The sequence below is a fragment of the Methylobacterium sp. A54F genome (assembly GCF_053346035.1).
The window spans coordinates 1-55,775 of record NZ_JBKFBF010000021.1; the positions used below are offsets into that span (position 1 = coordinate 1).

49 protein-coding genes (1 of these 49 running past the window's edge) are annotated in these 55,775 nt (G+C 73.9%); 26 read left to right on the plus strand and 23 right to left on the minus strand.

Annotated features, from left to right (window positions below):
• The first annotated feature begins 249 nt into the window (after positions 1-249).
• Positions 250-1,368: a branched-chain amino acid ABC transporter substrate-binding protein gene (locus tag ACLBXP_RS23760; RefSeq protein ID WP_447670305.1), complete on the plus strand. Its 1,119-nt coding sequence runs from the start codon at positions 250-252 to the stop codon at positions 1,366-1,368.
• Positions 1,369-1,397: 29 nt separating this feature from the next.
• Here ACLBXP_RS23760 and ACLBXP_RS23765 read toward each other — a convergent pair whose 3' ends face one another.
• A complete protein-coding gene (locus ACLBXP_RS23765; RefSeq protein WP_447670306.1) occupies positions 1,398-1,964 on the minus strand; it encodes a tyrosine phosphatase family protein in 567 nt (188 codons plus the stop codon).
• 191 nt (positions 1,965-2,155) lie between these two features.
• Here ACLBXP_RS23765 and ACLBXP_RS23770 point away from each other — a divergent pair, with 191 nt between their 5' ends.
• Entirely contained in the window at positions 2,156-3,250 is a 1,095-nt protein-coding gene (locus ACLBXP_RS23770) for a TRAP transporter substrate-binding protein (protein WP_447670307.1), read from the plus strand.
• Between the two features lie 43 nt (positions 3,251-3,293).
• On the opposite strand, the gene ACLBXP_RS23775 is transcribed toward ACLBXP_RS23770, so the two are convergent.
• Positions 3,294-3,581, minus strand: coding sequence for a hypothetical protein (locus tag ACLBXP_RS23775; RefSeq protein ID WP_447670308.1), 288 nt, complete (start codon positions 3,579-3,581; stop codon positions 3,294-3,296).
• A 500-nt stretch (positions 3,582-4,081) separates the two neighbouring features.
• Between ACLBXP_RS23775 and ACLBXP_RS23780 the strand changes: the two genes are divergently transcribed.
• The 6 genes from ACLBXP_RS23780 (at position 4,082) to ACLBXP_RS23805 (ending at position 9,061) form a co-directional block, all read left to right on the plus strand.
• A complete protein-coding gene (locus ACLBXP_RS23780; protein WP_447670309.1) occupies positions 4,082-5,470 on the plus strand; it encodes a deoxyribodipyrimidine photo-lyase in 1,389 nt (462 codons plus the stop codon).
• A 90-nt stretch (positions 5,471-5,560) separates the two neighbouring features.
• Entirely contained in the window at positions 5,561-6,898 is a 1,338-nt protein-coding gene (locus tag ACLBXP_RS23785) for a chloride channel protein (protein WP_447670310.1), read from the plus strand.
• Positions 6,899-6,957: 59 nt separating this feature from the next.
• Positions 6,958-7,254 (plus strand): hypothetical protein, encoded by a 297-nt coding sequence (locus tag ACLBXP_RS23790; RefSeq protein ID WP_447670311.1) that lies wholly within the window; start codon positions 6,958-6,960, stop codon positions 7,252-7,254.
• On the plus strand, positions 7,241-7,921 hold the full coding sequence (locus tag ACLBXP_RS23795; RefSeq protein WP_447670312.1) for a nucleotidyl transferase AbiEii/AbiGii toxin family protein: 681 nt from the start codon (positions 7,241-7,243) through the stop codon (positions 7,919-7,921). Before ACLBXP_RS23790 ends, ACLBXP_RS23795 begins: the two co-directional genes overlap by 14 nt.
• An 83-nt stretch (positions 7,922-8,004) precedes the next feature.
• Positions 8,005-8,184 (plus strand): DUF1328 domain-containing protein, encoded by a 180-nt coding sequence (locus ACLBXP_RS23800; RefSeq protein ID WP_447670313.1) that lies wholly within the window; start codon positions 8,005-8,007, stop codon positions 8,182-8,184.
• 10 nt (positions 8,185-8,194) lie between these two features.
• Positions 8,195-9,061 carry an SDR family NAD(P)-dependent oxidoreductase gene (locus ACLBXP_RS23805; protein WP_447670314.1) on the plus strand — a complete coding sequence of 289 codons (867 nt, stop codon included), beginning with the start codon at positions 8,195-8,197 and terminating at the stop codon, positions 9,059-9,061.
• On the opposite strand, the gene ACLBXP_RS23810 is transcribed toward ACLBXP_RS23805, so the two are convergent.
• Positions 9,058-10,770, minus strand: a complete 1,713-nt coding sequence (locus tag ACLBXP_RS23810) for a lysine--tRNA ligase (protein WP_447670315.1) — start codon at positions 10,768-10,770, stop codon at positions 9,058-9,060. The genes ACLBXP_RS23805 and ACLBXP_RS23810 overlap by 4 nt on opposite strands.
• A 104-nt stretch (positions 10,771-10,874) precedes the next feature.
• Positions 10,875-11,732 carry a transporter substrate-binding domain-containing protein gene (locus tag ACLBXP_RS23815; protein ID WP_447670352.1) on the minus strand — a complete coding sequence of 286 codons (858 nt, stop codon included), beginning with the start codon at positions 11,730-11,732 and terminating at the stop codon, positions 10,875-10,877.
• 120 nt (positions 11,733-11,852) lie between these two features.
• On the opposite strand from ACLBXP_RS23815, the gene ACLBXP_RS23820 reads away from it, so the two are divergent.
• Positions 11,853-13,844, plus strand: coding sequence for a glycosyltransferase family 2 protein (locus tag ACLBXP_RS23820; protein ID WP_447670316.1), 1,992 nt, complete (start codon positions 11,853-11,855; stop codon positions 13,842-13,844).
• On the opposite strand, the gene ACLBXP_RS23825 is transcribed toward ACLBXP_RS23820, so the two are convergent.
• The 9 genes from ACLBXP_RS23825 to ACLBXP_RS23865 form a co-directional block, all read right to left on the minus strand.
• Positions 13,789-14,400: an SCO family protein gene (locus ACLBXP_RS23825; RefSeq protein WP_447670317.1), complete on the minus strand. Its 612-nt coding sequence runs from the start codon at positions 14,398-14,400 to the stop codon at positions 13,789-13,791. The two genes, ACLBXP_RS23820 and ACLBXP_RS23825, sit on opposite strands and share 56 nt — an antisense overlap.
• A gap of 204 nt (positions 14,401-14,604) precedes the next feature.
• Positions 14,605-16,101, minus strand: a complete 1,497-nt coding sequence (cysG, locus tag ACLBXP_RS23830; RefSeq protein ID WP_447670318.1) for a siroheme synthase CysG — start codon at positions 16,099-16,101, stop codon at positions 14,605-14,607.
• Positions 16,102-16,147: 46 nt separating this feature from the next.
• Positions 16,148-18,841 (minus strand): molybdopterin-dependent oxidoreductase, encoded by a 2,694-nt coding sequence (locus tag ACLBXP_RS23835; RefSeq protein WP_447670319.1) that lies wholly within the window; start codon positions 18,839-18,841, stop codon positions 16,148-16,150.
• Between the two features lie 35 nt (positions 18,842-18,876).
• The gene (locus tag ACLBXP_RS23840; protein ID WP_447670320.1) at positions 18,877-20,484 is read right to left on the minus strand and encodes a sulfite reductase subunit alpha; all 1,608 of its coding nucleotides are present in this window, start codon (positions 20,482-20,484) and stop codon (positions 18,877-18,879) included.
• Complete coding sequence (locus tag ACLBXP_RS23845) at positions 20,481-22,289, minus strand: NirA family protein (protein ID WP_447670321.1); 1,809 nt, start codon at positions 22,287-22,289, stop codon at positions 20,481-20,483. The genes ACLBXP_RS23840 and ACLBXP_RS23845 overlap by 4 nt, the downstream gene beginning before the upstream one ends.
• A 12-nt stretch (positions 22,290-22,301) precedes the next feature.
• Positions 22,302-23,585 carry an NAD(P)/FAD-dependent oxidoreductase gene (locus tag ACLBXP_RS23850; protein ID WP_447670322.1) on the minus strand — a complete coding sequence of 428 codons (1,284 nt, stop codon included), beginning with the start codon at positions 23,583-23,585 and terminating at the stop codon, positions 22,302-22,304.
• 399 nt (positions 23,586-23,984) lie between these two features.
• The gene (locus ACLBXP_RS23855; protein WP_447670323.1) at positions 23,985-24,197 is read right to left on the minus strand and encodes a hypothetical protein; all 213 of its coding nucleotides are present in this window, start codon (positions 24,195-24,197) and stop codon (positions 23,985-23,987) included.
• 97 nt (positions 24,198-24,294) lie between these two features.
• Positions 24,295-25,329 (minus strand): CmpA/NrtA family ABC transporter substrate-binding protein, encoded by a 1,035-nt coding sequence (locus tag ACLBXP_RS23860; protein ID WP_447670324.1) that lies wholly within the window; start codon positions 25,327-25,329, stop codon positions 24,295-24,297.
• Positions 25,330-25,333: 4 nt separating this feature from the next.
• On the minus strand, positions 25,334-25,921 hold the full coding sequence (locus ACLBXP_RS23865) for an ANTAR domain-containing response regulator (protein ID WP_447670325.1): 588 nt from the start codon (positions 25,919-25,921) through the stop codon (positions 25,334-25,336).
• A gap of 213 nt (positions 25,922-26,134) precedes the next feature.
• On the opposite strand from ACLBXP_RS23865, the gene ACLBXP_RS23870 reads away from it, so the two are divergent.
• The 7 genes from ACLBXP_RS23870 to ACLBXP_RS23900 all read left to right on the plus strand — a co-directional run bounded on the left by ACLBXP_RS23870 (position 26,135) and on the right by ACLBXP_RS23900 (position 36,659).
• Positions 26,135-26,731, plus strand: coding sequence for a hypothetical protein (locus tag ACLBXP_RS23870; protein WP_447670326.1), 597 nt, complete (start codon positions 26,135-26,137; stop codon positions 26,729-26,731).
• Positions 26,732-27,018: 287 nt separating this feature from the next.
• Complete coding sequence (locus tag ACLBXP_RS23875; RefSeq protein ID WP_447670327.1) at positions 27,019-28,923, plus strand: glycoside hydrolase family 15 protein; 1,905 nt, start codon at positions 27,019-27,021, stop codon at positions 28,921-28,923.
• Between the two features lie 19 nt (positions 28,924-28,942).
• Positions 28,943-31,018 carry a transketolase gene (tkt, locus tag ACLBXP_RS23880; protein ID WP_447670328.1) on the plus strand — a complete coding sequence of 692 codons (2,076 nt, stop codon included), beginning with the start codon at positions 28,943-28,945 and terminating at the stop codon, positions 31,016-31,018.
• 188 nt (positions 31,019-31,206) lie between these two features.
• Positions 31,207-34,059, plus strand: coding sequence for a bifunctional transaldolase/phosoglucose isomerase (locus ACLBXP_RS23885; protein WP_447670329.1), 2,853 nt, complete (start codon positions 31,207-31,209; stop codon positions 34,057-34,059).
• A 50-nt stretch (positions 34,060-34,109) separates the two neighbouring features.
• Complete coding sequence (gnd, locus tag ACLBXP_RS23890; protein WP_447670330.1) at positions 34,110-35,084, plus strand: phosphogluconate dehydrogenase (NAD(+)-dependent, decarboxylating); 975 nt, start codon at positions 34,110-34,112, stop codon at positions 35,082-35,084.
• A gap of 135 nt (positions 35,085-35,219) precedes the next feature.
• Complete coding sequence (pgl, locus tag ACLBXP_RS23895; protein ID WP_447670331.1) at positions 35,220-35,960, plus strand: 6-phosphogluconolactonase; 741 nt, start codon at positions 35,220-35,222, stop codon at positions 35,958-35,960.
• A 105-nt stretch (positions 35,961-36,065) separates the two neighbouring features.
• Positions 36,066-36,659, plus strand: coding sequence for a hypothetical protein (locus tag ACLBXP_RS23900; protein ID WP_447670332.1), 594 nt, complete (start codon positions 36,066-36,068; stop codon positions 36,657-36,659).
• Positions 36,660-36,701: 42 nt separating this feature from the next.
• Here the strand turns inward: ACLBXP_RS23900 and ACLBXP_RS23905 are convergent, their stop codons facing one another.
• Together ACLBXP_RS23905 and ACLBXP_RS23910 are read right to left on the minus strand one after the other, a co-directional pair.
• Positions 36,702-37,838: a 2'-deoxycytidine 5'-triphosphate deaminase gene (locus ACLBXP_RS23905; protein ID WP_447670333.1), complete on the minus strand. Its 1,137-nt coding sequence runs from the start codon at positions 37,836-37,838 to the stop codon at positions 36,702-36,704.
• A 50-nt stretch (positions 37,839-37,888) separates the two neighbouring features.
• A complete protein-coding gene (locus ACLBXP_RS23910) occupies positions 37,889-38,359 on the minus strand; it encodes a hypothetical protein (protein WP_447670334.1) in 471 nt (156 codons plus the stop codon).
• A gap of 149 nt (positions 38,360-38,508) precedes the next feature.
• Between ACLBXP_RS23910 and apaG the strand changes: the two genes are divergently transcribed.
• From apaG to speG, 3 genes are all read left to right on the plus strand, one after another.
• Positions 38,509-38,901, plus strand: a complete 393-nt coding sequence (gene apaG / locus ACLBXP_RS23915; RefSeq protein WP_447670335.1) for a Co2+/Mg2+ efflux protein ApaG — start codon at positions 38,509-38,511, stop codon at positions 38,899-38,901.
• A 115-nt stretch (positions 38,902-39,016) separates the two neighbouring features.
• Positions 39,017-40,186 (plus strand): acetylornithine deacetylase, encoded by a 1,170-nt coding sequence (gene argE, locus ACLBXP_RS23920; protein WP_447670336.1) that lies wholly within the window; start codon positions 39,017-39,019, stop codon positions 40,184-40,186.
• Entirely contained in the window at positions 40,183-40,752 is a 570-nt protein-coding gene (gene speG, locus ACLBXP_RS23925) for a spermidine N1-acetyltransferase (protein WP_447670337.1), read from the plus strand. The genes argE and speG overlap by 4 nt, the downstream gene beginning before the upstream one ends.
• A 41-nt stretch (positions 40,753-40,793) precedes the next feature.
• On the opposite strand, the gene ACLBXP_RS23930 is transcribed toward speG, so the two are convergent.
• The 4 genes from ACLBXP_RS23930 to ACLBXP_RS23945 form a co-directional block, all read right to left on the minus strand.
• Positions 40,794-41,888, minus strand: a complete 1,095-nt coding sequence (locus tag ACLBXP_RS23930) for a hypothetical protein (RefSeq protein ID WP_447670338.1) — start codon at positions 41,886-41,888, stop codon at positions 40,794-40,796.
• A gap of 172 nt (positions 41,889-42,060) precedes the next feature.
• A complete protein-coding gene (locus ACLBXP_RS23935) occupies positions 42,061-43,089 on the minus strand; it encodes an Hsp33 family molecular chaperone (RefSeq protein ID WP_447670339.1) in 1,029 nt (342 codons plus the stop codon).
• A 217-nt stretch (positions 43,090-43,306) separates the two neighbouring features.
• A complete protein-coding gene (argF, locus tag ACLBXP_RS23940) occupies positions 43,307-44,260 on the minus strand; it encodes an ornithine carbamoyltransferase (RefSeq protein WP_447670353.1) in 954 nt (317 codons plus the stop codon).
• A gap of 49 nt (positions 44,261-44,309) precedes the next feature.
• A complete protein-coding gene (locus tag ACLBXP_RS23945) occupies positions 44,310-45,518 on the minus strand; it encodes an acetylornithine transaminase (protein WP_447670340.1) in 1,209 nt (402 codons plus the stop codon).
• Positions 45,519-45,811: 293 nt separating this feature from the next.
• On the opposite strand from ACLBXP_RS23945, the gene ACLBXP_RS23950 reads away from it, so the two are divergent.
• Positions 45,812-46,285: a RidA family protein gene (locus ACLBXP_RS23950; protein ID WP_447670341.1), complete on the plus strand. Its 474-nt coding sequence runs from the start codon at positions 45,812-45,814 to the stop codon at positions 46,283-46,285.
• Positions 46,286-46,292: 7 nt separating this feature from the next.
• Positions 46,293-47,054 (plus strand): glycerophosphodiester phosphodiesterase family protein, encoded by a 762-nt coding sequence (locus ACLBXP_RS23955; protein WP_447670342.1) that lies wholly within the window; start codon positions 46,293-46,295, stop codon positions 47,052-47,054.
• Between the two features lie 2 nt (positions 47,055-47,056).
• Here the strand turns inward: ACLBXP_RS23955 and ACLBXP_RS23960 are convergent, their stop codons facing one another.
• Positions 47,057-47,380: a hypothetical protein gene (locus tag ACLBXP_RS23960; RefSeq protein ID WP_447670343.1), complete on the minus strand. Its 324-nt coding sequence runs from the start codon at positions 47,378-47,380 to the stop codon at positions 47,057-47,059.
• A gap of 215 nt (positions 47,381-47,595) precedes the next feature.
• Between ACLBXP_RS23960 and ACLBXP_RS23965 the strand changes: the two genes are divergently transcribed.
• From ACLBXP_RS23965 to ACLBXP_RS23975, 3 genes are read left to right on the plus strand one after another with little or no spacing between them, the layout of a single operon-like run.
• Positions 47,596-48,816, plus strand: coding sequence for a GNAT family N-acetyltransferase (locus tag ACLBXP_RS23965; RefSeq protein WP_447670344.1), 1,221 nt, complete (start codon positions 47,596-47,598; stop codon positions 48,814-48,816).
• Positions 48,813-49,973 (plus strand): M20 aminoacylase family protein, encoded by a 1,161-nt coding sequence (locus tag ACLBXP_RS23970; protein WP_447670345.1) that lies wholly within the window; start codon positions 48,813-48,815, stop codon positions 49,971-49,973. The genes ACLBXP_RS23965 and ACLBXP_RS23970 overlap by 4 nt, the downstream gene beginning before the upstream one ends.
• 29 nt (positions 49,974-50,002) lie before the next feature.
• Entirely contained in the window at positions 50,003-50,515 is a 513-nt protein-coding gene (locus ACLBXP_RS23975) for a glutathione peroxidase (protein ID WP_447670346.1), read from the plus strand.
• Positions 50,516-50,551: 36 nt separating this feature from the next.
• Here the strand turns inward: ACLBXP_RS23975 and ACLBXP_RS23980 are convergent, their stop codons facing one another.
• Positions 50,552-51,544 (minus strand): cation diffusion facilitator family transporter, encoded by a 993-nt coding sequence (locus ACLBXP_RS23980; protein WP_447670347.1) that lies wholly within the window; start codon positions 51,542-51,544, stop codon positions 50,552-50,554.
• A gap of 148 nt (positions 51,545-51,692) precedes the next feature.
• On the opposite strand from ACLBXP_RS23980, the gene ACLBXP_RS23985 reads away from it, so the two are divergent.
• Positions 51,693-52,124, plus strand: coding sequence for an HIT family protein (locus ACLBXP_RS23985; protein WP_447670348.1), 432 nt, complete (start codon positions 51,693-51,695; stop codon positions 52,122-52,124).
• A 125-nt stretch (positions 52,125-52,249) separates the two neighbouring features.
• Here ACLBXP_RS23985 and ACLBXP_RS23990 read toward each other — a convergent pair whose 3' ends face one another.
• Both ACLBXP_RS23990 and ACLBXP_RS23995 read right to left on the minus strand, forming a co-directional pair.
• Positions 52,250-52,651, minus strand: coding sequence for a PilZ domain-containing protein (locus ACLBXP_RS23990; protein WP_447670349.1), 402 nt, complete (start codon positions 52,649-52,651; stop codon positions 52,250-52,252).
• A gap of 97 nt (positions 52,652-52,748) precedes the next feature.
• Positions 52,749-52,976 (minus strand): hypothetical protein, encoded by a 228-nt coding sequence (locus tag ACLBXP_RS23995; RefSeq protein WP_447670350.1) that lies wholly within the window; start codon positions 52,974-52,976, stop codon positions 52,749-52,751.
• Between the two features lie 313 nt (positions 52,977-53,289).
• On the opposite strand from ACLBXP_RS23995, the gene ACLBXP_RS24000 reads away from it, so the two are divergent.
• Positions 53,290-55,775, plus strand: part of the annotated coding region (locus ACLBXP_RS24000; protein WP_447670351.1) for a DNA translocase FtsK (this coding region is incomplete at its 3' end). The annotated region continues 167 nt past the right edge of the window; 2,486 of its 2,653 annotated nt are in view.

Sequence of the window (55,775 nt, forward strand, 5' to 3'; positions counted from 1 at the left end):
GGTCTACGTCTCCAACGCCCCCTTCACCGAGGTCCAGAAGATCCTCGGCGTCGTCGCCGCCGTCACCGGACCGGCCTCCAGCGCCGCGATCGCCTACCAGTACACAAAGTAGGCCGCCGCCCCGGTCGGTCCGCAGGTCCGGTCCAAAGGCCCGATCCAAAGGTTCGATCCACCGGATCCTGCGGTGGCGCCTCAATCTTCTCGCCGGAGCGTGGGACACTTCGGCGAATGATGCGTAGAAGGGGCGCGATGACCACGAGACGTGCGGCCTTCCTGATCGGCCTGGGCGCCACCCTCCTGCCCGCCGCCCTCCCCGTCCTGCCGGCCTCGGCCGACGTCGCGATCGGCGTCGCCGTGCCGCGCTCGGGCGCCTACGTGGCGGTGGGCGAGCAGGTGCTGCGGGGCGTCGAGGCGGCGGCGCGCGACGCCAACGCGAAGGGCGGCCTCGACGGGGAGACGGTCGTCCTCGACGTGCAGGACGATGCCTGCGACTCGAACAAGGCGACGGCGGTCGCCAACCACTTCGTGCAGTCGGGCGTGCGCCTCGTCGTCGGCCACGTCTGCTCGAACGCCTCCCTGGCGGCCTCCGACGTCTACGCCCAGAACGGCATCGTGATGATCAGCGCGGCCTCGGTCGCCGCCAAGCTCACCGACCGCGGCCTGCCGACGATCTTCCGGGTCTGCGGGCGCGACGACGACCAGGCGCGCCTCTCGGCCGCGGTGCTGGCCGAGCGCTTCCGAGACCGCAAGATCGCCCTGATCCAGGACCTGACGCCCGCCGCCCGGACCCTGGCGGCGGCCACCAAGGACAACCTCAACCGCATCGGCATCAACGAGACCCTGTCGGTGGCCTTCTCGCCGAGCGACGCCGACGACGCGGCGCTGGCCGACCGGCTGAAGGGCGCCGGGATCGAGGTCGTGTACTACGGCGGCGACGCGGCCGAGATGGGCCGCCTCGTGCGGATCTCGGCCGAGCGGGGGTTCCGTCCGCAATGGTTCGGCACCTCGGCCATCGCGACGCCGGACTTCGCCAAGGTCGCGGGCCCGGCGAGCAACGGCGTGCTGATGACCTTCTACCTCGACCCGAGCCGGCAGCCCGCGGCCGCCGCCGTGGTCAAGGCCTTCAAGGCGGAGGGCGTCGAGCCGACGGGCTCGACGATCTACGGCTACGCGGCCCTCCAGGCCCTGGTGGCCGCCGGCAACTTCGCCCACACCACCGACCCGAAGCAGATCGCCGCGACGCTCCACGCGGAGCGCTTCGACCTCGTGCTCGGCTCCGTCGGCTTCGACGCCAAGGGGGACGTCACGGCCCAGGGCTACGTGCTCTACGTCTGGAAGGACGGGGCCTTCACGCCGGCCAACAAGTAGCGCCCGCGGACCAGGGCGGGCTCGGCGCTTCAGGCCTCGGCCGCATCGACCTCGGCGCCCCGCCCCAGGCCGCGCAGCAGTTCAGCCAGGTGCGGGCGCACGGTGAGCTGGCGGGCGTGCAGGCGCCGCACCGCCGCGCTCAAGGTCCCTCCGCGCCCGAGCGCCGCGTCCGCGAAGGCGGTCATCCGGGCGTTCGGCCAGGCGGGCTCGCGCAGGGCGTGGAGGCGCGCCACCAGCGCCTCGGCCGGCGTGCCGGGCTCCCCTTGCGCGAACAGCATCAAGAGGGCCGCGGTCGAGCGCGACAGGCCGTAGTGGCAGTGGACCAGGAGGTGGCCGGGCTCCCCCGCGAGCCCGGCCCCGAAGGCGAGGATCTGCGCGATGTCGTCCGGCTCCGGCGGCACCAGCCCGTCGCCGGGGCCGAGGCAGTCGTGGAAGCGCAGCGTCGTGCGGGCATGCGCGCCGAAGGTCGCGAAGGCGGCGGGCTCCGGGGTGCCGGGATCGAGCAGCGAGAGCACGTGGGTCACGCCGCGGTCGCCGTGGCCCGCGAGCTCCTCGAGGCCGCAGACCGTGTGGAGGGTGATGCTGTCCGGTGTCACCGGCCCCGCCTATCACGACGCTCCGCGGGATTCGAGCCGGTTCCGGGTCACCCGGGGGTGTGGTAGGGGCGGCCCCGCCCGGGATCGTGCGGGCGGGCCGGATCGTTCGGCGTCCTTGAGCCGTTCGTGCCCGGCGGCGCGCCGGGACGCCGAGAGGACGCCGGGAGGACGCCGGGAGGACGCGAGGTGCCATGGAAACCCTGAAGCGACGGGCCCTGCTCACGGCGGGCCTCGGCGCGGCGACCGCGGGCCTCGCCGCGCCGGCGCGCGCGCAATCGGCCCCGGAGCTGCGCTGGCGCCTCTCCTCGGCCTACCCGAAGACCCTCGACATCCTGTTCGGCGCCGCCGAGAGCCTGAGCCGCCTCGTGGCCGAGGCCACCGACGGCCGCTTCCAGATCCAGCCCCTCGGGGCCGGCGAGGCGCTGGCGCCGGAGGCGATGATCGACGCGGTGGGGGCCGGCGGCATCGAGATGGGCCACGGCCCCGCCACGCTCGCCATGGCCAAGGACCCGGCCTTCGTGCTCGCCACCGCCCTGCCCTTCGGGCTGAACGCCCGCGGCCAGAGCGCCTGGTGGCAGGCCGGCGGCGCGGCGGAGCTGTTCGGCGAGATCTTCGCGCGCAACGGCCTCGCGAGCCTGCCCGGCGGCAACACCGGCGCCCAGATGGGCGGCTGGTTCCGCCGGGAGGTGAAGGCCCTCTCCGACCTCCAGGGCCTCAAGATCCGCATCGCCGGCCTCGGCGGCCAGGTGCTCGGCCGCCTCGGCGCCGCCCCCCAGGCCATCCCGGGGCCGGAGATCTACGGGGCGCTCGAGTCCCGGAAGATCGACGCCGCCGAGTGGATCGGGCCCTACGACGACGAGAAGCTCGGCCTGCAGAAGGTGGCGCCAGTCTACCACTACCCGGGCTTCTGGGAGGGCGGGGCGATGCTCCACTTCTGGATCAACGCCGAGCGCTGGAAGGCCCTGCCGAAGGCCTACCGGGCGATCCTGCAGGCCGCCGCCGCGCAGGTCTCCGCGGAGGTGCAGGCCCGCTACGACGCCCGCAACCCGCAGGCGCTGCGCCGCCTCGTGGCCGGCGGCGCCCAGCTGCGGCCCTTCCCGCAGGACGTGATGGAGGCGGCCCTCAAGCAGGCCAACGAGCTCTACGGCGAGATCGCGGCCAAGAACGCCGACTTCCGGCGCGTCCACGACGCCCTCAAGACCTTCCGGAACGAGGAGTACCTCTGGTTCCAGGTGGCCGAGTACACCTACGACAACTTCATGATCCGCGCCCGGGCCCGGGGCTGAGGCAGGTCGTCGGCCTCCGCGAGGTCCCGCCCCGGCCGACCCGTCAGCTCGCGCCCTCGTCGAGCTGCGCCACCAGGTTGCGCACCTCGGTGATGGCCGACAGCGTCTTGTTCTCGAGGAGCAGGACGTCCGAGCGCAGATCCGACAGCTGGCGCTCGACGCGCGCGAAGTGCTGGTCGACGCGCGCCGAAGCCTCATCCAGGCGCATGTTGACGCGATTCAGGAGATCGATCACTCGGGTCTCTCGATCCGCCAGCTCGATCATGTCGCGCCGCATGCCCTGCATCGATCGCAGGATGAGGTTGTTGTCGGGGCTCGGTGCATCGGACATGCGGATTAGGCTAAGCGTCCTACGCGCCACCGCAAGGGGTTGCCCCCCGCGATCCTGAACCCCGGCAAGAAAAAAGGCCACTCCCGAGGGAGCGGCCCGAAGTCTAGGGAGGAAACGCCCAAGGAGGGCAGCAGGAGCGCGACGCCATCGCGTTCCCGCAATGCACAATCTGATCCTCCCCGACGGAAATACAAGGCCGTTGGGGCAGCAGGGCTGTCGTTTCCGTCTTTCGCCCCCCGTTCGTGGACCGTCTGTGTTCAAAATGTCGCATCCGGTGGTGTGGGTATTCGGACCCCTCCGGGCGCTGCGAAACCTGATTTGCCGCCAGTAAAGATTTGAGAGAATAGAGCTTTCGCGGCTCATGCGGCCAAGCTTCGCCGGCCCGTTTCAGGCGGCGTCGGGATCGTGGCCCGCTGCAGCCTTCCGGGGGCCGCGCCCTAGCTGTGCGGGAGCGCAGCCGAAAACTGATTCGGCAAGATCGATTCGGAGAATACGGGGCCATGGCGATCCAGGCAGGCCGCATCCGCGTGCTCAAGGACGTGGAGCCGCGGACGGGGGGCGCCTACGTGCTCTACCTGCTGCAGCAGGCGAACCGCGCGCGGTTCAACCCCGCCCTCGAACTCGCCATCGAGGAGGCGAACCGCCTCGGCCTGCCCGTGGTCGCCTGCTTCGGCCTCCTCGACGGGGCGAGCGGCTTCCCGGAGGCCAACGCGCGCCACTACGCCTTCCTGCTCCAGGGGCTCGCCGAGGCGAAGGCGGGGATCGAGGCGCGCGGCATCGCCTTCGTGATGCGCAAGGCCTCGCCGGCCGAGATCGCGATCGACCTCGCCCGCGAGGCCGCCCTCCTCGTCCTCGACCGGGGCTACCTCACGATCCAGAAGCGCTGGTACGGCGAGATCACCGCGGCCGTGGACACCCGCATCGTGCAGGTGGAGGGCGACGTGGTGGTCCCCGTGGAGGTCGCCTCGCCCAAGCACGAATACGCCGCCCGGACGCTGCGGCCGAAGATTCGGCATCACCTCGATGCGTATCTCGAGCCGCTGCGCGCCCGCACCGTACGGCATCCGGCGGACGGCCTGCGCCTCAAGAGCACGGTCGACGTCTCGGACCCCGAGGCGGTGCTCGCCGGGATGACCCTCGACCGCGCGGTCGCGCCCGTCCGCCGCTTCGTCGGCGGCGAGGGCGTCGCCCGCGCGCGCCTCAAGGCCTACCTCGCCGGCCCGTTCGGCAGCTACGGCACGGACCGGAACCGCCCGGAGGCGGGCGCCGCCTCCTACATGAGCCCCTACCTGCATTTCGGGCAGATCTCGCCCGTGGAGATCGCGCTCGCCGTGCGCGCCGCCAAGGCGGGCAGCGCGGAGGACCGGAACGCCTACATCGAGGAGGTGGTGGTGCGGCGCGAGCTCGCCATGAACCACGTCCACTACCAAGAGGGCTACGACCGCTACGCCAGCGCCGTGCCCGAATGGGCCCGCAAGACCCTCGCCGAGCACGCCGGCGACCCGCGTCCCCGCACCTACTCGGAGGCGGAGCTCGCCGAGGGACGGACCCACGACACCTACTGGAATGCCGCCCAGGCCGAGATGCGCGAGACCGGCTACATGCACAACCACCTGCGCATGTACTGGGGCAAGAAGATCCTCGAATGGTCCCCCTCCCCCAAGGAGGGCTTCGCGCGGACGCTGCGGCTCAACAACCGCTACTTCCTCGACGGGCGCGACCCGAACTCGTTCACCAACGTCGCCTGGGTCTACGGCCTGCACGACCGGCCCTGGCAGACGCGCCCGATCTTCGGCAGCGTGCGCTACCAGAGCGAGAACTCGCTGCGGAAATTCGACGCCAAGGCCTATGTGAAGACGGTGGAGAAGCTCTGCGCCGCCGAGCGCTGAGGCTTCCGCCGCGGCCTGCCGGGGCTCAAGGCTTGCAGGCGATGCCCGGCCGCGGGGACCCGACGCGGCGTCTCGTGCCCCGGGAGGGACATGCGCCCACGCCTCCGATACCGCCCCGCGATGACGCGGCTGCGCAACGCCTCCCGCGACGCCTTCTCGATCTGGCGCGGACGCCTGCTGTTCCTCCTCGGCGGCATCGGCGTCGGCCTCGCGGCCGTGCTGATGGCGAAGTGCGCGGACGCCGCGCAGGCGGGCTTCAAGGCCCTCACCGCCCCCTCCCCGCTGATCGCCCTGGCGCTGACGCCGGCCGGCTTCGCGCTGGCCGCCCTGCTGGCCCTCACGGTGTTCCCGAACTCGCAAGGGTCCGGCATCCCGCAGGTGATCGCCGCGCGCCACGCCCGCACCTCCGCCCTGCGCAACGCGCTGATCGCGCCCCGGGTCGCGTTCGGCAAGATCGTGGTGATGACCCTCGGCCTCCTGTGCGGGGCCTCCGTCGGGCGCGAGGGCCCCACCGTGCAGGTCGGGGCCGCCATCATGGCGGCGTTCGGGCGGCTGACGCCCGAGCGCCTGCCGGGCCTGATCCTCGCGGGCGGCGCGGCGGGCGTGGCCGCGGCCTTCAACACGCCGCTCGCCGGCATCGTCTTCGGCATCGAGGAACTCGGGCGGGCCTACGAGGCGCGCACCACCGGGCTCATCGTCGCCTGCATCGTGGCGGCGGGCCTCACCTCCCTCTGGCTCGTGGGCAACTACACCTATTTCGGCACCTCAGACGCCACCCTGGCGTTCGGACAGGCCTGGCTCGCGGTGCCGGTCCTCGGCCTCCTCGGCGGCCTCGCGGGCGGCCTGTTCAGCCGGATCGTGATCCTGTTCGGGCGCGGCCTGCCCGGCCGGGCGGGGCGCCTCATCGCCCGCCGCCCCGTGGCCTTCGCGGCCCTGTGCGGCCTCGGCGTCGCCCTGTGCGGGCTCGCCACCGGAGGCAGCGTCTACGGCACCGGCTACGAGGAGGCCCGGGCGATCCTGCACGGCGACGCGCCGGCCGCTCTCGACTTCGCGCCGCTGAAGTTCGCGGCGACCGTGCTGTCCTCGATCAGCGGCATCCCGGGCGGCCTGTTCGCGCCCTCGCTCGCCGTGGGGGCCGGGCTCGGCGCCGTCCTGCACACGACGTTCGCGGGCGTGCCGGTGGGTGCGCTCGTGCTCATCGGCATGGTCGCCTACCTCACCGGCGTGCTGCAGGCGCCGATCACCGCCTTCGTGATCGTCACCGAGATGACCCAGGACCACGCCATGATGATCCCCCTCATGGTCGCCGCCCTGATCGCCGACGCGGCCTCGAAGCTGATCTGCCGCGAGGGCCTCTACCACGCGCTCGCCGCCACGATCCTGGCCCAGGCCGAACCCGCGCCGGAGCCGGTGACGCGCACCGCGTGAGGATGGGCTATGCTCGGCGGGCGCCTCCTCCGGGGCGCCCCTCGCGATCGGAGCAGCCGATGCCAGCACCCGCGCCGCCCGCCGCCGAGCGGGCCCTCGCCCTTGCGGCACGCCACATCGGCGCATCGGTGCCCGACCCGATCGGCACCGCGGACCTCCTCGCGGCCCTGAACGCGCCTGACGTTCCCGCCGCGTTCGAGCACCACGTGCGCGCGTTCTTCGACGAGGTGGAGGTCGAGACAATCAGCGATCTCGTCCGCAGCGGCGCCATCAGCTATCCGGTGCTCGCCCGGGGGGCGCGGCGCTGCCTCCCGCCGCGGCACGACACCCGCCGGTGGCTCGATGAGCGCGCCTGAGTCGCGCTGGCGCCACCTGCTCGCCCTCGCGCTGCCGGCGCTGGACCACGTCTTCGGTCCGGAGACGGACGAGACCAGGCCGCCGCCCTGGACGCTCGGCGGGGGCACGGCGATCGCCGTCTGGATCGACCACCGCATCAGCTTCGACGTCGACCTGTTCATCGCGGGCGTGCCGCTCAAGCGCTTCACGCCCCGGCACAACCCCGGTGCCGCGGCCATCTCCCGAACCTACCAGTGGCCGGGTCATGACCTGAAGTTCGAGCGGCCGGAGGGCGAGATCGATTTCCTGTCCGCTCCCCTCCAGACCGAGCCCGGCTACGCCTGGACCGATCTGGAGGGCCGGCGCATCGCGGTCGAGACGCCGGAGGAGGTCCTGGTCAAGAAGATCCGCTTCCGCTCCGCCCGCTTCACGGCGCGCGACGTGTTCGACCTCGCCGCCGTCGCGAAGCTCTCGCCGGAGCTGCCCGGCATCCTGGCCCGAGAGGTCCCGGATGCCCTCGCGCGGACCCTGGAGGCCCTGGACTTTCAGGCGGCGCGGGGAACGACGGCTCTCGCGCGGAGCGTGATCCCGACGGCCTGGACGCGGAACTTGGCCGGGGAGGCCTTCGCGCTCGGACGGGGCGCCCTGGAGCGGGCCGCGGCGCTCGCCGCGGACGGCCCGGCCTGAGCCTTCGCGGCCGGCGCGACCTTGGCCGGAACGCTTGCGGCGCGCGGCTGTTATCGCTCGGTTCTCATCGGAGTCTCCCGCGCATGACCCTTCTCAAATGGGCCCTCATCTGCTTCGTCATCTCGGTCATCGCGGGCGGCCTCGGCTTCACCGGCATCGCCTCCGGCGCGGGCTCGCTCGCCCGCATCCTGTTCGGCCTGTTCCTCGTCGTCGCCATCGTGATCGTGGTGATCGCCTTCGCGATCGGCCAGGCGGTGTTCTGAGGGCCGGCCGGTGACGGGCAATCCGGCGGGCCGCACGGCCCTCGTCACCGGCGCCACCTCCGGCATCGGCCGCGAGACGGCGCTCGGCCTCGCGCGGGCCGGGCTCGCCCTCGCCATCGTCGGCCGCGACGCGGGGAAGACCGAGGCGACCGCCCGCGACATCCGCGCCGCGGTGCCGGGCGCGGTCGTGGCGACCCACGTCGCAGACCTCTCGGCGCAGGACGAGATCCGGCGGCTCGCCGCCGCCGTGCGGGCCGCGCACCCGCGCCTCGACGTGCTCGTCAACAACGCCGGCGCGATCTTCGACCGGCGCACCCTCACCGTCGACGGCATCGAGCGCACCTGGGCGCTCGACCATCTCGGCTACGTCCTGCTGACCCTCGAGCTGCTCGACCTCCTGAAGGCGAGCGGGCGGCCCGGTGCGGCCGCCCGCATCGTCAACGTGGCCTCGGCGGCCCACCTGCGCGGCCACGTCGACTTCGACGACCTGGAGGGCGCCCGGCGCTTCAGCGCCATCAAGGCCTACTCGCAGGCCAAGCTCGGCAACGTGCTGTTCACCTACGCGCTGGCGCGCCGCCTCGCCGGGGAGCCCGTCACCGTCAACGCCCTCCATCCGGGCGTGATCAACACGGGCTTCGCGAAGAACACCGGCGGCCTCCTCGGCTTCGGCTGGGGCCTGATCCGCCCCTTCCTGAGGGCGCCCGAGGAGGGGGCCGCCACCTCGCTCCACGTCGCGACCGCACCGGAGGCCGAGGGCGTCAGCGGCCGCTATTTTTCGCGCAGCCGCGAGGAGACGAGTTCCCCCGAGAGCCGGGACGAGGCCGTGCAGGAGCGGGTCTGGGCCCTGAGCCTGCGGCAGGTCGGGCGCGCCGCCTAGGCCTTCGCGGGCAGCCCGGCCCGGAAGGCCGCGTGCGCCCGCACGAGGTCGCCGGACAGCGCCCGCTCGATCAGCGCGCGGGTCTCCGCCACCCCGTAGAGGGCCACGAAGGAGCCGAAGCGGGGGCCCCGGGCCTCGCCGAACAGCAGGTTGTAGATCGTGGTGAACCAGGCCTGCGACACGCCGGGCCGCCCGTCCGGGCTCTTGGCCTTGCCGGAGAGGTCGGGGAAGTGGCGCCGCCCCACCTCGTAGACCACCGCCTGCAGGGCCTCCGGGTCGGTGGAGCCGGCCTGGTCGGCGAGCGCCGCCGACAGGTCCTCCAGCGCCGCCCGCTCCTCCGGGCTCGGCTCCCGGTAGGTCTTGGCCGGCCGCACGAAGTCCCGGTAGTAGGCGAGCGCCCGGTGCACGAGCCGGTCGAGGCCCGGATGCGTCTCGGGGCCCACCTCCGCGGCGTAGCGGCGGATGAAGCCCCACAGCACGCCCGCCTCCTCGGCGTTGGCCACCGCCACGAGGTTGAGGAGCATCGCGAAGGTCAGCGTCGTGCCCGTCTGGCCCTCCGCGGCCCCGATCGTCTCCGGGGCCGGCGGCGCGCCGGCGTGCAGGTGCCAGACCGGGTTGCCGAGGCGCAGCCGGGCGTCCTGCCCCGGATAGCGCTCGAGGAAGTTGATGTACTCGTCGACGTGGCGCGGGATCACGTCGAAGAACAGGCGCTTGGCCTCCCGCGGCTTGGCGTACATGAACAGCGCCAGGCTCTCGGGCGTGCCGTAGGTCAGCCACTCGTCGATGGTCAGCCCGTTGCCCTTCGACTTCGAGATCTTCTGCCCCCGCTCGTCGAGGAACAGCTCGTAGTTGAAGCCCTCCGGCGGCTCGCCGCCGAGGGCGCGGGCGATCTGGCCGGAGAGCTTGACCGAGTCGATCAGGTCCTTGCCGGCCATCTCGTAATCGACGCCGAGCGCCACCCAGCGCATCGCCCAGTCAGGCTTCCACTGCAGCTTGGCGTGCCCGCCGGTGATCGGCGTCTCGTAGCCCTCGCCCGTGGCGGGGTCGCGCCAGACCAGCGTGCCCGCGGCCGCCCGCACCTCGTCGATCGGCACCTGCATCACCGCGCCGGTGACGGGGTGGATCGGCAGGAACGGCGAGTAGCTCGCCGAGCGCTCGGCCCGCAGCGAGGGCAGCATGATGGCCATCACGGCCTCGTAGCGCTCGGCCACCCGCATCAGCGTCGCGTCGAACATGCCCGCGCGGTAGCAGGCGGTGGCCGAGCGGAACTCGTAGTCGAAGCCGAAGGCGTCGAGGAAGCGGCGCAATTCCGCGTTGTTGTGGGCCCCGAAGCTGTCGTGGGTGCCGAACGGATCGGGCACCTGCGTGAGCGGCAGGTTGAGGGCCGCCCGCAGCATCTCCCGGTTCGGCACGTTGTCGGGCACCTTGCGCAGCCCGTCCATGTCGTCCGAGAAGGCGATCAGCCGGGTCGGCACCGCGTCCTTCGTGAGCACCCGGAAGGCGTGGCGCACCATCGAGGTGCGCGCGACCTCGCCGAAGGTCCCGATATGCGGCAGGCCCGAGGGGCCGTAGCCGGTCTCGAACAGCACCTCGGCCTTCGGCCTCCGCTCGAGCCGCGCCACGAGCTTGCGGGCCTCCTCGAACGGCCACGCGGCCGCGCCGGCGGCGGCCTCGATCAGGGCGGGGTCGAGGGGGAGCGGGGACGGCATGGCGGGCTGCTGCTGGGGAACCGGAGGGGCGGCACCCTAATGCCGAATGCCGCGCTGCGAAATTCCCCGGGCGGGATTTTCTGGTCCGAGCCTGCCGGGCCCGATCAGAACGGGCTCACCGGGAAGAAGCGCAGGTACAGCTCCGTGTACTTGCCGTCGTCCCAGACCCGCTGGAGGGCGTCGTCGAGGGCGCGGGCGAGGGCGGCGTCCTCCTGGCGGGTGACGAGGCCGATCCCCTCCCCGAAGTAGCGGTTCTCCAGGTAGTCGCCGCCGGTCATCGCGCAGCAGCCGGCCGCGTCGATCCCGCCGATCCACAGGGCGAGGTTGAGGCCGTCGGCGAAGAGGTAGTCGATCTCGCCCCGCCGGAGCGCGCCTTCCGCCGCCCCGAGGTCGGTGAAGTCCTGGGCCCCGGCCTTCGGGAAGAACGCCTTGAGGTAGGCTGCGTGCGCGCTGCCGCCGATCACGCCGACGCGCCGGCCCGCCAGCGCCTCCGCCGAGGGAGCCGGCAGCCCGCGGTCGACCCGGGCCGCGAAGCGGGCCGGCCAGCGGAAGTAGGGCCGGGTGGCCAGGAATTTCTCCCGCAGCGTCGGGGTCAGCGGGATCGCGGCCGCCACCACGTCGCCTTGGTGCTCGCCCAGCGCGTCGAGGAGCGTGTCGAAGCGGCGGGCCTGCACCGTGCAGGTGATCGCTAGGCGCTCGCAGACCGCGCGGGCGAGCTCCACCGCGAAGCCCGTCGGGTTGCCGTCCGGTCCCGCGAAGTGGAGGGGCGGGAACTCGTCGTCGGTGAGGAAGCGGACGGCGCGGCCCGTCTGCGGCGCCTCGACGCGCTCGCCCCGCGCGCGGGGGTTCCAGAAGTTCGGCACCGCGACGGCGGTGGCCGGCACCGGCTCCTCCGCCCGAACGGCCAAGGAATATGTTGCCAGGCAGAGGAATATCGTGGAGCCTGCGAGTGCCGCGCGCATCGCCCGGCCCGGGTGCCGCGACGGGGCGGCGGCGGGCGGGATGCGCTGCGGGCGCTCGGGCGGGGTCTGGCTCACCCCGTCTCCCTAGCACGGGTCCGGAGCCGGCGGGAGCCGCGCGCCATGGCCTTCCTCGATCCGCGGCGCCCCTGGTCCGGGGCCGTCGCCCTGCCCCCGGAGATCGATTTCCTCGCCGCCCAGGGGGTCGCCCCGGCGCTCCTCGTCGAGGCGGTGCGCCTCGCGGCGGCGAGCGGCACGGACGCCGCCACCGCCCTCCTGGGGGCGGGGCTCCTCGGCGAGGAGGCGTATTACCGGGCGCTCGCCCGGGCGCTGCGCACCCCCTTCCTCGACGGCGCCATTCCCCTCGGCCCGACGCTCCGCGTCCCCGAAGACCTGGTGCGCGGGGTCGCGCCCCTCGCCCCCGGCGCCCCGGCGACCCTGGTGATCGCGCCTCTGGTGATCGCGCCGCGGGGCGATGCCATCGTCCGCCTGCGCTCGGCCCGGCGCCCGCCCGGCCCCCTGCCCGCCCTCACCAGTCCGACCCGCCTGCGGGAGGCCGTGTTCGCGGCCCGGCCCGGGGCCATCGCGGACGAGGCCGCGCACGCGCTGGAGCGGCACCGGCCCGACTGGGCCTTCGGCCGGGCGCCGATGCTGCGGCCCCTCCTCGCCCTCGGGCTGATCGCCTTCACGGCCTGGCTCGTCGCCGCGGCCCTGCCCGGGCCCCTGGCCCTCGGGCTCGCGCTCCTCGTGCAGTGCCTCGTCCTCGCCGCGGCGGTGTTCCGCCTCGGCGCCCTGCTGGTGCCGGCGCCGGTCGACCGGCCGCTGCCGCCCGACCTCCCGCCGACCCTCGCGGACGCGGACCTGCCCGTCTACACGGTGCTGGTCGCCCTGCACCGGGAGGCCGCGGTGGTGCCGCGCCTGCTCCTCGGGCTGGCGCGGCTCGACTATCCGGCGGCCAAGCTCGACATCAAGCTGGTGATCGAGGCCGACGACCGCGAGACGGCGGCGGCCCTCGCGGCGATCGCCCTTCCGGCCCGCTTCGAGGTGATCGTCGCGCCCCCCGGCGCGCCGCGCACCAAGCCGCGGGCCCTCAACGTCGCCCTGCCGCTCGCCCGCGGCGCCTGCCTCGTCGTGTACGACGCCGAGGACGTGCCCGCCCCCGATCAGCTCCGCCGCGCCGCCGAGGCCTTCGCGTGCGCCCCCCTCTCGACCGCCTGCCTGCAGGGCCGGCTCGTGGTGGACAACGCCGCCGACACTTGGCTCACCCGGTTCTTCGCCCTCGAATACGCCGCGCTGTTCGACGTGCTGGGGCCGGCGCTCGCCCATTGGGGCCTGCCGATGCCGCTCGGGGGCACCTCGACCCACTTCCGCACCGCCGTGCTGCGGCGCCTGCACGGGTGGGATGCCTGGAACGTCACGGAGGATGCCGACCTCGGCCTGCGCCTGGCGCTGGCGGGCTACGCGGTGGGGGACCTGCCGAGCCCCACCTACGAGGAGGCGCCCGTCACCCTCCGGGCCTGGCTCGGGCAGCGCAGCCGCTGGATGAAGGGCTTCCTGCAGACGAGCTACACCCATGGGCGCCGGCCGCTGGCGCTCCTCGCCCGGCTCGGCCCCCTCGACGCGCTCTGCGCCGCGGCGCTGGTGCCCGGCACGGTGCTGTCGGCCCTCGCCTACCCGGTGCTGATGGCGGCGGCGGCCTACGAGTTCTGGGCGCACGGCCTCGGCGCGGCGGAGACCTTCTGGGTGAATCTCGGCCATGGGCTGGCGCTGACGATCTTCGCCTCGGGCCTCGCCGCCCTGATGCTGCCGGCGCTCGTGGGTGCCTGCCGCCGGGGCTGGTGGAGCCTGCTGCCCCTGGTGCCGCTGCTCCCGGTCTACTTCGTCCTGGTCAGCCTCGCGGCCTGGCTCGGGCTGGTCGAGCTGATCCGCGCGCCGGCCCGCTGGAACAAGACCGAGCACGGCCTCGCCCGCACCTCCCGCAGCGGGGCGCTGCGCGACGTGGTGCTGGCCGCCCGGCACCGGCTGGCCGCGCCCCGCCCGCGCCTCACGGGCGCCGGCTTCAGAGACGCTTGGCGAGCTCCGCCGCGGTCTCGTCGGCCGGGCGCATCAGGTTGAGGGCGCCGAGGAAGCGGTTGCGCCCGTCCATCACGTAGACGAGCGCGGTGTGCTCCATCGTGTAGTCGCCGTCCTTGCCCGGGACCTTGCGGCTGTAGGCCCGGTAGCCCTTCACGGCCGCGGCCACCTGCTCCGGGCTGCCCGTGAGGCCGGTGATGCGGGGGTCGAAGCTCGACAGGTAGGTCTTCAGGGCCTTCGGGTCGTCGCGCTCGGGGTCGACGGTGATGAAGGCGACCCGCATCCCGGCAGCCTTCGGGCCGAGCGCCGCGAGCACGTCGGAGATCTGCTGCAGGGTGGTCGGGCAGACGTCGGGGCAGTGGGTGAACCCGAAGAACACGAGGTGGGTGGCCCCGGCGAAGTCGCGCTCGGTCACCGGCTTCCCGTCGGCATCCACGAGGCTGAACGGGCCGCCGACGCTCGCGGTCGCCACCGGCGCGCGCTCCGGCACCAGCACCAGAACCGCCGCGACCGAGAGGCCGACGAGGCCGAGCAGGAAGGCCCCGATCGGCAGGATCAGGCGGCGCGTCCGGGGGGAGAGGGGCACGAACCGGCTCATGGCGACCTACTAGCGACCTTGCGTGGGGCGGGCGGCCCGGGGGGCCGCGCGGCAACCGGGCGTTGCCGAACCACGCCGCAGGGCGCGAGGCAAGGGGGCATCGGGTCGCTCGGCGGCGCGTTCCGTCCTGAGCCGTGTCCGTGGGACGTCCCTGGGATGTCCGCGACGATCCGCGCCGGACGGGTGTCGGACCGCGGCGGCGGGTCAGACCGCGGCGGCGGCGGGGCCGGTCTCGGCCGCCGCTTGGGTCGCCGCCTGCGCGGCCGCTTGGGCGGCCACTTGGGCCGCGCCGCGGCCGAGGGCCTCGCCCACCATCAGGATCGCCGGGCCCTCCAGGCCCGCGGCCTCGATGCGGTCGGCGAGGTCCGCGGCGGTGCCGCGCACCACGGCCTGGTTCGGGCGGGTGGCGTTGAAGGTGACGAGGGCGGGCGTGCCCGGCGCGAGCCCTTCCGCCACGGCCCGCTCGAGGAGCGCCCGCAGGGTGCGCTTGGGCATGTAGACGACGGTGGTGACGCTGGGGTCGGCCAGCGCTCCCCAGTTGAGGTCGTCGGGCAGCGCGCCGCGGCGGTCGTGGCCGGTGACGAACTGCAGGCGGCGGGCGGCGTCGCGGTGGGTCAGCGAGACGCCGAGGGAGGCCGCCGCGCCCTGCGCCGCCGAGACGCCGGGCACCACCGTGACGGGGATGCCGGCCGCCGCGCAGGCGTCGATCTCCTCGCCGGCCCGGCCGAACACCAGGGGGTCGCCGGCCTTGAGGCGCACCACCTGCTTGCCGGAGCGGGCGAGCTGCACCATCAGCGCGTTGATGTCGTCCTGCCGGCAGGAGGGGCCGTGCCCGGTCTTGCCGACCAGCATCGTGCGGGCCTCGCGGCGGGCGTAGTCGAGGATCGCGGGGGCGACGAGGTCGTCGTAGAGGATCACGTCGGCGTTGCGCAGGCTCCGCAGCGCCTTGAGGGTCAGGAGCTCGGCGTCGCCTGGCCCGGCGCCGACGAGCGTCACGGCGCCGCCGCGGGGCGCCGCCTCGGCCTCAGCGAGCAGGTCGGCGAGGTCGGCCTCGGTCGGCGCCCGGTCCGGCTCCGCGAAGGCGCGGTCCGTGAAGCGCTCCCAGAAGCCGCGCCGCTCCGAGAAGCCGTGGAAGCGGGCCGAGACGCCCTCCCGCCAGTCGCGGGCGGCGGCGACCCAGGCCGCGAAGCCGCGGGGCAGCATCGCCTCGATGCGGGCCCGCACGGTCTGGCCGAAGACCGGGACGGCGCCCTCGGTGGAGATGCCGACGACGAGGGGCGAGCGGTTGACGATGGCGCCGAACTTGACGTCGCAGAGGTGGGGCCGGTCGACGGCGTTGACGATGCAGCCCGCGGCCCGCGCGGCGGCCACGAAGGCGATGCAGTCGTCCTCGTCCTCCATGGCGCCGATCGCGAAGGCGGCGCCGGCGAGGTCCTCGGGCGTCCAGGCGCGCCGGTGCAGGGTGACGTGCCCCGCGACCACCTCGCCCGGCACCGCGGCGAGCTCCTCGCCGGGCTCGGGGGCGTAGACGTCGACCCGCGCGCCCGCGGCGGCCAGGAGCTTCACCTTCCAGGGCGCGCCGCCGCTCGCCCCTGCGAGGACCGCGCGCTTGCCCTGGAGCGGCACGAAGACCGGCAGCACGGCCAGGGGCTCGAGGCCGCCGCCCCGCTGGGTCTCGCGGGGCTCTCGGGGTGTGCGCATCAGGGACAGGGCCGGTTCCGAACTGTTGATCGTCATCAGAGTGGCCCTAGGCGGCGTCGCGCGCAAGCGCCGCGGGCAGGAGCTTGCGGATCTCGGGTATGCAGGATCCGCAGTTCGTGCCGGCCCTGCAGGCGGCGCCGACCGCCTCGACGCTGCCGGCCCCGGCCGCGATGGTGGCCGCGATGACGTCGAGCCCCACCCCGTGGCAGGCGCAGACGATCGGCCCCGCGGAGGCCGCGGCGGCGCGGCCGGTGAGCAGGGCCCGCCGGGTCGCGGGCTCGGGGGCGGCCTCCGCGAAGAGCGCCCGGGCGGCCTCCCAGTCGGGCCGGCCCTCGTCGGGGCCGAGGCCTAGGGCGGCGACGAGGCGCTCGCCCTCGTAGACGGCGCAGCGGTAGCGGCCGCGGGCGTGGTCGGCGTACTCGGCGATCTCGTGGCCCTGGAACAGGCCGCGCACGGCCAGCGCGATCTCGCGGGAGCCTTCCTGCGTGGCGAAGAGCAGCGCCGAGCCGTTGGCGATCGTCGCCCGCGCCCACCACCAGCCGGCCGGCGCGGGGGTCTGGCCGCGGGTCAGCAGGAAGCCGCGGGAGCGGTAGGCCACCGGCCCGATCGCCGCCGGGGTCGCCTTCAGCTCGGGCTGGCCCGAGACCGGGTCCGGCACGCCGCGCACCACGGCGCCGACCCGGGCCCGGGAGGCGGTGGCGTCGCTCCAGTGCATCGGCATGAACAGCTCACCCGGCCGCACCGCGTCGGTCACCAGGGCCTCCAGCTCCACCGTCCCCTGCGCGGTGGCGACCCGGGCGATGCCGCCGTCGCGGACCCCCAGGCGGGCGGCGTCGTCGGGGTGGATCTCCACGAAGGGCACGGCCCGGTGGGCGGAGAGGCGCTGGCTGCGCCCCGTGCGGGTCATGGTGTGCCAGTGGTCGCGCACCCGGCCGGTGTTGAGCACGAAGGGGTGGGCGCCCGCCGCCGCCTCGGCGAGGGCCGGCGGCTGCACGGCGACGAAGCGGGCGCGCCCGTCGAAGGTGTAGAAGCGCCCGTCCGCGAACAGGCGGGGCCGGCCCTTGGCGGGGCCGCCGCGCTTCGGCAGGGGCCACTGCACCGGAGGGTTCCGGTCGTAGGTCGCGTCCGCGATGTCGGCGAGCGCCCCGATGTCGAAGTCGCGGGCGCCGTTGTTCTCGAAGGCCGAGAGGGCGGCGTGCTCGCGGAACACCGCGGCGGCCGAGGTGTAGCCGAAGGCCGCGCCGTGCCCGAGGCGGCGGGCGACGTCCGCGAGGATCGCCCAGTCGGGCCGCGCCTCGCCCGGCGCCTTGAGGAAGCGGCGCTGGCGCGAGATGCGGCGCTCCGAGTTCGTGACCGTGCCGTCCTTCTCGCCCCAGGCGAGGGCGGGCAGCAGCACCGTGGTCCGCCCGCTCGCCCGGACCGTGTCGCTGTCCGAGACCGCCTCGGAGACCACGTAGAGGTCGAGCTTGGCGAGGCTCTCGCGGATCGCCTCGGCGCGGGGCATCGAGACCAGGGGGTTCGTGCCCATCACCCACAGGGCCTTGATGCGGCCCCGCGCCACCGCCTCGAACAGGGCCACCGCCTTCATGCCCTCGCCGGTGACGATGCGGGGCGCCCGCCAGAAGCGGCGCACCCGGTCGACCTCCTCGGGGGCGAAGTGCATGTGGGCGGCGAGCATGTTGGCGAGCCCGCCGACCTCGCGCCCGCCCATGGCGTTGGGCTGGCCGGTGAGCGAGAACGGCCCCGCGCCGGGCTTGCCGATGCGCCCGGTGGCGAGGTGGCAGTTGATGATGGCGTTGCCCTTGTCGGTGCCCTGCGCGGACTGGTTGGCGCCCTGCGAGAAGGCCGTCACGACGCGCTCGGTGCGGGCGAACAGCGCGAAGAAGCGGGCGACGTCCGCCTCGCTCAGGCCGGTGGCGGCAGCCGTCGCGGCGGGGGTCGGCGCGATGGCGCGGGCGCGCTCCAGGGCCGCGTCGTAGCCCGCCGTGTGGGCCTCCACGAAGCCGGCCGCGGCCTGTCCGATCTCGGCGAGGTGGACGAGGAGGCCGCAGAACAGGGCCGTGTCGCTGCCGGGGCGCAGCGGCAGGAACAGGTCCGCCTCCTCCGCCGTCTGGGTGCGGCGGGGATCGACCACCACGAGCTTCGTGCCGCGCTTCACCCGCGCGTCGACCATGCGGCGGAACAGGATCGGGTGGCACCAGGCGGCGTTCGAGCCCACCAGCACGATCAGGTCGGCCTCGTCGAGGTCCTCGTAGCAGCCCGGGACCGTGTCCGAGCCGAAGGCCCGGCGGTGGGCCGCGACGGCCGAGGACATGCACAGGCGCGAGTTGGTGTCGACGTGGGGCGTGCCGAGGAAGCCCTTCGCGAGCTTGTTGGCGACGTAGTAATCCTCGGTGAGGAGCTGGCCCGACAGGTAGAACGCGACCGAATCCGGCCCGTAGCGCTCGGCGGTGCGGCGCAGGCCCCCCGCCACGGCCCCGAGCGCCGCCTCCCAGGAGATCCGCAGGCCGTTGAGCTGCGGGTGCAGCAGCCGGTTCTCGAGGGACAGGGTCTCGCCCAGCGCCGAGCCCTTCGAGCACAGCCGCCCGAAATTGGCCGGGTGCTCGGCATCGCCCGCGATCTCCGCCCCGCCCCGCCCGTCCGGGGTGGCGAGCACGCCGCAGCCGACCCCGCAATAGGGGCAGGTGGTGCGCACGGCCGCTTGTGCGTCCGGCAGGGGGCTCTGGCCTTGCACGGTCATCGGCGATCCTCGGGTTCGGGTCCGTGGGCGGCGGCTCAGTACACGTCGGCCTGGTAGCGGCCGGCCTTCTTGAGGGCGGCGAGGTAGGCCACGGCCTCGTCGGGGCTCTTGCCCCCGTGCTGGGCGGCGACGTCGATGATCGCGCGCTCCACGTCCTTGGCCATGCGCTTGGCGTCGCCGCAGACGTAGAAGTGGGCGCCGCCCTCGAGCCACTTCCACAGCTCGGCGCCGCTCTCCCGCATGCGGTCCTGCACGTAGGTCTTCTCCGACCCGTCGCGCGACCAGGCGAGCGACAGGCGGGTCAGCACGCGGGCGTCCTTCAGCCCGTTGAGCTCGTCCTTGTAGAAGAAGTCCGAGGCCTGGCGCTGGTGGCCGTAGAACAGCCAGTTGCGGCCCGGCGCCTGCGTGGCGGCGCGCTCGCGCAGGAAGGCCCGGAACGGGGCGATGCCGGTGCCCGGCCCGCACATGATCACGTCCCGGGACGGATCCTCCGGCAGCCCGAACCCGTGCGCCTTCTGGAGGTAGACCTTGACCCTGGTCTGCTCGGGCATCCGCTCGCCGAGGTGGGTCGAGGCGACGCCGAGCCGCAGCCGCGAGCGGTGGTTGTAGCGCACCGCGTCGACCGTGAGGGAGACGCGCCCGACATCCATCTTGGGCGAGGAGGAGATCGAGTAGAGCCGCGGCTGAAGCTCGTCGAGGGATTCGAGGAACACCTCGGCGTCGGGCCGCGCGCCCGGGAACTTGTGGAGCGCGCCCAGCACGTCGAGGTAGGCGGCGTCGCCGTCCGGGTCCTCGCCGGCGGCCAGCGCCTTGGCCTTCGCGCGGGCCTCGCCGGAGGTGAGGAGGGAGAGGAGCTGGTAGAGCCCGTCCGGCGCCGCGCCGAGGGCGTAGTCCGTGAGGAGGCGCTGGCGCAGGGTCCGGCCCCCGATCACCCGCTCGGGCCGCGCCCCGAGCTCGGCGATCACCGCGTCGACGAGGGCCGGGGCGTTCGCGGGGAACAGCCCGAGGGAATCGCCGACCACGTACTCGATCGGCGTGTCCTTGAGGTCGATCTCGATGTGCCAGGTCTCCTTCTCGCCCCCCGGCGCGTTGAGGCGCGTGCGGGACAGGAAGGTCGCCTCCACGGGGTTCTCGCGGCAGTAGCCGAGGGGGCCGAGCGGCGCCTCCTTCGGCGCGTCGTCCGCCGAGGCGGAGGGCGTCGCCGCCGCGCCGCCGCCGGAGGCACCGAACTCGGCCTCCAGGTTCTTCAGCATGCGCAGGGTTTCCTTGCCGCCGGGCTGGCAGAGGTTCAGGCGCGCCTCGTTCTTCAGGAAGATCGCGTTGGCGTAGTCGGCGCAGTTGTAGCCGCACTGTCCGCAATCCTGCTGGGCCATGGCGGCCATCAGCTTCTGCGGCTCGGAGCGGCCCTTCGCCATGTCCATGCGCTCGCCGATCGGCACGGAGGGGTCGTGCCAGGGCGCGTCGTCGTTGTCGGCGAGCGCCGGCCCGGCGGCGGGGGCCTCCCCGGGCGCCAGCGCGGTGGCGCCCTCCACGGCGGGGCCGAGGAGCGCCGCGAAGTAGCCGGAGAGCCAGGCGCGCTGGTCCTCGTTGAACGGCGCGCTCTCGGGGATCAGGACGAGGGGGGGCGTGACGTGCTGGGTCATGCGGCGGCCTTCAGGGCGGGCTGGTCTTCGGCGGCATCGCGCAGCGCCTCCGGCCCGGTGCGGGCCGTGAAGGCCTGGAAGCTCTCCTCGGGCCCGCTGCGGCGGGCGAGGTAGGCGCGCAGCAGCGCCTCGACGCGGGAGGGCGCGTCCTCGGCCTTCACGGCCTTCCAGATCTCGGTGCCGATCTTCGGGGTCTCGGCGAAGCCGCCGCCGACCACGATGTCGTAGCCCTCGACGGTGTCGCCCTCCTCCGAGACGACGACCTTCGCGCCGATGAGCCCGATGTCGCCGATGTAGTGCTGGGCGCAGGAATGGTGGCAGCCGGTCAAGTGCACGTTCACGGGCACGTCGAGGTCGCCGACCGTGCGCTCCACGTGGTCGGCGATGATCAGGGCGTGGCCCTTGGTGTCGGAGGCCGCGAACTTGCAGCCGCGCGCACCCGTGCAGGCCACGAGGCCGGCCCGGATCCCGGCGGCCTTCGTGGTGAGGCCGAGCGCCGCGACGCGGGCCTCCACCTCGGCGACCCGGGCATCGGGCACGCCCGACAGGATGAAGTTCTGCCACACGGTCAGGCGGATCTGGCCGTCGCCGCACTCCGCGGAGATCGTCGCGAGCGCGCGCATCTCGTCGGTCGTCATCTTGCCGACGGGCAGCACCACGCCGACCCAGTTGAGGCCCGGCTGCACCTGGGCGTGCACGCCCACGTGGGCGAAGCGGTCGGTGGCCTTGCGGGGCGCCACGTGCTCGGGCGCCACGCGGTCGAGCGGCCGGCCGAGCCGCTCCTCGACGGCGGCGAGGTACTTGTCGAAGCCCCAGGCATCGAGGACGTACTTCATCCGGCTCTTGTTGCGGTTCGTGCGGTCGCCGTTCTCGATGAAGACGCGGATGATCGCGTCCGCGACCGCGTTGCAATCCTCCGGGCGCAGGACGATGCCGGTGTCGCGGGCGAGGTCCCGGTGGCCCGAGATGCCGCCGAGGACGAGGCGCATCCAGGTGCCGGCGGGGACGGCCGCGCCCTCCAGCACCTCGATCGCCTGGAAGCCGATGTCGTTCGTCTCCTCCAGCACCGGCATCACGCCGCCGCCGTCGAAGGCGACGTTGAACTTGCGCGGCAGGCCGTAGAGCGAGCGGTCGTTGATGATCCAGTTGTGCCAGGACTTCGCCAGCGGCCGGGTGTCGAGGAGCTCCTGCGCGTCGATGCCGGCGGTGGGCGAGCCGGTGACGTTGCGGATGTTGTCGGCGCCGGAGCCGCGGGCGGTCAGCCCGAGGTCGGTCAGCCCGTCGAGGAAGGGCTGGCCGTGCTCGGGCGCGATCTCGCGGACCTGGAGGTTCGCGCGCGTCGTGACGTGGCTGTAGCCGCCGCCGTGCGCGTCGGCGAGGTCGGCGATGCCGGCGAACTGCCAATGGTGCAGGATGCCGTTCGGGATGCGCAGGCGGCACATGTAGGAGGTCTGGTTCGGCGCGACCCAGAACAGGCCGTGGTAGCGCCAGCGGAAATTGTCCTCGGGCTTCGGGGCCTTGCCGGTGGCGGCCTCGGCGATCAGGCGGTTGTGGCCTTCGAAGGGGTTCTCGGCCCGCTTCCACTTCTCCTGCTCGCAGAGCTTGCCGCCGTCCTTCACGGTGCGGTCCTGCGCCCGGATGTGGATCGCGTCCGGGCCCGTCGGCTCGGGCGGCGGGCCGGCCGCCCCCGCCCCAGCCCCCGCCCCTTGCCCGAGGGCGAGGCCCCCGGTGAGGCGGGCCGCCGCGATGCCGGAGGCGAAGCCTTCGAGGTAGCGCTTCTGCTCGGCGTTGAAGTTCTCAGCCACGGTCTGCCTCCGTCACGCTGCGAGGGTCTGGGCGGGGGATGCCGGCGCGGGGCGCCCGAACATCAGGTCGTCGATGTGGCCGGCGACTGGCTCGCCCGAGCGGATCAGGGCCTTGCACCAGCCCTGCTCGGCGATGTCGCCGACGAAGACCGCGCCGATCAGCCGGTCGTTCTCCACGAGGAGCTTGCGGTAGAGCCCGGCGCCGGGGTCGCTCATCACCACGGCCTCGGCGCCCTCCGGCGTGTCGACCACGCCCGCCGAGAAGACCGGCAGGCCCGAGACCTTGAGGCTCGTGGAGAGCGCGGTGCCGAGGTAGGCGGCGTCCTGCCCGGTGAGGTGGCGGGCGAGCGTCTCGGCCTGCTCGTAGGCGGGCTCCACGAGGCCGTAGATCTGGCCCCGGTGCTCGGCGCACTCGCCCAGCGCGAAGATGCGCGGGTCGGAGGTGGCCATGCGGTCGTCGACCCTGATGCCGCGGTTGATCTCGAGGCCGGCCCCCTGCGCCAGGGCGGTGGCGGGGCGCACGCCCACCGACATCACCACGAGGTCGGCCGGCAGCACCGTGCCGTCGGTGAGCCGCAGGCGCTCGACCCTGCCCTCGCCCTCCACCGCGGCGGTGTCGGCCCGGAGGATCACCCGCACGCCGCGGGCCTCCATCGCCCGCTTCACGAGGCCCGCGGCCGCGTGGTCGAGCTGGCGCTCCATCAGGCGGTCCATGACGTGGAGCAGCGTGGTGTCGATGCCGAGCCGGGCGAGGCCCACCGCCGCCTCGAGCCCGAGCAGGCCGCCGCCGATCACGATGGCGCGGGCGTGCCGCACCGCCGCCTTGCGGATCGCGGCGACGTCGGCGAGGTCCCGGAAGGTGATGACGCCGGGCAGGTCCATGCCGGGCTTCGGCAGGCGGATCGGGGTGGAGCCCACTGCCAGCACCAGCTTGTCGAAGGGCAGGACGTGGGCCTCGCCGACGATCGCGAGGCCGGCCGCGCGGTCGATGGCGGTCACGGGCGCCCCGGTGATCAGGCGGATGCCGTGCTCGGCGTACCAGTCGAGGCTCCGGAACGCGCAGGCCGCCTCGTCGACCTCGCCGCCGAGGAGCGAGGAGAGCAGCACCCGGTTGTAGGCCGCCACGGGCTCGGCGCCGACGACGGTGACGTCGTAGCGGCCGGGCGCGCCCTCGGTCAGGCGCTCCAGGAAGCGCAGGGACGCCATGCCGTTGCCGACGACCACCAGGCGCTCCCGCGGGGGGACGATGCGGTCCCGCGAGGGGGGTGGCTCGTGTTCCGTGCCTGATTGGGTCATGGCGCGTCGCGTCTCGATGTTCCTGGAGCCTCGGTGGAGGGATTGGCGGACCGCCCACGAAAAAGCCGCTGCCGGTCGTCGCCCGCCGAGCGTCATCGCCCGCGAGGCAACCGGATCAGCGGCCTCGCTGACGGTGCTGCCCGTCGCCGTTGACGGACGGGTGAGTTTTGCAGGTTCCGTGCCAGTGCCCGCCGGTGAGGCTAGAAGCCTGAGATCATTGGGCTTCAGGGCCCGCGGCCGGCGCGCGCGCAGGGGTGCGCCGCAGGCGCGTGCGCTGCACAAAGATGAGGCTGTTGGATTCGAATGATGCAGGCCGGCGCGCCGGGGCCGGGACCCAGGCGCGCACGCGCCTCTGCGACCCGCGCCCTCGGGCGGCGGGCAGCCGGCTCGTGCGGCGGCTCAGATCAGGATCGAGAGGGCGAGGACGAGGCCGATCGTCGGGGCCGTGCCGAAGGCGAGCGCCCAGTGCCAGAGCTTGGGCGAGGCGGCGGCGCGGTTGTCGTTGGAGGCCCGGGGCGGCACCGCCCGAAGCCGCACGTAGCGGCTGACCTCGACCCGGTTTCGGCGGGTCGGAGGAAGGTCGGAGCTGGCGAAGCGACGGCAACCGGGCATGGCAGCGTGATAACGGCGATCCCCGCCTCCGCGTTCCAGCCGCGCGACGCGTCCGCGGTGGCATTTTGCGGGAGGCGTGCGCGGCGCCCCGCGCGCGTCACGCCGGGAGGCCCGCCGCCGCGTAGAGGTCGGGGCGGTAGACCGCCTCGGCCGCGGCGGCGATGTCCTCGCCCGGGGGGATCTGGCCGGCGGCGCGCATCTGCGCCAGGAGCCAGCGCACCTGGGCCGGCGCGGGGCGCTGGGCGGGGGCGCCGAGGCGCAGGTGCGCGGGGGCCGAGACCGTGCGGCCCTCCGCGTCGAGGACGATCTCGCCCGCCAGCGCGGCGGCGAGCAGGCCGGCGTCGAGGCCGAGCTGGCCGCGCCGGGCGAGGCGGTGGGCGAGGTCGCTGCGGTTGGCCGGATCGGCGCACCACAGGCCCGCCTGCGCCACCGCCCGCACCAGGGGCAGCGTGGCCTCGCCGAGGCGGGCCGGCACGGCCAGCACCTTCTCGGGCGCGTTCGGGGCGATGTCGCAGCCGAGCGCCGCGATCCGCCCGAGGCCGGCCGCCACGGCGGCCGCGCTCCACGGCGCGCCGGCGCAGTAGCCGTCGACGAGGCCCCGGGCCAGGGCCTCCACGCTGTGCTGGGGCGGCACCACCACGAGGCGCAGGGCCGCCGGGTCGAGGCCCCCCTGCTCGGCGAAGAGCCGGATCTGGTAGGTGTGGGTGGAGAACGGGTGCACGGTCCCGAGGGTCAGGGGCCGCCCGCTCCGGTGCCGCGCCTCCGCGACGCGGGCGAAGGCGCGGGCCGCGGTCCCGGCCTCGCCCGCATCGCCATCCGTTTCGGACAGGACCTGCATCTCGGCCCAGAGCGGGGCCGAGAGCGTGAGCGCGTTGCCGTTGAGGCTCAGGGCGAGCGGCACCACGAGGTCGGAGGGCGGTCCGCTGAGGGAGAGGGCGCTCGCCAGCGCCAGCGGCGCCAGCATGTGGGCGGCATCGAGGTGGCCGAGCGCCAGCCGGTCGCGCAGGGTGGCCCAGGATGGCTCGGCCGAGAGGTCGAGCTCGAGCCCCTCGGCGCGGGCGAAGCCGAGCTCGTGGGCGGCGATGAGGGGCGCTGCGTCGAGGAGCGGGATGTAGCCGACCTGCAGTCTCATGATCTCACCCGAGCAGGTCGGCGGTGGTGACGATGGCGCGGGCGATGTCGGCGATCTTGCGCTTCTCGTTCATGGCCTTGCGGCGGAGCTGCTTGTAGGCCTCGTCCTCGCTGAGGCCCTTCATGGCCATCAGGATGCCCTTGGCGCGCTCGATCAGCTTGCGGTCGGCGAGCTCGCCCCGCGCCTCGGAGAGCTCCCGCTGCAGCCGCGCAAAGGCGTTGAAGCGCAGGATCGCGATGTCGAGGATCGACTTGATGCGCTCCGGGCGCAGGCCGTCCACCACGTAGGCCGAGATGCCGGCATCGACCGCCGCCTGCATCATGGTGGCGTCCGAGCGGTCGACGAACATCGCCACCGGCCGCTCGGCGTGGCGCGAGACGCCGGACATCTGCTCCAGGATGTCCCGGCTCGGGCTCTCCAGGTGGATCACCACCACGTCGGGGCGCAGGGCGGCGACGCGCTCCATCAGGTCGGCGGTGTCGGGGATCGCCACGACGCGCCCGATGCCGGCGGCCCGCAGGCCCTCCTCGAGGATCGCCGCGCGGGCCCGGCTCGGATCGATCACGGCGACGGTGAGGCTGGATTCGGTCATCGAGGCCCGGCGGCTCGCCCGGCAAGGGCGCGGGAAGGTGCGTGACGGGTGGCGGGACGCGTCGCCCCGGCGGATGCCGCGGCGGGCGGCCCGACGCAAGCGTCGTGCCCCGGTTACACGCCGGAGAGATTGCGGCCCAGCTTCCGCCGCAAAGGGCGCCGCAACTGTCGGCGTCGCAACGCGAGCCGGGTGGAACTGAGTCGGATGCACCGGATGGACCCGCTGGCTCCCGCAACCGACGCCGCCCCGCGGGGCTCGGGCCTCGGCCTGCCCTTCCTGCCGACGCTGGCGACGGCCGTGATCGTCGCCGGGTTCTCGCTGCTCTGCCGCGAGCCAGCGGCGGTGCCGGCGGCCCCCGCGGCTCCCGCGGCGGTCGATGCCCGGGCCTTCGCCGCCGCCGGCGATACGGCGCGCCCTCACGGCGCCGCCGCGGCCGCGCCGCGGGCGCCCGCGTCCATCGCCTTCGGGCGCTTTCCCCTGGCGCCGGAGGCGTTTGCCGCCCCCGTGATCGTGGTGGCGCCGGCCCCTCGCATCGCCGCCGTGCCCGCCCCGCGGCGGGCCTGCCCGGGCCCGCGCTGCGGGGAGGCCCACCGGCCGGTCGTCGCCGCCCAGGCGCCGGAGCCTCCCCGCACGGACCCGTTCGCGAGCCGGGCCGGGACGCAGACCGCCGACGAGGAGGGCGTGCTGCCCGACTTCGCCCTCCCCTTCGCGCCCGCCACGCGGGCGCTGAGCGAGGCCGCCGCCCTGGTGCGGACCGGCGCCACGGCGCTCCGGGGCTCGGTGGCGATCGCGATGGACGGGCTTCGCTGAGGGCGCGGCCCGCGCGCCCCTCCCGACACGGCGTCCCGGCCCGCATCCTGCGTGGGGGCGGGCCTCAGGCTGGACCGGCGCGCCCGCCGGCCTAGTTGAGCCCGCAACGCAGCTTGGCAGAATCTGCACCGCAGCAACCCCACCGGGTGCGTCCGGCAGGACGGGCCCGGCGCAGGACGTCCGGCAAGGGGTGTCCCGCGAGGGGCGGCCGCATGCCCGGCGCGGCGCCGCCCGTCCCGCGAGGGTCCGGCGCATCCCACGAGGCAAGACAGGCCACGAGGCACGACATGGCCGCACGGATCGAGGATTACGCGCTGATCGGCGACGGGCGGACCGCCGCCCTGGTCAGCCGGGCGGGCAGCATCGACTGGCTGTGCTGGCCGCGCTTCGACGCGGCCGCCTGCTTCGCGGCGCTGCTCGGCACGGAGGCGCACGGCCACTGGCGGATCGCGCCGGCCGCCGCAAACGTCGTGACCAGCCGCGCCTACCGCGACGGCAGCCTCGTGCTGGAAACCGTCCACCGGACCCGCGAGGGCGAGGTGCGGGTGACGGACTACATGCCGGCCGGGGACGGCTCGCACCTGATCCGCCTCGTGGAGGGCGTGCACGGCCGGGTCGCCATGCGGATGGATCTCGCCCTGCGCTTCGACTACGGCTCGGCCGTGCCCTGGGTCTCCCACAACGAGCTCGGCGACCTGCGCGCCATCTCGGGCCCCCACAAGGTCGTCCTGCGCACCCGCGCCCACCTGCGCGGCGCCGGCCAGACCACGGTCTCGGACTTCACGGTGCATGCCGGCGAGAGCGTCGCCTTCACGCTGAGCTACGGCGCCTCCCACGAGGACGACCCGCCCCCGATCGAGCCCCGCAAGGTGCTCGGCGAGACCGACCGCTACTGGCGCGACTGGTCCCGCCACTGCGCCCGCGGCACCCCCTGGGACGCCGTGCTGCAGCGCTCGCTCCTGACCCTCAAGGCCCTGATCTACATGCCGACCGGCGGCATCGTGGCCGCCCCCACCACCTCCCTGCCCGAGCAGCTCGGCGGCGTGCGCAACTGGGACTACCGGTTCTGCTGGCTGCGCGACTCGACCTTCACGCTGCTCGCCCTGATGGATGCGGGCTACCTCGACGAGGCCCGCGCCTGGCGCGACTGGCTCCTGCGGGCGGTGGCCGGCAACCCCGAGCAGGCCCACATCCTCTACGGCATCGCGGGCGAGCGCCTGCTGCCCGAGATCGAGCTCGACTGGCTGCCGGGCTACGAGGGCGCGAAGCCCGTGCGGGTCGGCAACGCCGCGGTCTCGCAGTTCCAGCTCGACGTCTACGGCGAGCTGTTCGACGCCCTCTACCAGGCGCGGGTGCGCGGCATGCGCACCGACAAGGACGGCTGGCGGGTCGGCCTCGCCATCATGAAGCACCTGGAGACCGCCTGGCGGGAGCCCGACGAGGGCATCTGGGAGGTGCGCGGCGGCCGCAAGCACTTCGTGCACTCGAAGGTGATGGCCTGGGTCGCCTTCGACCGGGCGATCCGCAGCCACACCGACGAGACGGACGCGCCGGACGCGCCGGTGGAGCGCTGGAAGGCGATCCGCGACGAGATCCACGCCGAGGTCTGCCGGAAGGGCTTCGACCCGGAGCTGAACAGCTTCGTGCAGTACTACGGCTCCAAGGACCTCGACGCGAGCCTGCTGCTGATGGCCCACATGGGCTTCCTGCCCCAGGACGACCCCCGGGTCGTCGGCACCGTCGAGGCGATCGGCGAGCGCCTGATGCGCGACGGCTTCGTGCTGCGCTACGAGACCCACGACCAGAGCACGGACGGCCTGCCCGGCGGCGAGGGCGCCTTCCTGCCCTGCAGCTTCTGGTACGCGGACAACCTGATCGGCCTCGGACGCTGCGGCGAGGCCCGCGCCCTGATCGAGCGCCTGATCGGCGTCTGCAACGACCTCGGCCTGGTGTCGGAGGAGTATGACGTGGACGCAGGGCGCCTCGTCGGGAACTTCCCCCAGGCGTTCAGCCATGTTGCACTCGTGAACACCATCCTCAATTACAGCCGTGCGGACGGCCCCGCGCGGGAGCGGGGCGCCGGGGCGGAGGGCGCCGAGGAGACGGGACCCTCCCGTCCCGGGCGTGCCCGGCCCGGGAGCCAACGGGTGAACCCACGCGCGGTGGCGGCAGGCGTCGTGCCGCGCGGCTGATGCAGGAAGAACGAAGACCATGAGCGGAGCAGACACCGTCGCCAAGGCGGACCTCGCCGAGATCGACCGGCTCGCGATCAACACCATCCGGACGCTGGCCATCGACGCCGTGCAGAAGGCGAATTCGGGCCATGCCGGCGCGCCGATGGCGCTCGCGCCCGTGGCCTACACCCTGTGGAACCGCTACCTACGCTACGACCCGGCGCACCCGCACTGGCCGAACCGCGACCGCTTCGTGCTGTCGGCCGGCCACGCCTCGATGCTGCTCTACGGGCTCCTCCACCTCGCCGGCGTGGCGGAGAAGGACGGCGGCAACGCGCCGGCCGTGACGATCGAGGACATCAAGAAGTTCCGCCAGCTCGACAGCCGCACCCCGGGCCATCCCGAGTACCACTTCACCACCGGCGTCGAGACCACCACCGGCCCGCTCGGCCAGGGCGTGGCGAACTCCGTCGGCATGGCGATGGGCGGCCGCTTCCTCGGCGAGCGCCTGAACCGGCCGGACCTGCCCCTGTTCGACTACAACGTCTACGCGATCTGCTCGGACGGCGACCTGATGGAGGGCGTGGCCTCGGAGGCCGCCTCGATCGCCGGGCACCTGCGCCTGTCGAACCTCTGCTGGATCTACGACAACAACACCATCACGATCGAGGGCCACACCGAGCTCGCCTTCGGGGAGGAGGTGGCCACGCGCTTCCTCGCCTACGGCTGGCAGGTGCTGCGGGTCGCCGACGCCAACGACGTCCACGCCATCGCGGGCGCCCTCGAGACCTTCCTGCAATCCTCCGACCGCCCGACGCTCATCATCGTCAACTCGATCATCGGCTACGGCGCGCCGACCAAGCAGAACACCGCCAAGGCGCACTCGGACGCCCTCGGCCCCGACGAGGTGAAGGGCGCCAAGCGCGCCTACGGCTGGCCGGAGGACGCGGAGTTCCTGGTTCCGGACGGCGTCTACGACCGCTTCCGGGAGGGCATCGGCCAGCGGGGCGCGGCGCTCCACGGCCAGTGGGCCGGCTTCCTGCAGGCCGCCAAGGAGGCGGATGCGGACCACGCCGAGGACCTCGACGCCTTCCTGAACGGGCGCCTGCCCGAGGGCTGGGACCGGGACATCCCGGTGTTCCCGGCCGACGCCAAGGGGATCGCGACGCGCGAATCCTCCGGCAAGGTGCTCAACGCCATCGCGAAAGCCGTGCCCTTCCTGCTCGGCGGCTCGGCCGACCTCGCGCCCTCGAACAAGTCGAACCTCACCTTCGAGGGGGCGGGCTCGCTCACGCCCTTCGAGCCGGGCGGGCGCAACATCCACTTCGGCGTGCGCGAGCACGCCATGGGCTCCATCGTGAACGGCCTCGGCCTCGTGGGGCTTCGCGCCTACGGGGCGACCTTCCTGGTCTTCGCCGACTACATGCGGCCGCCGATCCGCCTCGCCTCCCTCATGGAGCTGCCGATCTTCCACATCTTCACGCACGATTCGATCGGCGTCGGCGAGGACGGGCCGACCCACCAGCCGGTGGAGCAGATCCTCTCCCTGCGGGCGATCCCCGGCCTCGTGACCCTGCGGCCGTGCGACGCCAACGAGGTGGCCGAGGCCTACCGGCTGATCTTCTCGCTGAAGGACCAGCCGGCGGTGCTCGCTCTCTCGCGCCAGCCCCTGCCGACCTTCGACCGGGCCACCTACGGAGCGGCCTCGGGCGTGGCCAAGGGCGCCTACGTGCTCGGCGACTGCGAGGGCGAGCCGGAGGTGATCCTGATGGGCTCCGGCTCCGAGGTGCAGCTCTGCGTCTCGGCCTACGAGGCCCTGAAGGCGGAGGGCGTCCGGGCCCGCGTCGTCTCGATGCCGTCCTGGGACCTGTTCGAGCGCCAGGACGCGGCCTACCGCGAGAGCGTGCTGCCGCCCGGCGTGCTCGCCCGCGTCGCGGTGGAGCAGGGCTCGGTGATCGGCTGGGACCGCTACGCGGGCTCGGCGGGCGCGATCATCGGCATGTCGACCTTCGGCTCCTCGGCGCCCCTCAAGGACCTGCTCACCAAGTTCGGCTTCACCCCCGACAAGGTGCTGCAGGCCGCCCGGGACCAGATCGCGCGCCACCGCGGCTGAGGCTCCTTGCTGCGCGAGGCCCCTTGCAGCCTGCGGCCCCTTGCCGATGCCCCGCAACCGCACGAGGTTCGGGGCGCGGGCGGGCCCTCCCCCGCGCCCGGGAACGGGCCGGGGGCCGAACCTGAACGACGCCCCGAGCCCCGGCCGCGGTGCCCGGGGTGGGGCGGATCATCCGAGGATCGACCGACATGAACGCGCTCAAGGCCCTGCACGCCGAACAGGATCAGGCCGTCTGGCTCGACTTCGTGGCCCGGGGCTTCATCGAGAAGGGCGAGCTCAAGGCGCTCGTCGAGGGGGACGGCCTGCGGGGCGTCACCTCGAACCCGTCGATCTTCGAGAAGGCGATCGGCGCCTCCGACGAGTACGACGGCGCCCTGAAGGCCGCCATGGAGGCGGGCGACGCGCGGGTGATCGACCTCTACGAGGGCCTCGCCATCGCGGACATCCAGGCCGCCGCGGACGTGCTCAGGCCCGTCTACGAGGCGAGCGATGGGGCGGACGGCTACGTCAGCCTCGAGGTCTCGCCCTACCTCGCCCTCGACACCGAGGCGACGCTCGCGGAGGCCCGCCGCCTGCACGAGGCGGTGGGGCGCGACAACCTGATGGTGAAGGTGCCGGCGACCCCGGAGGGCATCCCGGCGATCCGCCAGCTCACCTCGGAAGGCATCTCGATCAACGTCACCCTGCTGTTCTCGCAGAGCGCCTACGAGCAGGTGGCGCGCGCCTTCGTCGAGGGGCTCGCGGACCTCGCCCGCAAGGGCGGCGACGTCTCCCGGGTCGCGAGCGTCGCGAGCTTCTTCATCAGCCGCATCGACAGCGCGGTCGACAAGCTCCTCGACCAGAAGATTGCCGAGACCGAGGATGCCGATGCCCGGGGCTCGCTCGAAGCCCTCAAGGGCAAGGTCGCGATCGCCAACGCCAAGCTCGCCTACCAGCGCTACAAGCGCATCTTCGCGGAGGGATCGTGGACGGCGCTGGCCGACAAGGGCGCCAAGGCGCAGCGCCTGCTCTGGGCCTCCACGGGCACCAAGAACAAGGCCTACTCGGACGTGCTCTACGTCGAGGAGCTGATCGGCCCGAACACCGTCAACACCATGCCGCCGGCCACCATGGACGCCTTCCGGGACCACGGGCAGGTGCGCGCGGCCATCGAGGAGGACCTGCCCGGCGCCGAGGCCGTGATGGCGGGCCTCGCGAAGGCCGGCATCGACATCGAGGCGGTGGCGCGCCAGCTCGTCGAGGAGGGCGTGCAGCTCTTCGTGGACGCGGCCGACAAGCTCCTCGGCGCGGTGGCGGGCAAGCGCGCCGCGCTGCTGGGCCACCGCCTCGACGGGCAGAGCCTCGGCCTCGCCGACGGCCTGAAGGCCGAGACCGACAAGGCCGTGGAGGCCTGGCGGGCGAGCGGCGCCATCCGCCGTCTCTGGGCCCACGACACGTCCGTCTGGTCGAACGCCGACGAGGACAGGTGGCTCGGCTGGCTGCGCATCGTCGAGGACGAGCTCGCGCGAGCCTCCTACTACGCCGAGTTCGCGGCCTGGGTCCGCGACCGCGGCTTCACCGACGCGGTGGTGCTCGGCATGGGCGGCTCCAGCCTCGGCCCGGAGGTGCTCTCCGAGACCTACGGCCACCGCGACGGCTTCCCGAAGCTGCGCATCCTCGACTCGACCCATCCCGACGAGGTGCGGGCCGTCGAGGCGGCGGTCGACCTCTCCAGGACCCTGTTCATCGTGGCGAGCAAGTCCGGCTCGACGCTGGAGCCCAACGTCTTCCGCGACTACTTCCTCGGCCGCATGAAGGAGGTGGTCGGCGAGCGGGCGGGCGACCACTTCGTGGCGGTCACCGATCCGGGCTCCGCCATGGAGCGGGCTGCCAAGGCGGACGGCTTCCACAAGGTCTTCTACGGCGTGCCGCAGATCGGCGGGCGCTACTCCGTGCTGTCGGCCTTCGGGCTGGTGCCGGCCGCCGCCATCGGCATCGACGTCGGCGAGTTCCTGGGGATCGCCCGCGTCATGGTCCGCTCCTGCGGCCCGGCCGTGCCGCCCGCCCAGAACCCGGGCGTGCAGCTCGGCGCGGCGCTCGGCACCGCCGCGGTGACGGAGGGGCGCGACAAGGTGACGATCATCGCCTCCCCGGCGATCGCCACCTTCGGGGCCTGGGCCGAGCAGCTCATCGCCGAATCCACCGGCAAGCAGGGCAAGGGGCTGATCCCGATCGACGGCGAGCCCGTCGACGTGCCCGCGACCTACGGGCGCGACCGCTTCTTCGTGTACCTGCGCCTCGACGGCTTCGCGGACGCGCAGCAGGACGAGGCCGTGCGCAACCTGGAGCGGGAGGGCCACCCCGTCGCCCGCATCACCCTGGAGACGCTGGAGCAGCTGCCCCAGGAGTTCTTCCGCTTCGAGATGGCCACCGCGGTGGCGGGCGCGGTGCTCGGCATCAACCCGTTCGACCAGCCCGACGTCGAGGCGAGCAAGGTCGAGACCAAGAAGCTGTTCGACGCCGCCGAGGCGAGCGGGTCCCTGCCCGCTGAGACGCCGCTCTACGAGGATGAGGGCATCGCCCTCTACGCCGACCCGGCCAACGCCGACGCCCTGCCCGAGGCCCGCGAGGGGCTCGACGCGGCGCTGCGCGCCCAGGTCGGGCGGCTCAAGGACGGCGACTACGTCGCGCTCCTCGCCTACGTGCCGCGCGAGGCTGGGAACCACGCCATCCTGCAGGCGGCGCGGATCGCGCTGCGCGACAAGCGGCGCCTCGCCACCTGCCTGGAGTTCGGCCCGCGCTTCCTCCACTCGACGGGGCAGGCCTACAAGGGCGGCCCGGATTCCGGCGTGTTCGTGCAGATCACCGCCGACCCGACCGCCGACCTCGCGATTCCGGGCCGCAAGCTCGGGTTCGGCACGGTGGTTGCGGCGCAGGCCCGCGGCGACTTCGCGGTGCTGGCCGAGCGCGGCCGGCGCGCGCTGCGCGTCCACGTCAGGGGCGGCGACGTGGCCGCCGGGCTGAGGCGCATCGCGGCGGCGATCGAGGGCGCCCTGGTCTGAGGAGCACCGACCGCCTTCGCGGAGACGACCGGGGAACACGGAGAGTCAGGATGCAACTCGGCATGATCGGCCTCGGCCGGATGGGCGGCAACATCGTCCGCCGCCTCCTGCGGGACGGGCACACGGCCGTCGTGTTCGACCAGAACGCGGAAGCCGTGGCGGCGCTCGTGAAGGACGGGGCCACGGGCGCGGCGAGCCTCGAGGAGTTCGTGGAGCGGCTCGAGGCTCCCCGGGCCGCCTGGGTGATGCTGCCTGCCGGCGCGATCACCGAGGGCACGGTGGAGCGGCTCGGCGGCCTGATGGCGGCCGACGACACCATCATCGACGGCGGCAACTCCTTCTACAAGGACGACATCCGCCGCGCCGCCGACCTGCGGGCGCGGGGCATCCACTACGTCGACGTCGGCACCTCCGGCGGCGTCTGGGGCCTGGAGCGCGGCTACTGCATGATGATCGGCGGCGACAGGCCGGCCGTCGACCGCCTCGACCCGATCTTCGCGACGCTGGCCCCCGGCCTCGGCGACGTGCCCCGCACCCCCGGCCGCGAGGGGCGCGACCCCCGCGCCGAGCAGGGCTACATCCATGCGGGCCCGAGCGGGGCCGGCCACTTCGTCAAGATGGTCCATAACGGCATCGAGTACGGCCTGATGCAGGCCTACGCGGAGGGCTTCGACATCCTGAAGCACGCCAACGCGGCGGAGCTGCCGGAGGCGCAGCGCTTCGACCTCGACATCGGCGACATCGCCGAGGTGTGGCGGCGCGGCAGCGTGGTCTCCTCCTGGCTCCTCGACCTGACCGCCCAGGCCCTGGCGGGCGACGAGCAGCTCGACGACTTCTCGGGCTTCGTCGCGGATTCGGGCGAGGGGCGCTGGACGCTGAACGCGGCCATCGAGGAATCCGTGCCCGCCAACGTGCTCTCGGCAGCCCTCTACGCCCGCTTCCGCTCCCGCGAGCACGCGAGCTTCGCCGACAAGCTGCTCTCGGCGATGCGCATGGGCTTCGGCGGGCACGTCGAGCCGAAATAGGCCCGGCCGCGGCCAGGGGGGCAAAAGGTCGGAACGCGCGGGCCGGCGGCGCGTCGTCCGTCGGGTTCGACGCGCGGCCCGGGTCGCCCCCGGCCCGCGCAAGGACGGTCGAACGGCCCGAGCGTGGAGATTGCCATGACCATTCCGCTGCCCCCGGGCGCCCAGGTCTTCGCCGATGCCGACGCCGTGGCCAGGGCTGCGGCCGACCACCTCGTCGCCCTCTGCGCGGATTCCGTCGAGGAGCGGGTCTCGGTTTGCCTGTCGGGCGGCTCGACGCCGAAGCGGCTCTACGCGCTGCTGGCGAGCGAGGCCTACCGGGACCGGGTGCCCTGGTCGCGCATCCACTGGTTCTTCGGCGACGACCGCGTCGTGCCCTGGGACGATGCCCTGAGCAACGTGCGCATGGTGCGCGAGGCCTTCGGGCACGGGACGCCGGTCCCGGAGACGCACCTGCACTTCATCCCCTCCGACCTCGGGCCGGAGGCGGGTGCTGCCGCCTACGAGGACACCCTGCGCGGCTTCTACGGCTCCGGGACCCTCGAACCCGGCCGTCCGCTCTTCGACCTCGTGCTGCTCGGCCTCGGCGAGGACGGGCACACCGCCTCGCTGTTTCCCGGCAAGCCGGCGGTCGACGAGGCCCGGGCCTGGGCGGCGCCGGTGCCGGAGGCCGGCATGGATCCCCGCGTGCCGCGCATCAGCCTCACCATCCCGGCGCTGACCTCCGCGCGCTGGATCCTGTTCCTCGTCACCGGGCCCGCGAAGCGCGAGCCCCTGCGCCGCCTGGCGGCGGGCGAGGACCTGCCGGCCGGCCGCATCGGCACCGCCGGCCAGCTGATCTGGCTCCTCGACGCCGCGGCGGCCGACCGGCCCGCGTGACCGGGACGCCCCGTTGGTGAAAAATCGGGGTCCCGGGGCGCCCCGGACATAATTCCGCCGCACGCACTGCGGCTCGGTGTCGGATCGACGACGGCGAGGTGCAGGATGGCGGGCGCGGGCCTCGTTCAGATGGATCGGATCCGCCGGACTCTCGTCCCGCGGCGCGGCCGCTTCGTGCCGGGTGACCTGCGCAGCGTGCGCGGGCGCGCCGCGCCGAGCCACCTCGCCGGTGCGATGGTGGGCGGCCTCGCGGGGCTCGGCGTGCTGGCCGCCGCGGCCCTCACCCTCCTGGTCGGCATGGTCCCGTCAGGCCATCGCGGCGCGGCGGAGCCGGCCGAAGCCCTCGCCCAGGCCCGGGTGGAGATCGCCACGCCGGTCCGGACCGAGCCGCCGGCTCCCCCGTCCGCGGTGGCCGAAGCCGCCGCCGCGCCGGCGAGCTTTCCGTCCGTGGCGGCGCCCTCGCCTGCATCCTTGCCTGCCCCCTCGCCCGTCCCCCTGCCCGCCTCCGTCGCGGCAGCGCCCGCCAAGGCGCCCCAGAAGGCCGCCCAGGCCGGCCTCAGCCTCGACATGCTGCCGACCCTCGGCGAGGGCGCCTTCGACGTCGAGGAGCCCGCCCCAGCCCCCGCGGTCGCGCCCAAGGCCCCCCCGCGCCGCGCGGCTCCGCCCGCGCGTCGCGCGGACGCGCCGCGGCCGAACTGAGGCCGCCCGCGACGCCTCCGGAGCGCCGGGATCGGCGCCCGCTCAGGTGAAGTGCTTCGAGAGCTTCAGCCCTTGAGCCTGGTAGTTGGAGCCCGCGCCGGCGCCGTAGAGCGTGGCGGGCCGCTCCGCCATCCGCTCGTAGACGAGGCGCCCGACGATCTGGCCGTCCTCCAGCAGGAAGGGCACGTCCCGCGAGCGCACCTCCAGCACCGCGCGGGCGCCGGACCCGCCGGCCTCCGCGTAGCCGAAGCCGGGGTCGAAGAACCCCGCGTAGTGCACCCGGAACTCGCCCACGAGGGGATCGAACGGCACCATCTCGGCCGCGTGGTCGGGGGGAACCTGCACGGCCTCCTTCGAGGCCAGGATGTAGAACTGGCCCGGGTCGAGGATCAGGGTGCGCGAGGGATGGGCCGTCAGCGGCTCCCAGTACTCCGCCGTGCGGTGGGCCCCCGGCCGGTCGACGTCCACGAGGCCGGTGTGGCGCTTCGCCCGGTAGCCGACGAGGCCCTCGAAGCCCGCGAGATCCACCGAGACCGCGACGCCGCCCGTGAACGAGGGCTGGGCCGCGCTGACGAGGGGGGTTGCGGCGTGCAGCGCCGCGAGCTCGGTGTCGCGCAGGCGCGGCTCGCCCCGGCGGAAGCGGATCTGCGACAGGCGCGAGCCCGTGCGTACCAGGACCGGGAAGGTGCGCGGCGAGATCTCGGCGTAGAGCGGCCCGGCATAGCCCGCCTCCACCTGGTCGAAGGCGGCGCCCCGGTCGGTGATCACGCGGGTGAAGACGTCGATGCGGCCCGTCGAGCTCTTCGGGTTGGCGCTGGCCGCGAGGCCCTCCGGCAGCGCCAGGTGCTCCTGCAACTCCGCGATGTAGACGCAGCCGGTTTCCAGCACGGCGCCGGGGCGCAGGTCGATCGCGTGCAGCGCCAGCATGTCGAGGCAGGCGGAGACCGGCCGCGCGCCCGGCAGGAAGCTGGTGCGGACCCGGTAGGCGCGGGCGCCGAGGCGCAGGTCGAGGCTCGCGGGCTGGATCTGGTCGGCGGCGTAGGGCTGGTCCGGGCGGATCGCCCCGTCCCGCGTCAGCGCCGCGATCGCCTGGGCGGGCAGGATGCCGCTCGGGGGCGCGGAGGCGGCCGCGGCCGGTTCCGGTGCGTGCCGCGCGCCGCGCGACGTGTGCCTTGCCATCTGCGCGCCTGCCCGATCCGGTTTCTCCCGCCTTTTTCGTGCGCAAAGGCCTAAGGGGCCGTTAAGTCCTCGGAGCGGGCGAGGCGGGACAGGATCCGGGCGAGCGCCAGCCGGGCGCAGGCGCCGATCGCCACGAGGCCGGCGAGCGCGCTGGCCAGCACCGGGAACGCGTCGGGCCAGAGGAGCAGGGCGAGGGCGCCCGCGGCGAGCCCGAGGGCCTCGCCGAGGCCGAGGACCAGGGAGGGCAGGCCGAAGGCGGCGGGCACGCCGACGCGCGCGGCCGGCCGCCGGAGGAGCGCGCGTCCGAGGGTGTCCAGCCCGAGTCCGGCGAGGAGGGCGGCGGCCGGCCAGAGGTTCGGATCGGGCGCGGCGGCGGCGCGCAGGATCGCGATGCCGGCCAGCACCGCCAGCACCAGGGACCGCAGCGGCGGGCGACGCAGCGCCCTCGGCGCGCCGCCGCCCCGGCCTGCGGGGCGTGCCGGCTCACCGGGGCCCGAACGCGCGAGGACCGGCTCGACCATGGTCCGCAAAACTTCCCGTTGTAGGCGCGACGTATTCCGCCGCGATTGACGTCGAATCCGGTGCCACGTACCACGAGGCTCCACGGCCGGAGAAGCTGCTTGCCGGTCCCGGCTGGGCGGGACGCGGCGCACGGGAGGCTTTGCGGACGATGTACAAGGCCGAGACGCGCGGAATCAGCGTGACCGTGATGCCCCGCTTCGTCGAGGAGGAATCCTCCCCCGGCGAGAGCCGCTACTTCTTCGCCTACACGGTCGAGATCGTGAACAACGGCTCCGAGCAGGTGCAGCTCCGCTCGCGCCACTGGCGCATCATCGACGGGCGCGGCTCCCTGCAGGAGGTGCGCGGCGCCGGCGTCGTCGGCAAGCAGCCGGTGCTCGAGCCCGGCGAGTCGTTCAGCTACACCAGCGGCTGCCCCCTCACGACGCCGGACGGCCTGATGGCCGGCAGCTACACCATGGCGACGGTCGCGGGGGAGAGCTTCGAGGCCGAGATCCCGGCCTTCTCCCTCGACAGCCCGCACGTCCACCGCAGCCTGCACTGACGGGACCGCGCGCCGCGACCCTCGCCGGGTTGGCGCGCGGGCGAGCGGCCGCTATCTCCCCTCCCCGGTGGCGCCGGCCCCACCCGTCCGAGCCGCGCCGGAGGATGCACACGCGATGCCGGGATCCGGAGAGCGCCTGAGCCCGCTCGAACTCCTCGCGCGCCTCGTCGCCCACGACACGGAGAGCGCCAAGCCGAACCTGCGCCTGATCGACGAGGTCGCGGCCTACCTCGACGGCTGGGGCGTGCCGCACGTCCGCGTGCCGAGCGCGGCCGGCGACAAGGCGGCGCTCTTCGCGACCGTCGGCCCGATGCAGGACGGCGGGGTCGTGCTCTCGGGGCACACCGACGTGGTGCCGGTGACGGGCCAGGCCTGGACGGGCGACCCCTTCACCCTGCGGGTCGCGGAGGGCCGGGCCTACGGCCGCGGCGCCGTCGACATGAAGGGCTTCTGCGCGCTCGCCCTCGCGGCGGTGCCGGAGTTCCTGGCCGCCGACCTGAAGCGGCCGATCCACATCCTGCTCTCCTACGACGAGGAGACCACCTGCCTCGGCGTCGCCGACACCATCGCGCGCTTCGGCGCCGACCTGCCGCGCCCGGGCGCCGTGATCGTCGGGGAGCCGACCGACCTCGACGTGGCGGACGCCCACAAGAGCATCGTCACCTACTTCACCACGGTGCACGGCCACGAGGCGCACTCGGCCAAGCCGATGCTCGGCGCCAACGCCGTGATGGCGGCCTGCGACCTCGTGGCGGAGCTGAACGGCATCGCCGACGCGATGATCGCCCGCGGCGACGCCTCCGGCCGCTTCGACCCGCCGAGCACCACGGTCCATGTCGGGACGATCCAGGGCGGCACGGCCCGCAACATCCTGCCGAAGGCCTGCACCTTCCACTGGGAGTTCCGCGGCCTGCCGGACCTCGACATGGGCGAGATCCCGGCCCGCTTCGCCGAGGCCGCCGAGCGGGTGACCCGCGAGCGGCTCAACCGCTACGGCGCCTTCGGGCGGATCGAGACGGTCGAGGAGGTCGCGGTGCCGGGCCTCGCCCCCGATCCGGGCTCCGAGGCCGAGCGCCTCGCCCTGCGGCTCGCGGGGCGCAACCGCACGATCTCGGTGCCCTACGCCACGGAGGCCGGCCGCTTCCAGGTCGCCGGCATCCCCACCGTGGTCTGCGGCCCTGGCTCGATCGACCAGGCCCACCAGGCCGACGAGTTCATCACCCTCGAGGCCCTGGAGGCCGGCGCCGCCTTCATGCGCCGCCTGCGGGCGGCGTGCGCGGCATGACCCGCAAGGTGGCGCCCGAGGCCGTGCGGCTGCGGCCGCTGGAGCGCGAGGACCTGAAGTTCGTCCACCAGCTCAACAACAACGACAGCATCATGCGCTACTGGTTCGAGGAGGCCTACGAGTCCTTCGCCGAGCTGGCGCAGCTCTGCGAGCGCAACATCCACAACCAGACCGAGCGGCGCTTCATCATCGCCGCGGCCGACGGGCAATCCGCCGGCATGGTCGAGCTCGTCGAGATCAACCACCTGCACCGGCGCTGCGAGTTCCAGATCGCGGTGCACCCGTCCTTCCAGGGGCGGGGCTTCGCCCGGACGGCGACCCACATCGCCATCGACTACGCCTTCAGCGTGCTCAACATCCACAAGCTCTACCTGCACGTGGACCGCGACAACGCCCGCGCGGTGCGGATCTACGAATCCTGCGGCTTCATGGCGGAGGGCGTCCTGCGGGACGAGTTCTTCGTCAACGGCAAGTACCGCGACGCCGTGCGGATGTGCCTGTTCCAACCCGACTACCTCGCCCGCCGCGGCGGCGGCCCCATCACGGAGCCGGTGCTGCGCACGTGAGGAGGCGGACGGGTCGCCCGTCCGCCTCCTTCGCTGCGCCTCTACTGCTGGCCGCGGCCGGCCTTCATGGAGCCGCCTGCACCGCCGCGGTCCTGGCCGCCACGGTCCATCCCGCCGCGATCCTGGCCGCCGCGCTCCATGCCACCGCGGTTCATGCCGCCGCGGTCCTGCCCGCCGGCGTTCATGCCGCGGTCGGCGCCGCCCCGGTCGGAGGCGTTGCGGATGCCGCTCTGCTCGCCCCGGTTGCCGCCGTCGCGCTGGGCGTTGCGTTCGGGCCCGCGCTCGGTGCTCATGCGCCGGTCCTCGCCCCGCCGGCTCTCGCCGCTTCGGGCCTCGCTGCGGAAGCCCTCGTTGCGCTCGCCGCGGACGCTGGTGCGGGTCTCGGTGCGGTCGCGCTCGCGGAAGTTCGCGTTGACGGTGCCGCCGCGGCGCTCGGTCGTCGAGACGGTGAGGCGGCGATACTCGGGCGAGCCGTAGACGACGCGCTGGCCGCGGACCACCACGTAGCGCTCCCGGCCCTCGCGCACGGTCACGAGGCGGCGGTACTCGGGTGAGCCGTAGACCACGCGCTGGCCGCGGATCACCACGTAGCGCGGGCCGCTGCTGCGGCGCTCGGTGACGATCAGGCGCCGGTACTCGGGGGAGCCGTAGACGACGCGGCGGCCGCCGATGAACACGAAGCGGCCCTCGCGGCGGTGCTCGCCGGCGACGTGGTCGTGCCGGATGTCGGTGCGGGACCGGACATCCGTGCGGGTGCGGGTCTCGGAACGGTCCTGACGGCGGTCGAGGCGCTCGCCCCGGGCCTCGTCGCGGCCGGTGCGGGTCTCGGTGCGTCCGCGCTCCGCCCGGTCTCCGGTCTGGTCGCCCCGGTCCGCCGCGCGGCCCGTGCCGGCCTCGCCATCGCGTCCGGCCCGGCCCTGCATGCCGTCCGGCCGTCCGGCCTGCTGGCCCGAGGTGCCGCGCTCCTCGCCGCCGCGGGCGGCACGCTCGCCGGCCCCGCCGGCCTTCATGCTCGACTCGGAGCCGCCGCGGGCGCCTGCCCCCGCTCCGCCGCGCTCCGCGCCACCGGCCGCGCCCTGCGCGTAGACCGAGGTGCTGAGGAGCAGGGCCGCCAATCCAACTGCGAATGTCCGCATGGTTGTTTCCTCCTATGACGATCGACGCTCCGAAACGCCGAAGGTCCGAAAAGGGTTCAACCAGAAATGAAGCTGTTCTGCTGAGGCGGAACCAGTAAGCGAGTCCGGCAGTTCAGAGCCTGAGCTTGGCCGTTCGGCAGATCTGCTTTTGCGGGCGATGCAACATTGCGCGCTACTGGCTCGGGCGCGCCTCGATCTCGCGCTCGACCTCGGCCGGGTCGAGATCGTAGCGGCGCGAGCAGAACTCGCAGGTGATGACGATGCGCCCGTCCTCCGCCACCATGTCCCGGCGGTCCTCCGGCGTGAACGAGCGGATCATCCCCATCACGCGCTCCCGCGAGCAGCGGCAGGTCTCGCGCACGCCCTGGGCCTCGAACACCCGCACGCCGCGCTCGTGGAACAGGCGGTAGAGCAGGCGCTCGCTCGACACGGCGGGGTCGACGAGCTCGTGGTCCTCCACGGTGCCGACGAGGGAGCGGGCCTCCACCCAGGCGTCGTCCTCGGGCGCGGCGGCGCCCAGATGCGCGTGGCTCTCCGGGATGTCGCCGGGCGGCAGGTCGGCGAGGCGCGCCCGGTCGATCGACTGGGGCAGGAACTGCACCAGCAGGCCCCCGGCCCGCCAGCGGGTCTCGCCGTCCTCGAAGGCCTCGGCCACCGCGAGGCGCACCTGCGTGGGGATCTGCTCGGACTGGCGGAAGTACTGGTGGGCGGCCTCCTCCAGGGTCTGGCCCTCGAGCGCCACCACGCCCTGGTAGCGGCTCGCCGCCGAGCCCTGGTCGATCGTCATGGCGAGGTGGCCGGGCCCCAGGAGGTCGCCGGCCCGCAGGGGGCCGCTCCCGAGCGCCGCCACCTGCTCCGCGTCGAAGCGGGCGGTGGCGCGCAGGCGGTCCGGCGCCTCGAAGTCGACCACGATCATCGCCACCGGCCCCTCGGTCTTGGTCTGGAGCTGGAAGCGGCCCTCGAACTTGAGGGAGGCGCCGAGCAGGGCGGTGAGGGCCGCGGCCTCCCCGAGGAGCCGCGCCACCGGGTCCGGGTAGCCGTGGCGGCGCAGGATGGTGTCGACGGACGGCCCCAGCCGCACGACGCGCCCGCGCACGTCGAGGGCCTCGACCGCGAAGGGCAGCACGGCGTCGTCGCCGCTCGCGTGGCCGTTGCCGAGGGGACGGGCGGGATTCGGGGAGGTCTCGGTACCGGAGGTCATGGCCCCTTCCACTGATTGATGCTGCGGATGCGGCACGCGCCACCGCGCCCGGCCGGGCACGGCCCTCTCCCGCACGGGGCGGGCAAGCCCGTCGCGCCGCCGAGGGATCACGGGGGTGCCGCGAGGCGATGGGTCCGAGCCGAAACCGGGGGAGGAGCGGCTGGCCCCGCTCCCTGCCCATATAGGAAGCCGGGGCGGCCCCCGCGAGGGGCCCGCCTCAGAGCCCGTTCGCGTGGAGGCACCAGGCCAGGATGCCCTTCTGGGCGTGCAGGCGGTTCTCGGCCTCGTCGAACACCACCGATTGCGGGCCGTCCATCACCTCGGCCGTCACCTCCTCGCCGCGATGGGCCGGCAGGCAGTGCATGAAGATCGCGTCCTTGCCGGCCGCGCCCATCAGCCGGGCGTTCACCTGGTAGGGCCCGAGCAGGTTGTGGCGGTGGTGGTCGTCGTCGTCGCCCATGGAGACCCAGCAATCGGTCACCACGGCGTCGGCGCCGTCCACCGCCTCGAACGGGTCCTCGGTGACGTTGACCCGCGCGCCCTCCGCGCGGGCCCAGTCCACGAGGGAGGCCGGCATCGCCAGCTCCGGCGGGGCGGCGACGTTGAGGGTGAAGTCGAGGCGGGCGGCGGCGTGGACCCAGCTCGCCAGCACGTTGTTGCCGTCCCCCGACCAGGCCACGGTGCGGCCGCGGATCGGCCCGCGATGCTCCTCGAAGGTCATCACGTCGGCCATGATCTGGCAGGGATGCGAGACCTTGGTGAGCGCGTTGATCACCGGCACGGTGGCGTTCTCGGCGAGCTCCAGCATCTGCCCGTGGTCGAGGATGCGGATCATGATCGCGTCGACGAAGCGGGACAGCACCCGGGCGGTGTCGCCGATGGTCTCGCCGCGGCCGAGCTGCATCTCGCTGCCCGTCAGCATCAGGGTCTCGCCGCCGAGCTCGCGCATGGCGACGTCGAAGGAGACGCGGGTGCGGGTGGAGGGCCGGTCGAACACCATCGCCAGGAACCGGCCGGCGAGCGGGCGCTCGGCCGCCGGCTCGCCCTTGCGGCGGCGGCCCTTGATGGCGGCGGCGGTGTCGAGGACGCGGCGCAGCTCGGGCCCGGAGAAGTCCTTGAGGTCGAGGAAGTGCCGGGGGCCGGCGCTCGGGCCGTTGGGCGCGGAGGTCATCAGGGGAGACATGAGAGGACGGTCATCTGGGAACGAGGAAGGCGCGGGCTCACTCCGCCGCGCCGCGCTGGGCCTGATCGAGCTGGGCCCGGGCGAAGCCGGCGGCCGTGGCCTCGAGGCGCTCCAGCGCCGCGGCGACCTCGGCCTCGCCGATGATCAGCGGAGGCAGGAGTCGGACCACGTTGTCGCCGGCCGGGATCACCAGCAGGTGCTCGGCGCGGGCGGCCGCCGCGAAGTCGGTGTTCGTCACGCCGAGCTTCAGGCCGAGCATCAGGCCCTCGCCGCGGATCTCCCGCACCACGTCGGGGAAGCGGTCGCTGAGGCTCGCGAGGCGCTGCTTGAGGAGGAGCCCGGTGCTGCGGACATGCGCGAGGAAGCCCTCGCCCAGCACCACGTCGAGGACGGCGTTGCCGACCGCCATGGCGAGGGGGTTGCCCCCGAAGGTGGTGCCGTGGCTGCCCGCCACCATGCCGCGGGCGGCCTCGGCCGTGGCGAGGCACGCGCCGAGCGGGAAGCCGCCGCCGATGCCCTTGGCGGCGCTCAGGATGTCCGGGGCGATCCCCGACCACTCGTGCGCGAAGAGCCTGCCGGTGCGCCCGACCCCGGTCTGCACCTCGTCCATGATGAGGAGGAGCCCGCGCTCGTCGCAGAGCCGGCGCAGGCGGCGCAGTTCGTCGTGCGGGATCACCCGCAGGCCGCCCTCGCCCTGGATCGGCTCGATCATCAGCGCGGCGGTCTCCGGCGTGATGGCGGCATCGAGCGCCGCGGCGTCGCAGACCGGCACCTGGTCGAAGCCCTCGACCTTCGGGCCGAAGCCCTCGATGTACTTGGCCTGGCCCCCCGCCGCGATGGTCGCGAGGGTGCGCCCGTGGAAGGCGCCCTCGAAGGTGATGATGCGGTAGCGCTCCGGGTGGCCGCCGGCCGCGTGGTACTTGCGCGCCATCTTGATGGCGGCCTCGTTCGCCTCCGCGCCCGAGTTGGCGAAGAAGGCGACGTCCGCGAAGGTGGCCTCCACGAGGCGCCGGCCGAGGCGCTCGCCCTCGGGGATCTCGAACAGGTTCGAGACGTGCCAGAGCCGCTCCGCCTGGGCGGTCAGCGCGGCGACGAGGTGGGGGTGGGCGTGGCCCAGCGCGTTGACGGCGATGCCGGCGCCGAAATCGAGGTATCGCTCGCCGCCGCGCGCCTCCAGCCACGCGCCCTCCCCCCGCTCGAAGGCGATCGGGGCCCGGGCATAGGTCGGCAGAAGGGCGGATGTCACGGGTCCGTCTCCGTCGCGCGAGGGGCGGCGGGCGCGATGCGGCCCGCTCCAAATGAAAGTGCCGCCTCGGGGACGGGCGGCACGCGCGCGATTACTATGAAAAGCGCCCGCTCTGTCAATGACGGGGCAGGTTCACACGGACGACATGCCTGCCGGCGAGGCTGTCGAGCGCCGGCCGGCGAGGCTGCTGCGCGGGTCCCTGCGCGGTGCGGCTTGCGCGCCGGCGCGCGGGCGTGCTTTGCGGAAGCCGACGCCGGGGGACCCGGCGCGCGGGCAACGACGGGGAGGAGCGCATGAGCACGATCAAGCAGAACCTGGAGCGCCTGGGGCTGAGCCTGCCGAAGGCGGCCGCACCCGTGGCGAACTACGTGCCCTTCGTGCGCACCGGCAACCTCGTGGTGATCTCGGGCCAGATCTGCTTCGGGGCGGACGGCAAGCTCGCCCCCGCCCACACCGGCAAGCTCGGCGCCGAGGTCGGCGTCGCGGAGGGCGTCGCGGCCGCGCGCCTCTGCGCCCTCAACGTGCTCGCCCAGCTCGAGGCGGCGGTGGGCGACCTCGACCACGGCGTCGAGCAGTGCGTGCGGCTCGGCGGCTTCATCAACGCGGTGCCGACCTTCGCGGGGCTCGCCGGCATCATGAACGGCGCCTCCGACCTGATGGTGGAGCTCCTCGGCGACCGCGGCCGCCACGCCCGCTCGACGGTCGGCGTCGCCGAGCTGCCCCTCGACGCGGCGGTCGAGGTCGAGGCGATGTTCGCGGTGCGCTGAGGCTCCCGTGACGAACGCCCCCGCGAACGCTCCCGCCTGGCTCACCGCCCGCCCCATCGCCCATCGGGGCCTGCACGACCGCGCGGCGGGCATCCCCGAGAACTCGCAGGCGGCGGCCGAGGCCGCGGTGGCGGGCGGCTACGCCATCGAGTGCGACGTGCAGGCGAGCGCCGACGGCGAGGCCATGGTCTTCCACGACGTGGCCCTCGGCCGCCTCACGGAGGCGAGCGACCCGGTCGCGTCGCGCAACGCCGCGGCGCTGGCCGAGCTGCGCCTCGCGGGCACGGGCGAGCGCATCCTCACCCTGCCGGACTTCCTCGCCCGGATCGCCGGGCGCACGCCGCTGATCGTCGAGATCAAGTCCCTCTACACCGGCGACCTCGGCCTCGCCCGCCGGGTCGCGGCGGTGGTGGCGGACTATGCCGGCCCGGTGGCGCTCAAGTCCTTCGACCCCGCGATCGTGGCGGCGCTGGCCGACCTCGCCCCGCAGGTGCCCCGCGGCATCGTCGGCGAGAGCACGCAGGACGACCCCGTCTACGCGCGACTGTCCGCGCAGGCGCGCCGGTCGGTCGCGAACCTCCTGCACGTCGGCGAGACCCGGCCCGACTTCGTCTCCTGGCGCGTCGACGACCTGCCCTGCGCGGTCACGCACCTCTGCCGGACGCTCGGCCGCCTGCCCGTGATGACCTGGACGGTGCGCACCCCCGAGCAGCGCGCGGCGGCCGAGGCCCACGCGGACCAGATGGTGTTCGAGGGCTTCCGGCCGTGAGCCTACCGGGGTAGCGGCCGCAGCCCGTCGAGGAAGGCCGCGACCTCGCGCCGGTTCCACGAGGCGCCCTCGCTCCAGAAGCGGAGGAGCGGAGCGTGGTTCTGGCGGACCCAGGCGATGACCCGCGGCGCCGCGGGCCGCGAGACGGACGGCGCCAGGAAGTCGTCGCGGATCCGGGGCTCCGGGCCGATCGAGACGATGAGGCAGGGCAGGTCCCGCCCGGCGCGACCCGGATACCACTTCACGCGCGGGCCGTGGGACCCGAGGGCCGTCGAGACGAACACCGTCCCGGGGATCCCGGTATCCTGCTCGTCGAGATTGGCCATCTCGCTCAGAACGTCATCGGCGAAGTCGTCGGGAGGGCCTGGCCGGACGGCCTGGCTCGCCTCTGGGCACATCGGAACACCGTAGCGAGGGAACGCGACTCGGCCGCAGCATGAACCGGCCGAAACCGGGCCGCAAGCCGTCCGGGCGCCGGCCTGCGACGGTGCGGAACCGCGGGTCGCCTTGCCCCACCGCGCCGCCCGGCTAGATTGGCCCCATGCAAGCACCCGGCACGCCGTCGCGGGACGTCACGGAACTGCGGGTCCGGGCGCTCACCGGCCTCAAGGAGATCGGCGCCGCGGCCTGGGATGCCTGCGCCACCTCGGCCGAGACCCTGGGGGCCGGGGACGAGACCCACAACCCCTTCGTCTCCCACGCCTTCCTGTCGGCGCTGGAGGATTCGGGCTGCGTCTCGCGCCGCTCCGGCTGGCTGCCGCTCCACGTGGCGGTGGAGCAGGGCGAGCGGACGATCGGGCTGGCGCCCTGCTACCTGAAGTCCCACAGCCAGGGCGAGTACGTGTTCGACCACGGCTGGGCCGACGCCTACGAGCGGGCCGGGGGGCAGTACTACCCGAAGCTCCAGGTGAGCGTGCCGTTCACGCCCGTGACGGGTCCGCGCTTCCTGATCGCCCCCGGCACGGCGCCGGAGACGGCGGTCTCGGGGATCGTCGCCGGCCTGCGGGCGCTGCGGGCCGAGACGGAGGCGTCCTCGATCCACGTCACCTTCATGCGCGAGGCCGAGTGGGAGGCCGCGGGGGCGTTGGGCTTCCTGAAGCGCACCGACCAGCAGTTCCACTGGGAGAACCCGGGCTACGGCGGGTTCGAGGACTTCCTCGGCGCGCTGAGCGCCCGCAAGCGCAAGGTGATCCGCCGGGAGCGGCGCGACGCGCTCTCGGGCGGCATCACGGTGGAGCACGTCACCGGCGCCGACCTCACCGAGGCCCACTGGGACGCCTTCTTCGCGTTCTACGTCGATACCGGCGCGCGCAAGTGGGGGCAGCCCTACCTCAACCGCCGCTTCTTCTCCCTCATCGGGGAACGGATGCCGGAGCGGATCCTGCTCGTGATGGCGCGGCACGGCGGGCGGTACGTGGCCGGCGCCCTCAACCTGATCGGCGATGCCGCCCTCTACGGGCGCAACTGGGGCTGCGTGGAGGATCACCCGTTCCTCCACTTCGAGCTGTGCTACTACCAGGCCATGGATTTCGCGATCGCGCGCGGGCTGCGCCGCGTCGAGGCGGGGGCGCAAGGCGAGCACAAGCTCGCCCGGGGCTACCGCCCGGTGCTGATGCACTCGGCCCACGACATCGCCGACCCGGCTCTGCGCCGGGCGGTGGCCGACTACCTGGTGCGCGAGCGCGCACACGTCGACGCCGCGGTCGGCGTCCTCGACGACCTCACCCCCTTTCGACGCGATGGCCAGGGAGATTCCCGATGACGGCGCTTGACCGGATCCGGACCTATGCGGACGAGCTGACGGCGCTCCGGCACGACATCCACGCGCATCCGGAGATCGGCTTCGAGGAGGTGCGCACCTCCGGCATCGTCGCCGGCCTGCTCGAGGGCTTCGGCATCGAGGTCCATCGGGGCCTCGGCGGCACCGGGGTGGTCGGCGTCCTCAAGGGGCGCTCCGACAACGGCCGCCGCATCGGGTTGCGGGCCGAGATGGACGCGCTGCCGATCGAGGAGGCCACCAACCTGCCCTACCGCTCGACGGTGCCGGGCAAGATGCACGCCTGCGGCCACGACGGCCACACCACGATGCTCGTCGGCGCCGCCCGCTACCTCGCCGAGACCCGCGACTTCGACGGGACCGCGGTGTTCGTGTTCCAGCCCGCCGAGGAGGGGCTCGGGGGCGCCCGCGCGATGCTGCGGGACGGGCTCTTCGAGCGGTTCCCGGTGGACGAGATCTACGCGATCCACAACGCCCCGAACGGGCCCCACGGGCATCTGCGGCTCCGCCCCGGGCCGATCATGGCGGCGGCCGACTTCTTCGACATCCGGATCACGGGGCGCGGCATCCACGCGGCGCAGCCCCACCAGGGCATCGACCCGATCCTCGTCGCCACGGTGCTGGCGCAGGGCCTGCAGTCGATCGTGTCGCGCAACGCCGATCCGCTGAAGTCGATCGTGGTCTCGATCACCCAGATCCACGCGGGTGCGGCCTACAACGTCATCCCCGAGACCGCCCACCTCGCCGGTACCGTGCGCACCTTCGACGCGGGCCTGCGCACGCTCGCCGCCGAGCGCATCCGCGCGCTCGCGGCCGGCTACGCGGCGGCCTACGGCGCCGAGATCGCGGTGGAGATCGACGACGTGTTCTCCGTCCTGGAGAACAGCGCCGACCAGGCGGCCGCCGCCGCCGAGGTCGCCGCCGAGGTGTTCGGGGCCGACCGGGTCGATCCCGATTGCACGCCCCGCATGGGCAGCGAGGACTTCGCCGACATGGTGATGGCGGTGCCGGGCGCCTATGCCTGGATCGGCGCCACCCCGGGCCCCGGCCTGCACAACGCCGCCTTCAACTTCGACGACAGCGTGATCCCCCTCGGCAGCGCCTACCTGGCCCGCCTGGTGGAGCGCCGCACCGCCGCCTGAGCCAACCCCGAGCCGCCCCAGCACCGCCGATGACGAGCCTCCACGACTTCACGCCCCGCGCCGCGGATGGCGGCCCGCACCCGATGGCGCAGTATCGCGGCCGGGTCGTGCTCGTCGTCAACACCGCCTCGAAATGCGGCTTCACCCCGCAATACGAGGGGCTCGAGGCGCTCTGGCGCCGCCACCGCGAGGCCGGGCTCGTGGTGCTCGGCTTCCCCTGCAACCAGTTCGGCGCGCAGGAGCCGGGCGACGCCGCCGAGATCGCCCGGTTCTGCGCGCTGAGCTACGACGTCACCTTCCCGGTGCTCGGCAAGGTCGCGGTGAACGGGCCGGAGGCCGACCCCCTCTTCGCCCACCTCAAGGCCGAGCGGCCGGGCGTCCTCGGGACCGAGGGTATCAAGTGGAACTTCACCAAGTTCCTGGTCGGCCGCGACGGCCGCGTCATCGGCCGCTACCCGCCCCAGGCGAAGCCCGCGGCGCTGGAGGCCGACATCCTGGCGGCGCTGGCGGAGCGCGACGGGGTCGACGGCGCTGGGATCTGATCCCCCGCTCCGCCGGATCGGGGCCGCGCCGGCGCCTCAGGCCGGCTGCGGCGCCCCCTCCACCACGCCCTTGGCCGCCCCCTTCGCTGCCCCCTTGGCCATGGCCTGCGCCTCGATGAACACCCGCGTGACGTTCCGGGCGCGGGCCTTCAGCTCGGCGTCGAGGCTCGCCACGATGCGCTCGACCTCGCCCGCGCTGAGGTCGTCGGCGAGGTCGAGGCTGACGTTCACGAGGATGTCCGAGGGGCCCATGTGCTGGGTCAGGATCTCGTTGACGTGGCGCACGCCGGGCTCGGCCCGGACGATCGCCTCGATCGCGGCGACGATCTCGGGGTCCGCCGCCTCGCCGATCAGCAGGCCGTGGGTCTCGATCATCAGGAAGATCGCCATGCCGACGAGCACGAGGCCGATGCCGATGGAGGACCAGCCGTCGAGCACCGGCATGTCGAGGACGTGGCCGAGGACCACGCCCGCGAGGGCGATGACGAGGCCGATGAGCGCCGCGACATCCTCCACCAGCACCGTGAACAGGGCCGGGTCCTTGCTGCGCCGGATCGCCGTGATGGGCGGGCGCTCGCCCTTCTCGGCCCAGAACGAGCGCAGGGCGACGAGGCAGGAATAGCCCTCGGCCGCCACCGCGAAGCCGAGGATCGCCACGTTCACCCAGAAGCCCGAGAGGTGGTACCCCCAGACCGTCGAATCGACGATCGGCTCCGGATGCTGGATCTTGTGGATGCCCTCGTAGATCGCGAAGGCGCCGCCGCCGAGGAAGATGAACAGCGCCACGATGAAGGCGTAGAAGTAGACCTCGCGCCCGTAGCCGAAGGGGTGCCGGGCATCCGCCGGCTTCTTCGCCCGCTTCAGGCCGACGAGGAGCAGGATCTGGTTGGCGGTGTCGACGAGGGAGTGCGCCCCCTCGGCGAGCATGGCCGAGCTGCCCGTGAGGGCGGCGCCCACGAACTTCGCCGCCGCGATCGCGAGGTTCGCCCCGGCGGCCGTGTAGATGGCGCCCGTGCTCTCGTGTGCCATGTCCCTCTGGTCCCCGGCTGCTCCGGGTCGAGAAGCCGCGCCGGCCGCTTCCGGTTCCGCGCGCGGTGGACGCCGCGGGCCGGCCCGTGCAACCTGCCCGCCGAGGGTGGGGCGCCGCACGTCCCGCAACCTGCCCCGGGGAGACGCCATGACCACGCCCGCCTACGAGCCCGGCAACATCTTCGCCAAGATCCTGCGCGGCGAGATCCCGGCCCACCGGGTCTACGAGGACGACCACACCCTGGCCTTCATGGACGTGATGCCCCAGGGCGAGGGGCACACGCTGGTCATCCCGAAGGCTCCGGCCCGGAACCTCCTCGACGCCGAGCCGGCCTCCCTGGCGGCCGTGGCGGCCACCGTGCAGCGCGTGGGGCGGGCCGTGAAGGCGGCCTTCGCGGCCGACGGCCTGACGGTGTTCCAGTACAACGAGCCCGCGAGCGGGCAGACGGTGTTCCACCTGCACTTCCACATCGTGCCCCGGCACGAGGGCGTGCCCCTGGGCCGGCACGAGGGCGGCATGGCCGACCCGGCGGTGCTCGCCGACCACGCGGCGCGAATCCGCGCCGCTCTCGAAACTTGAATCATTGGCGCGAATCCGCGCCGCTCTCGAAACCTGAATCACTGGCGCGGATCCGCGCCGCTCTCGGAACCTGAATTGCTGGCGCGAATCCGTCCTGCGCCCGAAGCCTGGGCCGGCGGCGCGCGTCAGGCCGCGGGCTGCGCGGCCGGCTGGGCGAGGGTGGCGAGGAGCCGGCGCAACGCCGCGTTCTCGGCCTCGAGCTCGTTGATCCGGCGCAGGAGCACCGCCACCGACGCGTCGGCGGCGCTCGGCTGGGCCGCGGCCTCGGCGCGCGCATCGTCCACGAAGGTGATGCCGATCCCGTCCTCGCGCCGCCAGCGCAGCTTCGACCGGAAGGTGCGGTCCTTCTGCGGGATGTAGAGGTCGAACTGCTCCGGCAGCGTCGTGGTCTCGCTGGCCTCGATGCGGGCGCCCGTGGCCGAGAGGTCGCGCACCAGGCAGTCGAGGCTCGAGTTCCCGTTGTTGAAGAGGATGCGCCCCTTCAGGAACACGCGCTGGCGCACCTCATTCCGATGCTCCGCGGACATGCGATCTGGCTCCGGTTCGAATGACGGCGCCACCCTCGCACGGGCATCTTAAGGAAAGTTATCCGCAATTCCCGAGAGTCCGGGGGCCCCGGCGCGCTCAGGCGAGGCGCCGGTCCACGGTCTGGAACAGGTAGAAGCCGTTGAAGCGCACGGCCGTGTCGGCGGCGTGCGGATCGAACCCGCCGGGGGCGTCGCCGGGCGCGGCGAGGCGCCCGCCATAGGCCCAGCGGCCGCCGACCACGAAGCTCGGCACGGCGCAGGATTCGGGCACCGCGCAGCACAGGCCCTCGGCGCCCTTGCGCCAGAACAGGTTGTAGCTTCGCATCGTCGCCTCCGCATCGCCGCCCGTGACCGTTCCATACAGGCACAATCCGTCGGGTTTGTGTCGAGGCGGTTTCGGGCGGGTTGCTCGAAGCCGGCGGCGGCGCCTGGGGGAGGGCGCGCTCAAGCGTCTGTTAACGACGATCGGCCTAACTGGCCGGGAGCCGCCCCCGGTGGGCGGGCCCCCAGTATCCGAGTCATCCTTGGCAGACATGCGCGCATCGGGACGGCCTCCGTACTCCCATCGTGACCCCGCCCGCCCGAGCCGCGGCGGCGACCGCTCCGGACTGTCGATCGGTGCGCTGGCGCACCGGTTGATGTCCCTGCGGCTGAGCCTGACCCGCCGCCTCGCCGGCGGGGCGCCGCGGCCGAGCTACGCCATCGCCGGCACCCGGCCGGCGCCGAGCTGGTCGGCCTCCCCGCAGGCCCTCCTCGGGCGCGAGCCGGGCGAGCCGCAGGCCCCCTACCCGTCCGCGGCCTTCGCGCCGGAGGATCCCGGGCCGGACCAGGGCTGGTCCGACCAGGCTTGGTCCGACCAGGCTTGGCAGGACCAGGCCTGGCAAGATCAGGCCCGGCAGGATCAGACCTGGCGCGACGCGGCCCGGCCCCGGCAGGCCTGGCCGGACCAGGTCTTCGACGACCGGGCCGACCCCGCGCAGCTCCGAACCGTCCGGGAGAGCCGCATCGACCTCGACGCCTCCTCGCCCGGCCTGCTGGTGCGCCAGCCGCGCCGCCCCGCCGCCATCACGCCGGAGGGCGCGAGCGCCCCGCGTGCCGCCGAGGCGGTGCCGACGCCCTCGGCCGTGCGCTTCACCCGCACGCCCGACACCGTGCTGCAGGAGCGGCGCCAGCGCGCCCTCGACGCCGAGCGCGCCGCCCTGGAGCAGGCCCAGGCGGAGGCGCAGGCCGCCGCCCTGGCGGTGCTCGCCGAGCGCGCCGCCGCCGAGGCGGCCGCCCGGCAGGCCGCCGAGCAGGCCGCCGAGACCGCGAGCGCGGCGGAGCGTGCCGCCGCCGAGGCCGCGCTCGCCCCGCAGCCCGTGCCGCTGTGGCGCCAGCCCTTCGTGCCGCCGCCTGGCGTCCGCTTCTTCCGCACGCCCGACCGACGCCCCGCGCGGCCGGCCACGGACGCCGCGCCTGAGCCCCTCCCCGCCCCGGCCGCCGCGCCGATCCCGGCCGCGCCCGACTGGTCGGAGCTGGCGAGCCTGTCCGACCTGCAGCCGTGGTTCGACGAGGGCGACTGGTGCTCCGTCGAGGCATGGTCGGCCGTCGCGGCGGACGCGCCCGCCGCGCCCCCGGAGCCGCCGCGCGCCGAGCCCTTCACGGTGACGGCGAGCGGCCAGCCGGCCGAGCGCTACGTGTCCGTGCCCGTCGACATCACCCACCTGCGCTCGCTGCCGGCGGCCCCGGTCTACGTGCTCGACCGGCTCGTGCGCTTCGACCACCCGCCGCGGCCGGCCGACAGCCAGGACAACGGCGCGGCGATCGCGGCCGCCGCGGCCGCTGCGCCGGTTCCGGCCGCGCGCCCGACGCTCTCCCTGGTGTTCGGCCCCGGCCTCGCGCCGCCGGCCGCTCAGCAAGCGCCCGCGGCCCGCCCGGCTCCGCTCTCCGCGATGGCGGCCCGCGCCGCCATCCGGGCCGCGATGCCGCCGGCTCCGTCCATGCCGGTTCAGGCCTTGCCGGTTCAGCCCTTGCCGGTTCAGCCCTTGCCGGTTCCAACCCTGCCTGTTCCGTCCCTGCCGGCGCGGCCCGCCGCCGTGGGTCTCCCGACCCTGCCCGTTCCGACCCGGCCGGTGCTCCTGCGCGGCAGGGCCGCGCCGCAGCCCGTCGCCGAGGTGCCCGAGGCGCCCGAGGCCGCGCTGCCCGAGCCGATGGCGGAGGCCGAGCCCGCGGTCGAGCCGGCCCTCCTGCCCGCTACCCTGCCGGTCGCCTCCCAGACCCCCCTCCCCTCGCCCGCCGGTCCCGCGCCCCTCATGCCCCGGGCGATCCTGCCGGAGCCCCGCGCGCACCTGATCCCGGCCGGCCGCCACCTCGCGGTGTCGGTGGTGGAGAACGCGGACTACGAGCACCCGTCCCTCGAGCTCCTCGCCATGCCGGAGGTCTCGGAGAGCGAGGAGGTCGATGCCGACGTGCTGGAGCAGAACGCCCTGAACCTGCAGCAGACCGTGCAGGATTTCGGGGTGCGGGGCGACATCCTGGCCGTGCGGCCGGGCCCCGTCGTCACCCTCTACGAGCTGGAGCCGGCCCCCGGCACCAAGTCGAGCCGCGTCATCGGCCTCTCGGACGACATCGCCCGCTCGATGTCCGCCGTCTCGGCCCGCGTCGCGGTGGTGCCCGGCCGCAACGTCATCGGCATCGAGCTGCCGAACGACACCCGCGAGACCGTGTACCTGCGCGAGCTTCTCTCCGCGCCGGATTTTGCCGAGACCAAGCAGAAGCTCGCCCTGTGCCTGGGCAAGAACATCGGCGGCGAGCCGATCATCGCCGACCTCGCCCGCATGCCCCACCTGCTGGTCGCCGGCACCACCGGCTCGGGCAAGTCGGTGGCGATCAACACCATGATCCTGTCGCTCCTCTACCGGCTGAAGCCCGAGGAGTGCCGCCTGATCATGGTCGATCCGAAGATGCTGGAGCTGTCGGTCTACGACGGCATCCCGCACCTCCTCTCCCCCGTCGTCATCGACCCCAAGAAGGCGGTGATCGCCCTCAAGTGGGCGGTGCGCGAGATGGAGGAGCGCTACAAGAAGATGTCCAAGATCGCGGTGCGCAACATCGACGGGTACAACGCCCGGATGAAGGAGGCGCG

What these genes read in the sequence shown, in the direction of transcription:
- ACLBXP_RS23885 (WP_447670329.1), top strand. Translation starts at nt 31,207, where the DNA reads ATGAACGCGCTCAAGGCCCTGCACGCCGAACAGGATCAGGCCGTCTGG.
- ACLBXP_RS23815 (WP_447670352.1), bottom strand. Translation starts at nt 11,732, where the DNA reads ATGCGCGCGGCACTCGCAGGCTCCACGATATTCCTCTGCCTGGCAACA.
- ACLBXP_RS23780 (WP_447670309.1), top strand. Translation starts at nt 4,082, where the DNA reads ATGGCGATCCAGGCAGGCCGCATCCGCGTGCTCAAGGACGTGGAGCCG.
- ACLBXP_RS23800 (WP_447670313.1), top strand. Translation starts at nt 8,005, where the DNA reads ATGACCCTTCTCAAATGGGCCCTCATCTGCTTCGTCATCTCGGTCATC.
- ACLBXP_RS23970 (WP_447670345.1), top strand. Translation starts at nt 48,813, where the DNA reads ATGACGGCGCTTGACCGGATCCGGACCTATGCGGACGAGCTGACGGCG.
- ACLBXP_RS23910 (WP_447670334.1), bottom strand. Translation starts at nt 38,359, where the DNA reads ATGGTCGAGCCGGTCCTCGCGCGTTCGGGCCCCGGTGAGCCGGCACGC.
- ACLBXP_RS23820 (WP_447670316.1), top strand. Translation starts at nt 11,853, where the DNA reads ATGGCCTTCCTCGATCCGCGGCGCCCCTGGTCCGGGGCCGTCGCCCTG.
- apaG (WP_447670335.1), top strand. Translation starts at nt 38,509, where the DNA reads ATGTACAAGGCCGAGACGCGCGGAATCAGCGTGACCGTGATGCCCCGC.
- ACLBXP_RS23770 (WP_447670307.1), top strand. Translation starts at nt 2,156, where the DNA reads ATGGAAACCCTGAAGCGACGGGCCCTGCTCACGGCGGGCCTCGGCGCG.
- ACLBXP_RS23950 (WP_447670341.1), top strand. Translation starts at nt 45,812, where the DNA reads ATGAGCACGATCAAGCAGAACCTGGAGCGCCTGGGGCTGAGCCTGCCG.
- ACLBXP_RS23775 (WP_447670308.1), bottom strand. Translation starts at nt 3,581, where the DNA reads ATGTCCGATGCACCGAGCCCCGACAACAACCTCATCCTGCGATCGATG.
- ACLBXP_RS23810 (WP_447670315.1), bottom strand. Translation starts at nt 10,770, where the DNA reads ATGCCGTCCCCGCTCCCCCTCGACCCCGCCCTGATCGAGGCCGCCGCC.
- argE (WP_447670336.1), top strand. Translation starts at nt 39,017, where the DNA reads ATGCCGGGATCCGGAGAGCGCCTGAGCCCGCTCGAACTCCTCGCGCGC.
- ACLBXP_RS23900 (WP_447670332.1), top strand. Translation starts at nt 36,066, where the DNA reads ATGGCGGGCGCGGGCCTCGTTCAGATGGATCGGATCCGCCGGACTCTC.
- ACLBXP_RS23965 (WP_447670344.1), top strand. Translation starts at nt 47,596, where the DNA reads ATGCAAGCACCCGGCACGCCGTCGCGGGACGTCACGGAACTGCGGGTC.
- ACLBXP_RS23860 (WP_447670324.1), bottom strand. Translation starts at nt 25,329, where the DNA reads ATGAGACTGCAGGTCGGCTACATCCCGCTCCTCGACGCAGCGCCCCTC.
- argF (WP_447670353.1), bottom strand. Translation starts at nt 44,260, where the DNA reads ATGACCTCCGCGCCCAACGGCCCGAGCGCCGGCCCCCGGCACTTCCTC.
- tkt (WP_447670328.1), top strand. Translation starts at nt 28,943, where the DNA reads ATGAGCGGAGCAGACACCGTCGCCAAGGCGGACCTCGCCGAGATCGAC.
- ACLBXP_RS23865 (WP_447670325.1), bottom strand. Translation starts at nt 25,921, where the DNA reads ATGACCGAATCCAGCCTCACCGTCGCCGTGATCGATCCGAGCCGGGCC.
- ACLBXP_RS23840 (WP_447670320.1), bottom strand. Translation starts at nt 20,484, where the DNA reads ATGACCCAGCACGTCACGCCCCCCCTCGTCCTGATCCCCGAGAGCGCG.
- ACLBXP_RS23825 (WP_447670317.1), bottom strand. Translation starts at nt 14,400, where the DNA reads ATGAGCCGGTTCGTGCCCCTCTCCCCCCGGACGCGCCGCCTGATCCTG.
- ACLBXP_RS23795 (WP_447670312.1), top strand. Translation starts at nt 7,241, where the DNA reads ATGAGCGCGCCTGAGTCGCGCTGGCGCCACCTGCTCGCCCTCGCGCTG.
- ACLBXP_RS23990 (WP_447670349.1), bottom strand. Translation starts at nt 52,651, where the DNA reads ATGTCCGCGGAGCATCGGAATGAGGTGCGCCAGCGCGTGTTCCTGAAG.
- pgl (WP_447670331.1), top strand. Translation starts at nt 35,220, where the DNA reads ATGACCATTCCGCTGCCCCCGGGCGCCCAGGTCTTCGCCGATGCCGAC.
- ACLBXP_RS23995 (WP_447670350.1), bottom strand. Translation starts at nt 52,976, where the DNA reads ATGCGAAGCTACAACCTGTTCTGGCGCAAGGGCGCCGAGGGCCTGTGC.
- ACLBXP_RS23935 (WP_447670339.1), bottom strand. Translation starts at nt 43,089, where the DNA reads ATGACCTCCGGTACCGAGACCTCCCCGAATCCCGCCCGTCCCCTCGGC.
- ACLBXP_RS23835 (WP_447670319.1), bottom strand. Translation starts at nt 18,841, where the DNA reads ATGACCGTGCAAGGCCAGAGCCCCCTGCCGGACGCACAAGCGGCCGTG.
- ACLBXP_RS23760 (WP_447670305.1), top strand. Translation starts at nt 250, where the DNA reads ATGACCACGAGACGTGCGGCCTTCCTGATCGGCCTGGGCGCCACCCTC.
- ACLBXP_RS23790 (WP_447670311.1), top strand. Translation starts at nt 6,958, where the DNA reads ATGCCAGCACCCGCGCCGCCCGCCGCCGAGCGGGCCCTCGCCCTTGCG.
- ACLBXP_RS23850 (WP_447670322.1), bottom strand. Translation starts at nt 23,585, where the DNA reads ATGACCCAATCAGGCACGGAACACGAGCCACCCCCCTCGCGGGACCGC.
- ACLBXP_RS23960 (WP_447670343.1), bottom strand. Translation starts at nt 47,380, where the DNA reads ATGGCCAATCTCGACGAGCAGGATACCGGGATCCCCGGGACGGTGTTC.
- speG (WP_447670337.1), top strand. Translation starts at nt 40,183, where the DNA reads ATGACCCGCAAGGTGGCGCCCGAGGCCGTGCGGCTGCGGCCGCTGGAG.
- ACLBXP_RS23905 (WP_447670333.1), bottom strand. Translation starts at nt 37,838, where the DNA reads ATGGCAAGGCACACGTCGCGCGGCGCGCGGCACGCACCGGAACCGGCC.
- ACLBXP_RS23975 (WP_447670346.1), top strand. Translation starts at nt 50,003, where the DNA reads ATGACGAGCCTCCACGACTTCACGCCCCGCGCCGCGGATGGCGGCCCG.
- ACLBXP_RS23980 (WP_447670347.1), bottom strand. Translation starts at nt 51,544, where the DNA reads ATGGCACACGAGAGCACGGGCGCCATCTACACGGCCGCCGGGGCGAAC.
- ACLBXP_RS23855 (WP_447670323.1), bottom strand. Translation starts at nt 24,197, where the DNA reads ATGCCCGGTTGCCGTCGCTTCGCCAGCTCCGACCTTCCTCCGACCCGC.
- ACLBXP_RS23875 (WP_447670327.1), top strand. Translation starts at nt 27,019, where the DNA reads ATGGCCGCACGGATCGAGGATTACGCGCTGATCGGCGACGGGCGGACC.
- cysG (WP_447670318.1), bottom strand. Translation starts at nt 16,101, where the DNA reads ATGCGCACACCCCGAGAGCCCCGCGAGACCCAGCGGGGCGGCGGCCTC.
- ACLBXP_RS23985 (WP_447670348.1), top strand. Translation starts at nt 51,693, where the DNA reads ATGACCACGCCCGCCTACGAGCCCGGCAACATCTTCGCCAAGATCCTG.
- ACLBXP_RS23870 (WP_447670326.1), top strand. Translation starts at nt 26,135, where the DNA reads ATGGACCCGCTGGCTCCCGCAACCGACGCCGCCCCGCGGGGCTCGGGC.
- gnd (WP_447670330.1), top strand. Translation starts at nt 34,110, where the DNA reads ATGCAACTCGGCATGATCGGCCTCGGCCGGATGGGCGGCAACATCGTC.
- ACLBXP_RS23785 (WP_447670310.1), top strand. Translation starts at nt 5,561, where the DNA reads ATGCGCCCACGCCTCCGATACCGCCCCGCGATGACGCGGCTGCGCAAC.
- ACLBXP_RS23930 (WP_447670338.1), bottom strand. Translation starts at nt 41,888, where the DNA reads ATGCGGACATTCGCAGTTGGATTGGCGGCCCTGCTCCTCAGCACCTCG.